This is a genomic window from Intrasporangium zincisolvens (assembly GCF_034724055.1).
GTDB classification, from domain to species: Bacteria; Actinomycetota; Actinomycetes; order Actinomycetales; family Dermatophilaceae; genus Monashia; species Monashia zincisolvens.
Window position 1 is genome coordinate 192,045 of sequence record NZ_JAWIIL010000006.1, and the last position, 48,656, is coordinate 240,700.

37 protein-coding genes and 1 tRNA gene are annotated in these 48,656 nt (G+C 72.6%); 9 read left to right on the forward strand and 29 right to left on the reverse strand.

The features are described 5' to 3' along the window. Positions 1-59: 59 nt before the first annotated feature. The 3 genes from RY076_RS16880 to polA all read right to left on the reverse strand — a co-directional run bounded on the left by RY076_RS16880 (position 60) and on the right by polA (position 6,288). The gene (locus RY076_RS16880) at positions 60-2,825 is read right to left on the reverse strand and encodes a hypothetical protein (protein ID WP_323100137.1); all 2,766 of its coding nucleotides are present in this window, start codon (positions 2,823-2,825) and stop codon (positions 60-62) included. Continuing rightward, complete coding sequence (locus RY076_RS16885) at positions 2,822-3,439, reverse strand: hypothetical protein (protein WP_323100138.1); 618 nt, start codon at positions 3,437-3,439, stop codon at positions 2,822-2,824. Before RY076_RS16885 ends, RY076_RS16880 begins: the two co-directional genes overlap by 4 nt. Positions 3,440-3,612: 173 nt before the next feature. Further along, positions 3,613-6,288 carry a DNA polymerase I gene (polA, locus tag RY076_RS16890; RefSeq protein ID WP_323100140.1) on the reverse strand — a complete coding sequence of 892 codons (2,676 nt, stop codon included), beginning with the start codon at positions 6,286-6,288 and terminating at the stop codon, positions 3,613-3,615. A 171-nt stretch (positions 6,289-6,459) separates the two neighbouring features. On the opposite strand from polA, the gene RY076_RS16895 reads away from it, so the two are divergent. Next, positions 6,460-6,852 carry a PaaI family thioesterase gene (locus RY076_RS16895; RefSeq protein ID WP_323100201.1) on the forward strand — a complete coding sequence of 131 codons (393 nt, stop codon included), beginning with the start codon at positions 6,460-6,462 and terminating at the stop codon, positions 6,850-6,852. Between the two features lie 57 nt (positions 6,853-6,909). On the opposite strand, the gene RY076_RS16900 is transcribed toward RY076_RS16895, so the two are convergent. The 23 genes from RY076_RS16900 to RY076_RS17010 all read right to left on the reverse strand — a co-directional run bounded on the left by RY076_RS16900 (position 6,910) and on the right by RY076_RS17010 (position 35,331). Then, positions 6,910-7,524, reverse strand: a complete 615-nt coding sequence (locus RY076_RS16900; RefSeq protein WP_323100142.1) for a GNAT family N-acetyltransferase — start codon at positions 7,522-7,524, stop codon at positions 6,910-6,912. Between the two features lie 127 nt (positions 7,525-7,651). Next, positions 7,652-8,866: a hypothetical protein gene (locus tag RY076_RS16905; RefSeq protein WP_323100144.1), complete on the reverse strand. Its 1,215-nt coding sequence runs from the start codon at positions 8,864-8,866 to the stop codon at positions 7,652-7,654. 4 nt (positions 8,867-8,870) lie between these two features. Beyond that, entirely contained in the window at positions 8,871-9,575 is a 705-nt protein-coding gene (locus tag RY076_RS16910; RefSeq protein WP_461782310.1) for an ABC transporter ATP-binding protein, read from the reverse strand. Positions 9,576-9,580: 5 nt separating this feature from the next. Next, the gene (locus tag RY076_RS16915; protein WP_323100147.1) at positions 9,581-10,462 is read right to left on the reverse strand and encodes an ABC transporter ATP-binding protein; all 882 of its coding nucleotides are present in this window, start codon (positions 10,460-10,462) and stop codon (positions 9,581-9,583) included. After that, positions 10,459-12,189 carry a branched-chain amino acid ABC transporter permease gene (locus tag RY076_RS16920; protein ID WP_323100149.1) on the reverse strand — a complete coding sequence of 577 codons (1,731 nt, stop codon included), beginning with the start codon at positions 12,187-12,189 and terminating at the stop codon, positions 10,459-10,461. The genes RY076_RS16915 and RY076_RS16920 overlap by 4 nt, the downstream gene beginning before the upstream one ends. Beyond that, positions 12,186-13,109, reverse strand: coding sequence for a branched-chain amino acid ABC transporter permease (locus tag RY076_RS16925; RefSeq protein ID WP_323100151.1), 924 nt, complete (start codon positions 13,107-13,109; stop codon positions 12,186-12,188). Before RY076_RS16925 ends, RY076_RS16920 begins: the two co-directional genes overlap by 4 nt. 177 nt (positions 13,110-13,286) lie before the next feature. After that, entirely contained in the window at positions 13,287-14,492 is a 1,206-nt protein-coding gene (locus RY076_RS16930) for a branched-chain amino acid ABC transporter substrate-binding protein (RefSeq protein WP_323100152.1), read from the reverse strand. A gap of 174 nt (positions 14,493-14,666) precedes the next feature. Beyond that, complete coding sequence (locus RY076_RS16935) at positions 14,667-15,248, reverse strand: ANTAR domain-containing response regulator (protein ID WP_323100202.1); 582 nt, start codon at positions 15,246-15,248, stop codon at positions 14,667-14,669. Positions 15,249-15,491: 243 nt separating this feature from the next. Continuing rightward, positions 15,492-15,574 (reverse strand) — tRNA-Leu (locus tag RY076_RS16940). A gap of 107 nt (positions 15,575-15,681) precedes the next feature. Beyond that, positions 15,682-17,139, reverse strand: a complete 1,458-nt coding sequence (pyk, locus tag RY076_RS16945; RefSeq protein WP_323100153.1) for a pyruvate kinase — start codon at positions 17,137-17,139, stop codon at positions 15,682-15,684. A gap of 91 nt (positions 17,140-17,230) precedes the next feature. Further along, positions 17,231-18,688, reverse strand: coding sequence for a glutamate synthase subunit beta (locus tag RY076_RS16950; RefSeq protein ID WP_323100154.1), 1,458 nt, complete (start codon positions 18,686-18,688; stop codon positions 17,231-17,233). Beyond that, positions 18,681-23,246 (reverse strand): glutamate synthase large subunit, encoded by a 4,566-nt coding sequence (gltB, locus tag RY076_RS16955; protein WP_323100156.1) that lies wholly within the window; start codon positions 23,244-23,246, stop codon positions 18,681-18,683. The genes RY076_RS16950 and gltB overlap by 8 nt, the downstream gene beginning before the upstream one ends. A 199-nt stretch (positions 23,247-23,445) precedes the next feature. Next, entirely contained in the window at positions 23,446-24,513 is a 1,068-nt protein-coding gene (lgt, locus tag RY076_RS16960) for a prolipoprotein diacylglyceryl transferase (RefSeq protein ID WP_323100157.1), read from the reverse strand. Beyond that, entirely contained in the window at positions 24,510-25,310 is an 801-nt protein-coding gene (trpA, locus tag RY076_RS16965) for a tryptophan synthase subunit alpha (protein WP_323100158.1), read from the reverse strand. Before trpA ends, lgt begins: the two co-directional genes overlap by 4 nt. Further along, entirely contained in the window at positions 25,307-26,611 is a 1,305-nt protein-coding gene (gene trpB / locus RY076_RS16970) for a tryptophan synthase subunit beta (RefSeq protein ID WP_323100159.1), read from the reverse strand. Before trpB ends, trpA begins: the two co-directional genes overlap by 4 nt. After that, the gene (gene trpC / locus RY076_RS16975; RefSeq protein WP_323100161.1) at positions 26,608-27,444 is read right to left on the reverse strand and encodes an indole-3-glycerol phosphate synthase TrpC; all 837 of its coding nucleotides are present in this window, start codon (positions 27,442-27,444) and stop codon (positions 26,608-26,610) included. Before trpC ends, trpB begins: the two co-directional genes overlap by 4 nt. A 5-nt stretch (positions 27,445-27,449) precedes the next feature. Then, positions 27,450-27,719, reverse strand: a complete 270-nt coding sequence (locus tag RY076_RS16980) for an HGxxPAAW family protein (RefSeq protein WP_323100162.1) — start codon at positions 27,717-27,719, stop codon at positions 27,450-27,452. 79 nt (positions 27,720-27,798) lie between these two features. Continuing rightward, positions 27,799-28,383, reverse strand: coding sequence for a Trp biosynthesis-associated membrane protein (locus tag RY076_RS16985; RefSeq protein ID WP_323100163.1), 585 nt, complete (start codon positions 28,381-28,383; stop codon positions 27,799-27,801). Next, positions 28,380-29,963 (reverse strand): anthranilate synthase component I, encoded by a 1,584-nt coding sequence (locus RY076_RS16990; protein WP_323100165.1) that lies wholly within the window; start codon positions 29,961-29,963, stop codon positions 28,380-28,382. The genes RY076_RS16985 and RY076_RS16990 overlap by 4 nt, the downstream gene beginning before the upstream one ends. A gap of 81 nt (positions 29,964-30,044) precedes the next feature. Then, on the reverse strand, positions 30,045-30,452 hold the full coding sequence (gene hisI, locus RY076_RS16995; RefSeq protein ID WP_323100167.1) for a phosphoribosyl-AMP cyclohydrolase: 408 nt from the start codon (positions 30,450-30,452) through the stop codon (positions 30,045-30,047). A gap of 19 nt (positions 30,453-30,471) precedes the next feature. Further along, complete coding sequence (locus RY076_RS17000; protein ID WP_323100169.1) at positions 30,472-32,283, reverse strand: ABC transporter ATP-binding protein; 1,812 nt, start codon at positions 32,281-32,283, stop codon at positions 30,472-30,474. After that, positions 32,280-34,205, reverse strand: a complete 1,926-nt coding sequence (locus RY076_RS17005; RefSeq protein ID WP_323100171.1) for an ABC transporter ATP-binding protein — start codon at positions 34,203-34,205, stop codon at positions 32,280-32,282. The genes RY076_RS17000 and RY076_RS17005 overlap by 4 nt, the downstream gene beginning before the upstream one ends. 94 nt (positions 34,206-34,299) lie before the next feature. Further along, positions 34,300-35,331 (reverse strand): GNAT family N-acetyltransferase, encoded by a 1,032-nt coding sequence (locus RY076_RS17010; RefSeq protein WP_323100173.1) that lies wholly within the window; start codon positions 35,329-35,331, stop codon positions 34,300-34,302. Between the two features lie 72 nt (positions 35,332-35,403). Here RY076_RS17010 and RY076_RS17015 point away from each other — a divergent pair, with 72 nt between their 5' ends. Continuing rightward, on the forward strand, positions 35,404-36,045 hold the full coding sequence (locus RY076_RS17015; protein ID WP_323100175.1) for a TIGR03085 family metal-binding protein: 642 nt from the start codon (positions 35,404-35,406) through the stop codon (positions 36,043-36,045). A 30-nt stretch (positions 36,046-36,075) separates the two neighbouring features. Here the strand turns inward: RY076_RS17015 and hisF are convergent, their stop codons facing one another. Further along, the gene (gene hisF / locus RY076_RS17020) at positions 36,076-36,849 is read right to left on the reverse strand and encodes an imidazole glycerol phosphate synthase subunit HisF (RefSeq protein ID WP_323100176.1); all 774 of its coding nucleotides are present in this window, start codon (positions 36,847-36,849) and stop codon (positions 36,076-36,078) included. 150 nt (positions 36,850-36,999) lie between these two features. On the opposite strand from hisF, the gene RY076_RS17025 reads away from it, so the two are divergent. The 5 genes from RY076_RS17025 (at position 37,000) to RY076_RS17045 (ending at position 45,569) form a co-directional block, all read left to right on the forward strand. Next, positions 37,000-37,593 carry a nucleoside/nucleotide kinase family protein gene (locus RY076_RS17025; RefSeq protein WP_323100178.1) on the forward strand — a complete coding sequence of 198 codons (594 nt, stop codon included), beginning with the start codon at positions 37,000-37,002 and terminating at the stop codon, positions 37,591-37,593. A 47-nt stretch (positions 37,594-37,640) separates the two neighbouring features. Then, the gene (locus tag RY076_RS17030; RefSeq protein WP_323100180.1) at positions 37,641-38,840 is read left to right on the forward strand and encodes an MFS transporter; all 1,200 of its coding nucleotides are present in this window, start codon (positions 37,641-37,643) and stop codon (positions 38,838-38,840) included. 273 nt (positions 38,841-39,113) lie between these two features. Beyond that, positions 39,114-42,512: an IPT/TIG domain-containing protein gene (locus RY076_RS17035; protein WP_323100182.1), complete on the forward strand. Its 3,399-nt coding sequence runs from the start codon at positions 39,114-39,116 to the stop codon at positions 42,510-42,512. 5 nt (positions 42,513-42,517) lie between these two features. Next, a complete protein-coding gene (locus RY076_RS17040; RefSeq protein ID WP_323100184.1) occupies positions 42,518-44,206 on the forward strand; it encodes a DUF1800 domain-containing protein in 1,689 nt (562 codons plus the stop codon). A gap of 10 nt (positions 44,207-44,216) precedes the next feature. Further along, on the forward strand, positions 44,217-45,569 hold the full coding sequence (locus tag RY076_RS17045; protein WP_323100185.1) for a DUF1501 domain-containing protein: 1,353 nt from the start codon (positions 44,217-44,219) through the stop codon (positions 45,567-45,569). Between the two features lie 22 nt (positions 45,570-45,591). On the opposite strand, the gene RY076_RS17050 is transcribed toward RY076_RS17045, so the two are convergent. Continuing rightward, positions 45,592-46,128, reverse strand: coding sequence for a P-loop nucleotide/nucleoside kinase family protein (locus RY076_RS17050; RefSeq protein WP_323100187.1), 537 nt, complete (start codon positions 46,126-46,128; stop codon positions 45,592-45,594). A gap of 126 nt (positions 46,129-46,254) precedes the next feature. On the opposite strand from RY076_RS17050, the gene RY076_RS17055 reads away from it, so the two are divergent. Continuing rightward, positions 46,255-47,124 (forward strand): alpha/beta hydrolase, encoded by an 870-nt coding sequence (locus tag RY076_RS17055; protein WP_323100188.1) that lies wholly within the window; start codon positions 46,255-46,257, stop codon positions 47,122-47,124. After that, on the forward strand, positions 47,121-47,690 hold the full coding sequence (locus tag RY076_RS17060; protein ID WP_323100190.1) for an AAA family ATPase: 570 nt from the start codon (positions 47,121-47,123) through the stop codon (positions 47,688-47,690). Before RY076_RS17055 ends, RY076_RS17060 begins: the two co-directional genes overlap by 4 nt. Before the next feature lie 21 nt (positions 47,691-47,711). Here RY076_RS17060 and RY076_RS17065 read toward each other — a convergent pair whose 3' ends face one another. Next, positions 47,712-48,104, reverse strand: a complete 393-nt coding sequence (locus RY076_RS17065; RefSeq protein ID WP_323100192.1) for a tautomerase family protein — start codon at positions 48,102-48,104, stop codon at positions 47,712-47,714. Between the last annotated feature and the right edge of the window lie 552 nt (positions 48,105-48,656).

The following is a 48,656-nucleotide window of genomic DNA, read 5'->3' on the forward strand; positions in this document are numbered from 1 at the left end:
GGACCGGTGACCGGTCCGCCGCCACGGCGTGCTGGGACGACGCGGGTGCGCCGCTGACGTCAGAGGAAGCGACGTCGCAGGAACACCGCTCCCCCGGCGAGCCCGAACACGGCCGCAGCACCGGCGGCCCGCCCGACGTTCGCGCCGCCCTGGCCGTCGACGCCGGCGATCTCGAACGAGTACGCCGTCGCACCCTCGGCGCCCGCGGGGGCGCCGTAGGCCATGCTCTCGGCCTTGGCCCGGCGGGCCCCGACCTCGATGAGCGCGTACTTCTCGCCGAAGTCGGACGCCGTCTCCTTGCCCTTGCCGACGAGGACCTTGGCACCCTCGTCGCTGAGGCGCTGCGCGCCGTCCTCGAGCTGGGGTGCCTTGGAGGCGGCCTCGGTGAGCCCGTCGGCGATCTGCGAGGCGCCGGACGCGGCGTCGCCGAGCCCGTCGGCGAGCTGGCCCGCGCCGGAGCTCAGCCTGCCGGCACCGTCGTCGAGCTGCCCCGCGCCGGCGCGGACCTTCGCCGTGCCGGTCGCCTGCAGCTCCTTGGCCCCATCGGCCACCTGGGTCGTGCCACCGTGGACGGCGTCCGCACCTGCGGTGAGCGCGTCGACGCCGTCGAGCAGGTCGAGACCACCGAGGCCGATGAGGTCGACGCCGGCCTGCAGGTCGTTGACGCCACCGCGGAGGGTCTTGTCCTCCGCGTGGTCGGTCGGCGTGCCGATGCCGCCCTGGACCTTGGCGACGACCCCGTCGACGAGCTGGCTGACGCCCCCGTCGACGAGCTGCGCGCCCTCGAGGAGCCCGGGCACCATCGGGTCGCAGATGCCGGCGAGAGTCGTGTTGCTCAGGCCGCACTCGACCTTGGCCAGGCCGACGGCCGCGGCCGACAGCTTGCCCTTGAGCGTCGCGAGGCCGCCCGAGACCTGGCCGAGGCCGCCCGAGACCTGGCCGAGGCCGCCCGAGACCTGGCCGAGGCCGCCCGACACCAGGCCGAGGCCGCCCGACACAGTGGTCAGGCCCGTCGAGACCTGTCCCAGCCCGCCCGACACCTGGCCGAGGCCGCCCGATGCGGTCGTCGTCTTGCCGCGCAGGTCGGTCAGCCCGGCCTGCACCTGCGTCAGGATGCCCTTGCAGACGACGCCGCAGTCGGCGCCGCCCGCGGCGAGGGCCACGCCGCCGCTCAGCTGGTCGATGCCACCGCCGGACTTGAGAGCGTCGTCCAGACCGGCCTTCACCTGGTCGACCCCGCCCTTGGACTGGTCGACCCCATCCTTGGACTGGTCGACCCCGCCCTTGGACTGGTCGACCCCGCCCTTGGACTGGTCGACCCCATCCTTGGACTGGTCGACCCCGCCCTTGGACTGGTCGACCCCGCCCTTGAGCTGGTCGACCCCATCCTTGGACTGGTCGACCCCGCCCTTGGACTGGTCGACCCCGCCCTTGAGCTGGTCGAGGCTGTGACCCGCCGCGGTCGCGTCGGCGAGACCGGCGCGCACCTGGTCGACACCGTCGATGAGGGTGCCGGCCTGGCCCTTGCCTCCGAGGCCTGCGCGGAGCTTGGCGATGCCTGCGTGCAGGGGCTTCGCCTGGTCGGGCAGGCCGCCGATGCCGTCGTAGAGCTGGGTGAGTCCGCCGTCGACCTGGTCGAGGCCGTCGGCCACCTGGGCGAGCCCGTCGAGGAGCTCGGGGGCCTTCGAGCCGAGCAGGTGCAGGCCCGCGGCCACCTGACCCGCGCCGTCGTCCACCTGCGTGGCGCCTCCGGACAGCTTCTTCGCGCCGTCGTCGAGCTGCGCGGCTCCGTCGTTCAGCTTCGCGGTGCCGTCCTTGAGCTGCCCTGCGCCGGTGGCGAGCTCGCGCGAGCCCGGCAGCGCCTGGGCGCCGAGGCCGGCGTCGAGCTTCTTCGCACCGTCGCGCAGCTGGACGAGCCCGCCCAGCAGCGTCGCGGCGCCGTCGCGCAGCTTGAGGAGGTTGTCGTCGATCTGCGTCGCGCCGGCCGTCAGCTCGACACCCTTCTGGGCACCGCCCTTGTAGCTGTCGGCACCGCCCTTGAACGACGGGCTGTCGAGCGGGCTCACCGGGAGCGCCTGCACGGAGGCCGTCGGAATGAGGCCGCTCGTGATGTCGGCGGCGTAGCCGAAGGTCGCCTCGGGCTTACCGATGGGACCGAACAGCGTCATCGTGTAGCTGAGCTTCGTGCCGCCGTGCCCGTCGCCGGCCACCGACGCTCCCGGGGAGGACACGTTGGTGAACCCCTCGGGCAGCACGGTGCTCAGCTGGCCGACCATGGGGATGACGACGTCGACGGTCTTGCTCACCTGGGTGCCGGTGCCGTCGTCGAAGGAGACCTCCTGCTGGGACCCGGTGACGTTGCGCACCGTGTAGGTCACCTGGAGGCGACCGCTGCGCCCGGCGACGTCGCCGGGCTCGATCGGCTTGCCGTCGAGGGTGTAGGTGGCGTGCACCTCGAGCGGCAGCTTCTTGGTGAAGTCGCTGACGGTGCGCAGGTGCTGCTCGCCGTCGACGTCGTAACGGCCGGTCATGACGCCGTTCTCGACGTTGAACCCGCCGAAGCCGTCGAGGTTGCGCAGGCCGCGCGTCTCGATCGGGTTGGACAGGTCGACGCTGCCCTTGCCGCGCATGCTGACCTGCTCGTAGACCCGCGCCGTGTCGAGGGCGCCGGTCGGGTCGAGGTAGGCCTGCACCGTCTCGGTGTTCGTGACGGCGACGCCGCCCGAGCCGGTGGCTGCGGCAGCCGCTGGGGCCGCTGCGAGGAAGGCGATGGTCGGGGCCGTGGCGAGGCCCGCGACGAGGGTGGCGATGGTGCGGCGGCTCACGAGGCTGCTCCGGTCACGAGGTCGTCGATGCTGGTCTGGTCGTCGCGGTCCGAGCGACGGTCGGTGCGCTTCGCGTGGCGGGCGGGCGTCGGGTCCTCGTGCTCGGCGGCCACTGCCGCGACAGCGGAGTCCTGCTGCAGCGGAAGAAGGTTCGTGACGAGGAAGCCGAGCGCGACCGCGAGCAGCACGGTCGTGGCCGCCCCCGGGGAGTCGCTGAGGAACTGCGGCGGCGCCGCCGTGTAGGTCTCCTCGTAGGCACCGACGATCGCGGCCGCGCCGAGCAGCCCGCTCCAGAGCGGGAGTCGCCCGCCGGTCACGGCCGCGACGACCGCGACGATCGCGACGACGAGGAACGCGGCGACGGCCCGTCCGGCGGGCGCGTCGGGCAGGAAGGCGGCGCGGAGCGCGAAGCCGAACCAGGCGGCGACGAAGCCGACACCGAAGCCGGCCACCTTGCCCCACCCCGGGCGGTGTCCCACGAGACCCAGCACACCGCCGAGCGCGGCGCCGAGGAGCGCCACGTGCTCGAGGTCGAGCGAGAAGGTCTCGCTCAGTGCGATGACGGCCGCCGCGAGGACGGCGAGACACAGACCTGTGACCAGGCTCTTGACCATGTCCACCTCACAGTAAAAGCACCCGTCTCCGTCGACGGGTGCAAGTTACCGAGGAGTATGCAGGTCCCGGCGTCGACGCGCACCGGCTCGTGACCGATCTGTCACGGCCGTTGCCAGAACGTGACCAAATCGGACGTGACGGACGGGTATGTCGCTCGTTCGCGCGCCTGCCGTCAGTGCGCGGCGTCGTGCCAGGAACGGCCGACCCCGACGTTGACGTCGAGCGGGACGTCCATCGGCGCAGCGTTGCCCATCTCGTCGCGGACGAGCTTCTCGACGTCGTCGCGCTCGCCCGCCGCGATCTCGAGGACGAGCTCGTCGTGGACCTGGAGCAGGATGCGGGACTTGGCGCCGGCCGCGGCGAGCGCGCGGTCGACGCCGATCATCGCGACCTTCATGATGTCGGCGGCGGAGCCCTGGATCGGCGCGTTGAGGGCCATCCGCTCGGCAGCCTCGCGACGCTGACGGTTGTCGGAAGTGAGGTCGGGAAGGTAGCGCCGACGCCCGAGCATCGTTGCGGTGTAACCGGTTCCGCGCGCCTCGGCCACGACGTCACGCAGGTAGGCGCTGACGCCGCCGAACCGCTCGAAGTAGCCGTCCATGAGGCCGCGGGCCTCCTCGGTGCTGATGGTCAGCTGCTTGGACAGCCCGTAGGCGGACAGCCCGTAGGCCAGGCCGTAGGACATCGCCTTGACCTTCGAGCGCATCGCGGCCGTGACGTCGTCGGGCTCGACGCCGAAGACGCGTGAGCCGACGAACTTGTGGAGGTCCTCACCGGTGCGGAACGCCTCGATCAGCCCGGCGTCGCCGGACAGGTGCGCCATGACGCGCATCTCGATCTGCGAGTAGTCCGCGGACATGAGCGCCTCGTAGCCGTCGCCGACGACGAACAGCTCACGGATGCGGCGGCCCTCCTCGGTGCGGATCGGGACGTTCTGCAGGTTGGGCTCGGTCGAGGACAGCCGCCCGGTGGCCGCGATGGTCTGCAGGTAGGTGGTGTGGATGCGGCCGTCGTCGGAGACCGACTTCTGCAGCCCCTCGACGGTGACGCGCAGGCGCGCGGCGTCGCGGTGGCGCAGGAGCGCCTCGAGGAACGGGTGCTCGGTCTTGGTGAAGAGGTCGGCGAGGGCGTCGGCGTCGGTGGTCCAACCGGTCTTGGTCTTCTTCGTCTTCGGCATGTTGAGCTCGCCGAAGAGGACCTCCTGCAGCTGCTTGGGCGAGCCGAGGTTGATGCGGTTGCCGCCGATGGCGTCCCAGGCGTCCTCCTGGGCCTGCGCGACCTTCGCCGCGAAGTCGGTCTCGAGGGCGTCGAGGCCGGGAACGTCGACGGCGATGCCGGTGCGCTCCATCCGGGCGAGCACGTCGATCAGCGGCAGCTCGATGTCGGCGAGCAGCTCGGTGCCGCCGATCGCGGCGACCTGCTCGTCGAGTGACACGGCGAGGTCGCGGACGGCGGTGGCGCGGACCATCTCCTGACCGGCCGCCTTCTCGTCGGCGTCGCCGCCGAAGTCGAGCATGCCCTGGCCGTCGGCGGGCGCGGCGCCGCTCAGCTCGCGCTTGAGGTGGCGCAGCACGAGGTCGTCGAGGTGGTACGTGCGCTGGTCGGGCTTGACGACGTAGGCCGCGAGCTGCGTGTCGCTGCTCAGACCGGCCAGGGTGAAACCGCGCGCGGTCAGCGCCTCGACCGGCCCCTTGGCGTCGTGCATCGCCTTGGGACGCTCGGGATCCTCGAGCCAGGAGGCGAGGGAGGTCTCCCCCTCCTCGGTGAGGGTCGTGAGGTCGACGTACGCGGCCGCGCCGTCAGGTGCGGCGACGGCCAGTCCGGTGGCGTCGCCCGTGCCACGGGCCCACGTGCCGCTGACCGAGAGTCCCGCGCGCTCCCCCGCGGGAAGGTGCGCGGCGACCCAGTCGGCGACCTGCTCGGGGGCGAGCACCTCGCCGTCGACGTCGAAGCCCTCCTCGGCCTCCGGCTCGGCGGCCTCGACCGACGCGAAGAGGCGGTCGCGCAGCACGCGGAACTCGAGGCGGTCGAAGACCTCGTGGACCTCTTCGCGAGCCCACTGGTGGCGCACGAGGTCGGCCACGCCCACCCCGACCGGGGCGTCGCGGACGAGCTGGTTGAGGTGGCGGTTGCGCAGCACCTGGTCGAGGTGCTCACGCAGCGACTCGCCGGCCTTGCCCTTGATCTGGTCGATGCCGGCGACGATGCCGTCGAGGTCACCGAACTGGGTGATCCACTTCGCGGCGGTCTTGGGCCCGACACCGGGCACGCCGGGCAGGTTGTCGGAGGTCTCGCCGACCATGGCGGCGAGGTCGCTGTAGCGGTTCGGCGGGACGCCGTACTTCTCCTGCACCTGCGCCGGGCCCATCCGCCACACCTCGGAGACGCCGCGGACCGGGTAGAGGATCGTGACGTGGTCGGTGACGAGCTGGAACGTGTCGCGGTCGCCGGAGCAGATGAGCACCTCGAGGCCCTCGTCGCCGGCCGCCGTGGCGATCGTGGCGATGATGTCGTCGGCCTCGTAGCCGTCGAGCTCGACGTAGCTGATGCGCAGCGCGTCGAGGACCTCCTTGACGAGCGGCACCTGCCCCTGGAACTCGTCGGGGGTGCGGGCCCGGCCCGCCTTGTACTCGGCGTACTGCTCGGTGCGGAAGGTCTGCCGCGACTTGTCGAAGGCCACGACGACGTGCGTCGGGTCCTCGTCGCGCAGCATGTTGATGAGCATCGAGGTGAACCCGTACACCGCGTTGGTGTGCTGGCCCGTGCTCGTCGAGAAGTTCTCGGCAGGGAGCGCGAAGAACGCACGGTAGGCCAGCGAGTGTCCGTCGAGGAGGAGAAGTCGGCTCACGGGGCAACCCTAGTGGCGAGCGCCGACGGCGTGATCGCGGGCAGGGCTCCGGCGCCGGTGCGACAGCAGGCTCCCGGCCGCCGCACCGGGCGGCATACCATCGCCGGCATGACGGACCCCACCGACGGCACCACCGGCGAGCCCACCCCGCACGAGACGGCCCTCGCGGTGATGCGCGACATGGCGTCCGGCACGCTCCTCGAGAGGATGGGCATCGAGGTGACCGAGGCGACACCGGACCGCCTCGTGGCCACGATGCCGGTGGCCGGCAACACCCAGCCGTACGGGCTGCTCCACGGCGGCGCGAGCGTCGTGCTCGCCGAGACCCTCGGGTCGGTCGGCGCGCAGCTGCACGCCGGACCCGGCCGGGTCGCGGTCGGCCTCGACATCAACGCCACCCACCACCGGGCCGCGCGCTCCGGCGTCGTCACCGGAACCGCGACGGTGCTGAGCGCCGGACGGACCCTCGTCAGCTACGAGGTCGTCGTCGAGGACGAGGACGGGCGCCGCCTGTGCACCTCGCGGATCACCTGCCTGCTGCGCGACGCCGCGCCCGGGTCCTGACCTGACGCGCGGTCCGCTGACCGCCGGGCGCGAGCGCCTGGGGGCGGGGTCGACGCGTCAGCCGGCGACCTGCGGACCGGGGTGACGCGGGTGCCGGGTGGCGCCGAGGACGCGCGGCTCGCGCGTCTCCCGGGGCTCGCGGCGCAGGTCGCGGCGGCGTCGGAGCACCTGCTCGAGACCGACGCGCTGCGAGCGCGGGGCCGGCTCGCCGGCGAGCTTGCGCTGCACGGTGGCCGAGGTCGCGACACGGCGGACCGTCTCGGCGGCGAAGCCGAGGCGGGCGAAGAAGCGGTTGGCGTCGCGGTCGCCGGCCGGCACCGTGCTCGCGAGGTGCTCGGCGCCCTGGCGGTCGGCGTAGCGCGAGGCGGCCGTCAGCAACGAGCGGGCCACGCCCTGACGTCGGTGCTCGGGCAGGACGAAGAGCATGTCGATGGACACGCACGGCGAGTCGACGAGCAGGCTGCGCGTGGAGTCGGCGAGCACGACGTAGCCCGAGGGTTGGTCGCCGGAGAAGGCGACGAAGGCGCAGATGTCCTCGCGCTGCAGGGCGTGCCGCAGGGTGCCGTCGAGCGCCAGGCGCTGGGCCGCCTCGGGCGTCGTGCCGCCCTCGATCCGGTGCGCGATCCACAGCTCGATGAACATCGAGTGCAGGGTCTCGTCGACCCGCCGCACGGACACACCCGCTCGCCCCATCGTCCCTCCAGTCGAAACCCCGGTCTCCCCCGAGGCCACCCGGCAGACACTACGACCAACCACGGACCGGCGGAAGGGGAACCCCGGATCGAACCTCGCATTTCGGTCAGCCGACGCCGCCCCGGGCATAGAGCCGACCGGCGCCCGACGCGTCCGTCGTCACGACGTAGAGCGTCCCGGCCGACGCGGCGGACGCGGACGGCTGCCCCGGCGGGGACGGCTCGCGCGACCACGCGTCACCGAGCAGCACGAGCAGCGCACCGGGAGCCACGACGACCTCGGCGTCGCCGACGGCGACCGGCGCCGGGAGCTGGACGTGGTCCCCGACCGCCACCTCCGGGGCCTGCAGGCGGGTCGGCGTCCCGTCCGCGACGCGCCACACGGCGAGCCGGCCCTCGTCCTGACCGACGACGAGACACTGCCCGGCCGCGCACCGGGCCGCGTGCGCCTCGGCGAGCGGCGACGTGGCGGGCAGCCGGACGAGCGTCCACGGGCCACCGGCCGACGGCGAGGTCCAGACCGCCGGCGTGGACCGCACCGAGCCACCGGCCAGGTCGGTGACCGAACCGGCGAGCACGGCCCCCGAACCCGAGCCCGACAGCGTCCGGGCCCCGTTGAGGGCGACCGCCGTGCTGCCGAGCGACGTGCCGGTCGAGCTCTGCCGACTCCAGCGCGATCCCGCGAGCCGCCACAGGGAGACGTCGTTCCCTGCGCGGTCGCTCTGCCATCCGCCCGACACGAGCGGCACGCCCGCCACGAACGCCGCACCGCTGAGGTCGCCGGCACCCCAGCCGCCGAACACCTCGAAGGGCTGCGGCTGCTCGGCGACGGCCCGGGTCGTGCCGGACCAGACGGTCCACCGGACGTTCGAGTGCGCCCCGCCGCGCGCGCCGCCCACGGCGAGGACGCGGTCGCCGTCGACGGCGACCGAGAGCCAGCGCGCCTCGAACGCGTAGGGCGACACGGGGGTGAGCCGGACCGGTCGTGCCCCCGCGGTACTCGCTCCGGTGAGGACCCACAGCCGCGGGTTCGGTCGGGTCGCGGCATAGCTGCCGACGAGCAGCGCACGGTCGGTCGCCGCCAGCGTGACGGGCTCCGACGCGTCCGGCAGCGCGACCTGCGCCCACCCGGCCGGGAGCCCGGACGGTGACGTGGACGGAGGCGTGGACGGAGGCGTGGACGGGGGCGCGCCCTGGCAGGCGCCGAGCAGTGCGAGCAGCGGCAGGAGCAGGCAGAGCAGCAGCCGGGTGGCGGCCTCGAGCCGGGAGCGGGGGCGGCCTCGACGGGCACCGTTGCCCGGTCGTGGCCGCCCCCGGTCCACGTGGTCAGTCCTCGCCGAGATACGCCTTGCGGACCTCGTCGCTGGCCATGAGCTCGCGCCCCGTGCCCTTGAGCACGATCCGCCCGACCTCGAGGACGTACCCCTGGTCGGCCCGCTGCAGGGCAGCCTGGGCGTTCTGCTCGACGAGCAGGATCGTCGTGCCCTGCGACTGGAGGGTCGTCACCGTCGACATGATGCGCTTCATCATGATCGGCGACAGGCCCATGGACGGCTCGTCGAGCATGAGCAGCTTGGGGCGGCTCATCATGGCCCGACCCATGGCCAGCATCTGCTGCTCGCCGCCGGAGAACGTGCCGGCCGGCTGCTGGCTGCGCTCCCCGAGGATCGGGAACAGCTCGTAGGCCGCCTTGAGGTCCTTCGGGATGTCGTTGTCGCGCCGCGAGTACGCGCCGAGCAGGAGGTTCTGCTCGACGGTGAGCCGCGGGAAGATCCGACGCCCCTCGGGCGAGTGCGCGATGCCGAGGTCGACGATGGTGTGCGCCGCCGCCGCGTCGATCCGCTTGCCCATGAAGGTGATCGACCCGGAGGCCGGCTTCATGAGCCCCGAGATGGTTCGCAGCGTCGTCGTCTTGCCGGCGCCGTTGGTGCCGATGAGGGAGACCACCTGGCCCTCGTCGATGGAGAAGCTGATCCCCTTGACGGCCTTGATCTTGCCGTAGGACACGACGAGGTCCTTGACCTCGAGCATGGCGGTCACTCGGTTGCTCCTTCGTGGTTGTCGGCGCTCTCGGCGCTCTCGCCGACGGCCGTGCCGCCCTCGTCCTCGTCGTCCTCGGCGCCGCCGATGTAGGCCTCGATGACGCGTGGGTCCGACTGCACCTCGTCGGGGGTCCCCTCGACGAGCACCTCTCCACGCACCAGACACAGCACGCGGTCGCAGAGGTTGAAGATGAACCGCATGTCGTGCTCGATGACGACCACGGCCATGCCGCTGTCGCGGATCTTGAAGATGAGGTCGCTGGCCTGCTGGGTCTCGCGCGGGTTCATGCCGGCCGTCGGCTCGTCGAGCAGGACGAGCTTCGGGTCGGTGGCGAGGGCACGGGCGATCTCGAGCCGCCGCTGGTCGCCGTAGGGCATGTTGCGGGCGAGGTTCTCGGCCGACTTGCCCAGACCCACGAAGTCGAGCAGCTCCTGGGCACGGGCCCGGGTCTCCTCCTCCTCGCGTCGGAACTTCGGCCCGCGGATGATCGACGTGAAGGCCATCGCCCCGGTGCGGCAGTAGCGCCCGACCATGACGTTCTCGAGGGCCGTCATGTTGCCGAAGAGCCGGATGTTCTGGAACGTGCGGGCCATCCCGGCCACCACGACGGCGCGCGGCTTGGGCGGGATCTGGGTGCCGAGCAGGTCGACGCGTCCCTCGGTCGGCTTGTAGAGGCCGGTGAGGCAGTTGAAGAACGTCGTCTTGCCGGCGCCGTTGGGGCCGATGAGACCGACGATCTCGCCCTCGTGGACCGACATCGACACGTCGTTGACGGCGGTGAGCCCTCCGAAACGCATCGTGACCCCGGTGGCCTGCAGGACGGGCGTGCCCGCGGCTGACGCCGCGGCCCGCTCGGACTGGTCGACGGCGGTCATGCCTTGGCCTCCTGCTCCTCGACGATGTGGACTTCCTCGATGCGCTCGGCCAGCTCTTCGTCGTCCGCGTGGAACTCGAGCTTGCGCCGCTCGCTCGCGACCAGTCCCTCGGGACGGAACCGCATCATGAGCACGAGCAGCAGGCCGAAGAGGAGCAGCCGGTAGTCGGCGACGAAGCGCAGCTTCTCCGGGAGGAGCTTGAGGATCGCCGCTCCCACGAACACGCCGGCGACGGTGCCCATGCCACCGAGGACGACGGCGGCGAGCAGGAACGCGGACTCCAGGAACACGTACTGGTCCGGGGAGACCGACACGTCGAGGTGCGCCTTGATCGTGCCGGCCATGCCGGCGAGGAACGCGCCGCCGGCGAAGGCGAACAGCTTGAGGCCGAAGACGTTGACGCCCATGGCCTCGGCCGCCTTCTCGTCCTCGCGGATCGCGACCCAGCCCCGGCCGATACGGCTGTTGTTGAGGCGCGTGAAGATCGTGATGACGATGACCGCCACGATGAGGAGCAGGAAGTAGTAGTTGGCGAACCGGCCCAGCGGGATGCCGGCCACGACGTGCGTCTCGCCGAAGTCGAACCCGAAGAAGTTCAGCTCCGGGATGGCCGGGATGCCGTTCGGGCCGTTCGTGAGGTTGGGCCCGTTCTCGCCGTCGAGGTTGTTCATCGTGATGCGGAAGATCTCACCGAAGGCGAGGGTCACGATGGCGAGGTAGTCGCCCGAGACGCGCAGCGTCGGCGAACCGATGATGAGGCCGAGCGTGGCCGACGTGCAGGCGCCGACCGCCATGACGACGAGGAACGGCGGCTTCCATCCGACGGTCGCGAAGGCCGAGGTGGACAGCATGGCGGCGACGTAGGCGCCGGCGCCGAGGAAGGCGATGTACCCGAGGTCGAGCAGGCCGGCCAGGCCGACGACGATGTTCAGGCCGAGGGCGGTGACCGCGAAGATGATGACCTGCGTCGCGATCGACATGTTGGCGTCGGACCCGTTCTGTGTGAACGGGAAGAGGAACGCCACGACGAACGCGCCGAGGCTGAACACCCGCCGGTTCCGCGCCGCGATGTGCCCGAGCCACTCGAACCCGCGCGACTTGGCGAGCGCGAACGCGAGGCTTCCGGTGAAGACGACCATGAGGCTGAACGTCTCGCCGTCGGGGATGCCGAGCAGGTAGGCGGCCCCGAAGAGGACGATCGCGAGCAGGCCGACGACGACGAGGATCTCGACCCACGACGGCAGCACGAACCGCAGCAGGTCGCCCTCCGGGGCGGTCTGCACCTCGCGCGAGCCGACGAGCATGGCCAGCGACCCGACGAGGGCGAGCCAGCCGCCCGGGTTGATGTTGATGAGACCGCCGGACTGGTAGGCGATGAGCACCAGCGCGATGACGACGTAGATCGCCGCGCCGATGGACAGCGCCCGGACGGCGGCCCCCGTGTCGAACCACTCCGCGACCCGGCGCAGCGGGCCGCGGACGGTCAGCAGGCCGAGCACGACGAGGAGGCCGCTGATGATCATCGCGATCTGGACGGCGTTGGGGTAGAAGCTGACCGAGAGGTCACCGAGCACATCGCTGGTGTAGCTCCAGGACAGGAACGTCGAGACGATGAGCAGGACCGCACCGACGAGGGTGACGGCCCAGGCCGCGCTCGGCGAGAGCGGGACGCGCAGACGTCCGGTGGGCTCGGGCACGGTGGCCTCGGGGCTGGTGACGGTGCTCATGCGCGGTCCACCACCCGGGCGCCGAGGAGGCCCTGCGGCCGGAAGACGAGGACGACGATGAGCAGGACGAACGCCCACACGTCCTTCCACGCCGGTCCGCCGAACTGGCCGGGGATGTACTGCGTCGCGAAGGACTCGACGAGCCCGAGGACCAGGCCGCCGAGGATGGCACCGGGGATGTTGCCGATGCCGCCGAGGACCGCGGCCGTGAAGGCCTTGAGACCGGCGAGGAAGCCCATCCGGAAGTCGATGTTCGAGTTGAGCAGGCCCTGCGCGATGCCGGCCACCGCGGCGAGCACGGCACCGAGGGCGAACGCGATGACGATGATCCGGTCGACGTTGATGCCCATGAGGCGCGCGGTGTCGGGGTCCTGCGAGACCGCCTGCATGCCGCGCCCGGACTTCGTGCGGTAGACGAAGAACCACAGGAGGGTGCCGCACACGACGAGCGAGGCCAAGGTGAAGATCGCGGCCCGCGGGAAGACGAGGCCACCGACCTGCAGCGCGGGCCCGGTGACGACGTCGATCTGCGGGTACGGGATCTTGCTCTTGGCCCCGGGGTAGAAGAGGCGGACGGCCTCCTGGAGGAAGACCGACACACCGATCGCGGTGATGAGCGGTGCCAGGCGTGGTGCCCCGCGCAGGGGCCGGTAGGCCACGCGCTCCATGGCCACGGCCACGGACACCGACGCGATGACGGCGCCGATGACCATGAACGGCAGCACCCAGAGGGCGGTGGTGCCGGAGAAGAAGATCTGCCACACGGCGAGAGAGCCGAAGGCACCGATCATGAACACCTCGCCGTGGGCGAAGTTGATCAGCTGGACGATGCCGTACACGACGGTGTAGCCGACGGCGATCAGCGCGTAGAGCGAGCCGATCACCAGTCCGTTGATGAGGGTCTGCAGGAACTCGTTCATGAGGTCAACATGTTCGTCGAGGGCCACCTGTCTGGGGGCCGCGCCGGGGCGCGGAAGGGCGGGAGGGGCGAAGCAGGCTGGGTCGTGACGCCGTGGCCGGGTCGTCGGGAGCCGGCGCCGGGGTACGGGCACGGCCCGGGTCGGAGCTGTCCTCCGGCCCGGGCCGTGTCATCGTCGTCAGCTGGCGGCGATCGTCTCGGTCTTGACCGAGACCCACTTGCCGCCGTCGACCTTGTAGCCGGTGATGACGCGGGCGAGCGTGTCGCCGAAGTCGTCGAACTTCACCTGGCCGGTGACGCCCTGGAAGTCGACGCCCTTCATCGCCGCCACCGTGGCCTCACGCGCGCTCTTGGCGTCCGAAGCGCTCGCGAGCGAGGTCTTGAGCGCCGCGATGATCGCGTTGGCCGCGTCGTAGGAGTAGCCGCCGTAGGCCGCCGACGGGTCGGCGTACTTCGCAGCCTCGTAGTCGGCGAGGAACTTCTTACCGGCCTCCGTCGAGTCGGTCGGGGCGCCGACCGAGGTGGCGAGGTCACCGTTGGAGCTCGAGCCCGCCAGGTCGATGTACTTCGGGTCGAAGATGCCGTCGCCGCCCATGAGCGGGACCGTGAGGCCGCTGTCCTTCATCTGCTTGGAGAGCGGGCCGGCCTGCGGGTACTCGCCGCCGTAGTACACGGCGCCGGGCTTGCTCGGCGCGACCTTGGAGATGACGGGGGCGTAGTTGCTCTCGTCGGGGTTGATCGTCTCGGCCGCGACGACGGTGCCGCCGCCCTTGGTGTAGGCCTCGGTGAAGTACTTGACCAGACCCTGGCCGTACGTCTTCTTGTCGTTGATCGTGGCGGCCGTCTTGATGCCCTGGTCGAGGAGGAACTTGGCCGCGAACGCGCCCTGCGTGATGTCGGTGGTGCAGGTGCGGAAGTACGTCTTGTACGTGCGCGTGTTGAGGTCGGCACCGCGCGTCAGAGTCGGGTTCGTGTTGGCCGGCGACACCTGGACGATGTTGGCCGCCGAGAACACCGGCTGGGTCTGCTGGGAGACGCTCGAGTTGAGGTTGCCGACGACGCCGACGACCTGGTCGTCGGAGGCGAGCTTCGTCGCGCCGTTCTTGCCCACGTCGGGCTTGGCCTCGTCGTCGACCGGCTCCACCTGGAGCGTCCAGCCCGGGATCGTGTTGTTCGCGTTGGCCTGCTTGACCGCGAGGTCGACCGAGTTCTGGATGCCCTTGCCCAGCGCCGAGAGGTCGCCGGAGAGGGGCGCGATGACGCCGATCTTCGCGATCTTCTTGGATCCGCCGGATGCGTTGCCGTTGGTGCTGCCGCTGTCGCCGCGGGTGCCACAGGCACTCAGGGCCAGCGCTGCAGCCAGGACCGGCACAGCGAATTTCATGTGGGAACGCACAGGTGTCCTCCTGATGTCACATCCCCTCGTGCGAGGGCTGACTCGGAGACTAGGCCCAGTGCCCCCGACTGGTCACCAAATCCGGACGATCGGTGACCGTGTCGTGACCTGTCGTGACCTGTCGGGACGCTGCCCGCCGGACGATCTCCGGCGGGCCCGGCGTCACGACGACGGGAAGCCGTTGATGACGGCCTCGGCGACCTCTTTCATCCCGAGACGGCGGTCCATCGCGGTCTTCTGGATCCAGCGGAACGCGTCGGACTCGGACAGCTTGAGCTGGGCCATGAGGACGCCCTTGGCGCGGTCGACGAGCTTGCGGGTCTCGAGTCGCTCGCCCAGGTCGGCGATCTCGGCCTCGAGGGCCTTGAGCTCCTGCCAGCGCGAGGTCGCGATGTCGATGGCGGGGCGCAGGTCGTCGGCCGTGAACGGCTTGACGATGTAGGCCATGACGCCGGCGTCGCGGGCGCGCTCGACGAGCTCGGTCTGGGAGAAGGCGGTCAGCATGATGACCGGGCAGGCCTTGGTCTCGTGCAGCTGCTCGGCGGCCGAGAGGCCGTCGAGGACGGGCATCTTGACGTCCATGATGACGAGGTCGGGCGACAGCTCCTTGGCCAGCTCGACGGCCTGCTGGCCGTTGTTGGCCTGGCCGACGACCTCGTAGCCCTGCTCCCCCAGCATCTCGACGAGGTCGAGCCGGATGAGGGCCTCGTCCTCGGCGACGAGGATGCGGGTGGCGCCGGGCACGGTGCCCTGGGCGGGCGCTTCCTCGACCGGCGCGGCCGCCTTCGTGGGGCGGGGCTTGGGCGTCGCACCCTCGGTGGTGTCTGCGGTGGTGTCTGGGGTGGTGCTCTCGTCGGTGCTCTGCTCGCTGGTCACGCGTCACAGCGTAGCCGGGGGCACGTTTCGGGCGCGTTTCGGGCCGGTGACGCTGCGCGCGCCGCGCACCCGCGGGCGACAGCGGCGTGCCGAGGGTGCTGCGCCGTTCGGTGCCGAGGGCGGGACTCGAACCCGCACGACCTTGCGGCCAGAGCATTTTGAGTGCCCCGTGTCTGCCATTCCACCACCCCGGCCGGAGTGCCGGGCCAGCATACCGATGCCTGTCCGAACCGGCGGAGGGCCGGTGCCCGCGGTGGCGGACACCGGCCCTCCGTGCGGGCAGGTGCGACGGGAGGACGGGTCAGCCCGTGACCTCCTCCGGGCGGTAGGCGGGCGCCCGGCGGTGGACGGCGTCGCCGACGCGGTGCACGCGCAGCGCGTTCGTCGAGCCCGGGATGCCGGGGGGCGAGCCGGCGACGATGAGGACGCGGTCGCCCTCGGTGACCCGGTGCTCCGGGATGAGCGTGAGGTCGACCTGCATCGCGAACTGGTCGGTGTGGTGCATGCGTGGCACGAGGTAGGTCTCGATGCCCCAGGTCAGGGCGAGCTGGGAGCGGACGCGGGGCTCGGACGTGAAGGCGAGCATCGGCAGCCGCGGGCGCAGGCGCGCCATCCGCGTGGCCGAGCCACCGGTCTCGGTGAAGGTGATGAGGAACTTCGCCCCGACCACGTCGCCGATCTCGACCGCCGCCTTGCTCACCGCGCCGCCGACCGTCTTCGGGTTGGTCTTCATCCGGGCGATCTTGTCGTAGCCGCGCTCCTCGGTGGTCTCGATGATGCGGGCCATGGTGCGCACCGCGTCGATCGGCCACGCCCCGACGGACGTCTCGCCCGAGAGCATGAGGGCGTCGGCGCCGTCGAGGACGGCGTTGGCGGCGTCTGAGGCCTCGGCGCGCGTCGGGCGCGGGTTCTCGATCATCGACTCGAGCACCTGCGTCGCGACGATGACCGGCTTGGCCTCGCGGCGGGCCAGCTCGATGGCCTGCTTCTGGACGAGCGGGACGTCCTCCAGGGGCATCTCGACGCCGAGGTCGCCGCGGGCGACCATGATCCCGTCGAACGCGGAGACGATGGCCTCGAGGTTCTCGACGGCCTGCGGCTTCTCGATCTTGGCGATGACCGGCAGGCGGTAGCCGAACTCGTCCATGATCTCGTGGACGTCGGCCAGGTCGTCGGGCGAGCGGACGAACGACAGCGCGATGAGGTCGACGCCCAGGCGCATCGCGAAACGGAGGTCCTCGCGGTCCTTCTCCGACAGGGCCGGGACGCTCACGGCGACGCCCGGCAGGTTGATGCCCTTGTTGTTGCTGACCTCGCCGGGCACGACGGTCTCGGTGAGGACGTCGGTGGCGGTGACCTCGACGGCCTTGAGCATGACCTTGCCGTCGTCGATGAGCAGCAGGTCGCCGGGCTTCACGTCGCCGGGCAGGCCCTTGTACGTCGTGCCGACGATCGAGTCGTCGCCCTCGACGTCGCGCGTGGTGATGGTGAACTGCTGGCCGACGCTGAGGGAGACGGGTCCGCTCGCGAACCGGCCGGTGCGGATCTTGGGGCCCTGGAGGTCGACGAGGATGCCCACGGCGCGGCCGGACTCGTCGCTGGCGGCGCGGACGTCGCGGTACACCTGCTCGTGCACGGAGTGGTCACCGTGGGAGAGGTTGAGGCGGGCCACGTCCATGCCGGCGTCGACGAGGGCGCGCAGCTGGTGAGGGGAGGAGGTCTTGGGTCCGATCGTGCAGACGATCTTGGCGCGGCGCATGGTTCTCACCTTATGGGGCTTGTGACCTGAGTCACCAAGGGGGTTCGCCCCGTGGACGAACCCCCTTGGTGTAGCGGCAGGACCGGCCCCGTCAGGCGGTGAGCGGGCGGTCGTTCGGGCCGATCGGGCGCGGCAGCGACGAGGACCCGGTGAGCCAGGCGTCGACGCCCGCGGCGGCGGCCCGGCCCTCGGCGATGGCCCACACGATGAGCGACTGGCCACGACCGGCGTCGCCGGCGACGAAGACGCCGGGCACCGAGCTCATGAAGTTCTTGTCGCGCCGGACGTTGCTGCGCTCGTCGAGGTCGACGCCGAGCTGCTCGACGACGCCCGGGCCCTGCGGGCCGAGGAAGCCCATCGCGAAGAGCACGAGCTGTGCGGGGATCTCGCGCTCGGTGCCCGGCATCGGCGTCAGCTTCCCGTCGACCATCTCGACCTCGGTCAGGCGCAGCGCCGCGACGTTGCCGTCGTCGTCGCCGACGAACTCGGTGGTGCTGACGGCGTAGACGCGCTCGCCGCCCTCCTCGTGGGCGCTCGCGACGCGGTAGAGCATCGGGTAGGTCGGCCAGGGCTGGCCGGCCGGGCGGTCCTCCCCCGGCTGGGGCAGGATCTCGAGGCTCGTCACCGACGCGGCGCCCTGGCGGTGCGCCGTGCCGATGCAGTCGGCGCCGGTGTCGCCGCCGCCGATGACGACGACGTGCTTGTCGGTGGCGAGGATCTGGTCGGGCACGTCCTCGCCGAGCGCGGCACGGTTGCCCTGCGGCAGGTAGTCCATCGCCTGGTGGATGCCGCCGAGCTCGCGGCCCGGCACCGAGAGGTCGCGCGGCACCGTGGCGCCGAGGGCGAGCACGACGGCGTCGTAGCGGTCACGCAGCTGCTGGCCGGTGACGTCGCCGCCGACGTCGACGCTGTTGCGGAAGCGCGTGCCCTCGGCCTCCATCTGGGCCAGGCGCCGGTCGAGGACCGACTTCTCCATCTTGAACTCGGGGATGCCGTAGCGCAGCAGGCCGCCAGGCTTGTCGGCCCGTTCGAAGACCGCGACGGTGTGGCCCGCGCGGGTCAGCTGCTGGGCGGCCGCGAGGCCCGCGGGCCCGGAGCCGACGACCGCGACCGTCTTGCCGGAGAGGCGCTCGGGCGGCAGCGGCTGCACGAGCCCGCCGTCGAAGGCGCGCTCGATCGTCGTGACCTCGACCTGCTTGATCGTCACGGCCGGCTGGTTGATCCCGAGGACGCACGCGGTCTCGCACGGTGCCGGGCACAGGCGTCCGGTGAACTCCGGGAAGTTGTTCGTCGCGTGGAGCCGCTCGATGGCGTCGGACCAGTCGCCCCGCCACGCGAGGGTGTTCCACTCGGGGATGAGGTTGCCGAGCGGGCAGCCGGAGTGGCAGAACGGGATGCCGCAGTCCATGCAGCGTCCGGCCTGGCGCTCGAGCTGGCCGCGCTCCTGCTCCTCGTAGACCTCCTTCCAGTCCCGGATGCGCACCGGGACCGGGCGACGGGTGGGGAGCTCGCGCTCGCGGGTGGTGAGAAAGCCCTGGGGGTCAGCCACGGGAAGCCTCCATGATCCGGTTCCACACGTCGGCGCCGTCGGGGTCGAGGCCCTCGGCCTCGGCCGTGGCGCGGACGTCGAGGACACGCTGGTAGTCGCGGGGAAGGACGAGCGTGAACCGCTCGCGGGCGGACGCCCAGTCGTCGAGCAGGGCCTGGGCGACCGGCGAGCCGGTCCACTGCGCGTGCCCCTCGAGCAGACCTCGCAGGGTCGTCTCGTCGTCGGGTCGCAGCGGCCCGAGGTCGACGAGCTCGGGGTTGACGAGGAGCGGGTCGAGGTCGAGGACGTAGGCGACGCCGCCGGACATGCCCGCCGCGAAGTTGCGCCCCGTGGCCCCGAGGACGACGGCGACGCCGCCGGTCATGTACTCGCAGCCATGGTCGCCGACGCCCTCGACGACCGCGTGGGCGCCGGAGTTGCGGACGCAGAACCGCTCCCCCACGACGCCGCGCAGGAACAGCTCGCCGGTGGTCGCGCCGTACGCGATGACGTTGCCGGCGATGACGTTCTCCTCGGCGACGAGGCGCGCCTCCTTGGCCGGCCGGACGACGACACGTCCGCCGGACAGGCCCTTGCCCACGTAGTCGTTGGCGTCGCCGAACAGCTGCATCGTGACGCCGGACGGCAGGAACGCCCCGAAGGACTGGCCGCCTGAGCCGGTCATCGTCAGCTCGATGGTGTTGTCGGGCAGGCCGTACGGGTGCGACTTGGTGACGTGGTGCCCGAGCATCGTGCCGACCGTCCGGTTGACGTTGCGCACCGCGATGCTCGAGCGCACCTGCTCGCCGCTCTCGATGGCCGGCAGGGCCCGCGTCAGCAGCTCGTTGTCGAGCGCCTTGTCGAGGCCGTGGTCCTGGGCCGTCGACTGGTGCAGCGTGCCGCCGGACGGGTTGTCGGCGACGGACAGGATCGGCGTGAGGTCCAGGCCCGAGGCCTTCCAGTGCGAGACGGCCTTCTCGATGTCGAGGCTGCCGACCTGGCCGACGGCCTCCTCGATCGAGCGGAACCCGAGCGCCGCGAGGTGCTCGCGGACCTCCTCGGCGATGTACTCGAAGAACGTCTCGACGAACTCCGGCTTGCCTGTGAAGCGGGCCCGCAGCTCAGGGTTCTGGGTGGCGATGCCGACCGGGCACGTGTCGAGGTGGCAGACACGCATCATGACGCAGCCGGAGACCACGAGCGGGGCCGTGGCGAACCCGAACTCCTCCGCACCGAGCAGTGCGGCGACGACGACGTCGCGGCCGGTCTTCAGCTGGCCGTCGACCTGCACGACGATGCGGTCGCGCAGCCCGTTGAGCACGAGCGTCTGCTGGGCCTCGGCGAGGCCGAGCTCCCACGGGGCGCCGGCGTGCTTGAGCGAGGTGAGCGGGCTGGCGCCCGTGCCGCCGTCGTGGCCCGAGATGAGCACGACGTCGGCGTGGGCCTTCGACACACCGGCCGCGACGGTGCCGACGCCGACCTCGGAGACGAGCTTGACATGGACCCGCGCCGCCGGGTTGGCGTTCTTGAGGTCGTGGATCAGCTGGGCGAGGTCCTCGATCGAGTAGATGTCGTGGTGCGGCGGCGGGCTGATGAGGCCGACGCCGGGCGTCGAGTGCCGGGTGCGCGCCACCCACGGGTACACCTTGTGACCGGGCAGCTGGCCGCCCTCGCCGGGCTTGGCGCCCTGGGCCATCTTGATCTGGATGTCGTCGGAGTGCGTCAGGTAGAGGCTCGTGACGCCGAAGCGCCCGGAGGCGACCTGCTTGACGGCAGAACGACGCTCGGGGTCGAGGAGGCGATCGAGGTCCTCGCCGCCCTCGCCGGTGTTGGACCGGCCGCCGAGGTGGTTCATGGCGACCGCGAGGGTCTCGTGGGCCTCCTGGGAGATCGAGCCGTAGCTCATCGCACCGGTGTTGAAGCGCTTGACGATCTCGCTGACCGGCTCGACCTCCTCGATCGGCACGGGCAGCCGGCCGGTGACCCCGGTGGGCCGGAAGCCCATGAGGCCGCGAAGCGTCATGAGACGCGTCGTCTGGTCGTCGACGCGGTTCGTGTACTGCTTGAACACGTCGTAGCGGCGCTGGCGCGTCGAGTGCTGGAGGCGGAAGACCGTCTCGGGGTCGAAGAGGTGCGGCTCGCCCTCACGACGCCACTGGTACTCGCCGCCGACGTCGAGGATGCGGTGCGGCTGGTGGACGCCGTCGGGCGGGTAGGCCTTGGCGTGCCGCTCCGCCGCCTCGCGGGCGATGACGTCGAGCCCGACGCCGCCGAGCTGGCTCACCGTGCCGGTGAAGTAGCGGTCGACGAGGTCCTGCGACAGGCCGATGGCCTCGAAGACCTGCGCGCCGCGGTAGGACGCCACGGTCGAGATGCCCATCTTCGACATGACCTTGAGGACGCCCTTGCCGAGCGCCTTGATGAGGTTCCGGACCGCCTTCTCGGGAGTGACGCCCTCGATCTGGCGCGACCGGACGAGGTCCTCGACGGTCTCCATGGCCAGGTACGGGTTGACCGCCGCGGCACCGAAGCCGATGAGCAGGGCGACGTGGTGCACCTCGCGCACGTCACCCGCCTCGACGAGCAGGCCCACCTGGGTGCGGGTCTTCTCGCGGATGAGGTGGTGGTGCACGGCCGCCGTGAGCAGCAGCGACGGGATCGGCGCGAGGTCACGGCCGGAGTCGCGGTCGGAGAGCACGACGAAGCGCGCGCCCCGGGCGATGGCCTGGGACACCTCGGCGAAGATCTCCTCGAGCCGGTCGCGCATGGCGCCGGCGCCGCCGGTGACGTCGTAGAGGCCGCGGACGACGTGCGTCGCGTAGCCCGGCAGGTCGCCGTCGGCGTTGATGTGCACGATCTTGGCGAGCTCGTCGTTGTCGATGACCGGGAACTCGAGCACGAGCTGACGGGCGTGCGCCGGCGACGCCGACAGCGCGTTGCCCTCCGGGCCCATGAAGGTGCCGAGCGAGGTGACGAGCTCCTCTCGGATGGCGTCGAGCGGCGGGTTGGTCACCTGGGCGAAGAGCTGGGTGAAGTAGTCGAAGAGCAGGCGCGGGCGCGAGGACAGCACCGCGATCGGGGTGTCGGTGCCCATCGAGCCGAGCGCCTCGCCGCCGGTGCGGGCCATCGGCGCCAGGAGGATGCGCAGCTCCTCGGCGGTGTAGCCGAACGTCTGCTGGCGGCGTGCGACCGACGCCGCGGTGTGGACGATGTGCTCGCGCTCGGGGAGGTCCTCGAGACGGATGAGGCCGGCGTGCAGCCACTCCGCGTACGGCTTGGCCGCCGCGAGCTGTGACTTGATCTCGTCGTCGCCGACGATCCGGCCGTGCTCGGTGTCGACGAGGAACATCTTCCCGGGCTGCAGCCGCCCGCGCTGGACGACGCGCTCCGGGTCGAGCTCGAGGACGCCGGTCTCGGAGGCGAGCACGACGAGGCCGTCGTCGGTGACGGCGTAGCGACCGGGGCGCAGGCCGTTGCGGTCGAGGACCGCGCCGACGAGCGTGCCGTCGGTGAAGCAGACGTTGGCCGGGCCGTCCCACGGCTCCATGAAGCTGGAGTGGAACTCGTAGAAGGCCTTGCGGGCCGGGTCCATCGTCTCGTGGTTCTCCCAGGCCTCCGGGATCATCATGAGGACGGCGTGCGGCAGCGAGCGGCCGCCGAGGTGGAGCAGCTCGAGGACCTCGTCGAAGCTGGCCGAGTCGGACGCCTCGGGCGTGCAGATCGGGAAGAGCCGGTTGAGGTCGCCCGGGATGATGTCGCTCGTGAGCAGGCTCTCGCGGGCGTGCATCCAGTTGCGGTTGCCCTTGACGGTGTTGATCTCGCCGTTGTGGGCGATGAGCCGGTAGGGGTGCGCGAGCGGCCACGACGGGAACGTGTTCGTCGAGAACCGCGAGTGCACGAGCGCGAGCTCGGTGGCGAAGCGCGGGTCGGACAGGTCGGGGAAGAACGGCTCGAGCTGGCCGGTCGTCAGCATGCCCTTGTAGACGATGGTGCGGGCCGACAGGGAGGCGAAGTAGACGTCGACCTCGCGCTCGGCGCGCTTGCGCAGGCAGAAGGCGAGCCGGTCGAGGCCGAGGGCGACCTGCCGGCCGATCGAGCTGCTGACGAAGAGCTGCTCGAAGTGCGGCATGCAGTCACGGGCCACCTGGCCGACGAGGTCGGCCTCGACGGGGACGTCGCGCCAGCCGAGGACCTTGAGGTTCTCCTGGGCCGCGATGTCCTCGATGCGGGCCTTGGCCGCGGCGCGCTCGACGGCGTTCGCGGGCAGGAAGGCGATGCCCGCGGCATACGCGCCGGAGTTCGGCAGGGTGAACGGCAGGACGCCCCGGAAGAACGCGTCGGGGATCTGCGTCAGCACGCCGGCGCCGTCGCCGACAAGCGGGTCGGCCCCGGTGGCGCCACGGTGGTCGAGGTTGCGCAGCGCCGTCAGGGCGTGCTCGACGATGTCGTGCCCGGCGCTCCCGCGCATCGTCGCGATGAGGGCGACACCACAGGCGTCGTGCTCGAACTCGCGGCGGTAGAGACCGGAGTCCTCAGGCTGAGCACTGAAGAGGTTCCGGGTACGGGTGTGCGGCGACATGTTCACCGTCCTTCTCGGGTACCAAGGAGCGGCGTGGAGGGCCGCAAACGCATGACGAAAGCGTGTGGACGGCGCTGGCCACAGGCTGTGTTGCGTCGAGGCTAGCGGAGGAGCCCGCCGTCCTACCTGTTGATACGCGAGATTTCGGATGCTGAGACGCCGTGCGCAGACGGCGTGGTCGGACGTGACGAAGGTCGCGTCAGGAGCCCGACGCGCGCTCCTTCTCCGCGGGGCTGGCGGGGGCGTCGTTTGCCCCGTCGCCACGCGTGCCGACCGCAGGATCTTCGGACGTGTCGGTGCCGTCGGACGCGTCGGAGCCGTCGGACGCGTCGGAGCCGTCGGACGCATCCGCGCCGTCGGACGCGTCGGACGCGTCGGACGCGTCGGACGCGTCGGCCTCCGGGCCGTCGTCGGCGCGGGGCGTGTCCGGCTGCGCCATCCCCCGGAACCGGATCCAGAGGAGGAGACCGAGGAGGAACACGAGGATCGAGACCCACGTGTTCACCCGCTGGCCGAGGATGCGGTTGGCCTCGTCGCTGCGCATGTTCTCGATGACGATGCGGCCCACCGGGTAGCCCATGACGTAGGCGGCGAACGTCTGGCCGGCCCGCAGCTGCCGGTGGCGCCCGAGCCAGATGAGGAACGCCGCGAGGGCGAGGCACCAGAGGGCCTCGTAGAGGAAGGTCGGCTGGAAGTAGCCCTTGACGACGGGCTGTCCCGCCGAGTCGAGGACCGCGCGCCCGGCGCTGGTGTCCCAGACGTAGATCTTCAGCTTCCACGGCAGGTCGGTGGGGGCGCCGTAGATCTCGTTGTTGAACCAGTTGCCGAACCGGCCCATCGCCTGGGCGATGGCCAGGCCCGGCGCCGCGGCGTCGACGAAGTGGCGGAAGCTGACGTCGTGCTTCCGCGCGCCGATCCACGCGCCGAGCGCGCCGAGCGCGACGGCGCCCCAGATGCCGAGGCCGCCCTCGTAGATGGCGAAGGCCTTCCACGGGTCGCCGTTCGGGCCGAAGTAGGGCTGCGGCGTCGTGATGAGGTGGTAGAGCCGGCCGCCGACGATGCCGAAGGGCACCGCCCACGCGGAGATGTCGATGGCGACGCCGCGCTGGTAGCCGAGCGCGGTGAGCCGGCGCGAGGTCAGCCAGACGGCGACCACGATGCCCGCGAGGATGCACATGGCGTACCCGCGGATCGGCAGCGGGCCGAGGTGCCAGACGCCGACCGTCGGCGACGGGATGTACGCCGGCAGGGAGGCGAGCGCGGTCATCCGCGCGCCGCCCGGACGCCGTCGGCGAGCTCGCGGGCCAGCGCGCCGAGCGCCTCGAGGCCGGCCTCGGGCGATGCCGCCTCGGTGAGGCAGCGCACGAGCGCCGAGCCGACGATGACACCGTCGGCGAAGCGTCCGACCTCGGCGGCCTGCGCGCCCGTGGAGACGCCGAGGCCGACGCAGACCGGCAGGTCGGTGTGCTCGCGGGTGCGGGCGACGAGGGCGTCGGCCTGTGCGCCGACGGCCGACCGCGCACCGGTGACGCCCATGACGGCGGTCGCGTAGACGAAGCCGCGGCTGGCGGCCGTGACGTAGGCAAGCCGCTCTGGCGTCGAGCTCGGGGCGACGAGGAAGACCTTGTCGAGGTCGTGGGCGTCGGCGGCGGCGATCCACTCGCCAGCCTCGTCGGGGATGAGGTCGGGCGTGATGAGGCCCGCTCCCCCGGCCGCGGCGAGGTCGGCGGCGAAACGCTCGACGCCGTAGTGCAGCACGGGGTTCCAGTACGTCATGACGAGGGCCTGGGCCCCCGCGTCGGCGACGGCCCGGACAGCCGTGAAGACGTCCTTGAGGTGGACGCCGGCGGCGAGAGCACGCACTGCGGCGTCCTGGATGACGGGGCCGTCCATGACGGGGTCGCTGTAGGGCACGCCGACCTCGACGACGTCGACGCCGTTCTCGACGAGGACGCGCATCGCCTCGACCGAGCCCTCGACGGACGGGAAGCCGACGGGCAGGTAGCCGACGAGGGCGGCGCGGCCCTCGTCGCTGCAGGCCTGCAGGACCGCTCCGACGCTCACAGCTGCTCTCCCATGCCCTTGGCGCCGTCGTCGGCGGTGGCCGCGACGTCGGCGGACGCGTCGGCGATGACGGTCTGGCCCTCGTCGCCGATGAGGCCGAACCACGCGGCAGCCGTGTGGACGTCCTTGTCGCCGCGGCCCGACAGGTTGACGAGGACGACGGCGTCGGGGCCGAGCTCGCGGCCGAGCTGCATCGCGCCGGCGAGGGCGTGCGCGCTCTCGATGGCCGGCAGGATGCCCTCGGTCTGCGCGAGGAGGCGGAAGGCCTCCATGGCCTCGTCGTCGGTGATCGGCCGGTACTCGGCGCGGCCGGTGCGCAGCAGGTGCGCGTGCTCCGGGCCGACGCTCGGGTAGTCGAGGCCCGCGGAGACGCTGTGCGACTCGATGGTCTGGCCGTCGTCGTCCTGCAGCACGTAGGTGAACGCGCCGTGCAGGACGCCCGGGGTGCCGGCGGCGAAGCGCGCCGCGTGCTTGCCCGACGCGACGCCGGACCCGCCGGCCTCGAAGCCGACGAGGCGCACCGACGCGTCGTCGAGGAACCGGTGGAAGATGCCCATGGCGTTGGAGCCGCCGCCGACGCACGCGCACACGACGTCGGGCAGCCGGCCGACGAGGTCGAGGACCTGCTGGCGGGCCTCGACGCCGATGATGCGGTGGAAGTCGCGGACCATCTCGGGGAACGGGTGCGGGCCGGTGACGGTGCCGAGGACGTAGTGCGTGGTGTCGACGTTGGCGACCCAGTCGCGGAACGCCTCGTTGACGGCGTCCTTGAGTGTCTTGCTGCCGTTGTCGACGGGCACGACGGTGGCCCCGAGCAGCTGCATCCGGGCGACGTTGAGCGCCTGGCGCTCGGTGTCCTTGCGGCCCATGTAGACGACGCACTCGAGACCGAGCAGCGCGGCCGCCGTGGCCGTGGCGACGCCGTGCTGGCCGGCGCCCGTCTCGGCGATGACGCGCGTCTTGCCCATCCGCTTGGTCAGCAGCGCCTGGCCGAGCACGTTGTTGATCTTGTGCGAGCCGGTGTGGTTGAGGTCCTCGCGCTTGAGGATGACCCGGGCCCCGCCGCAGTGCTCGGCGAACCGCGGCACCTCGGTGATGATGCTCGGGCGGCCGGTGTACGTCCGGTGCAGCCGCTCGAGCTCACCGACGAACTCGGGGTCGACGACGGCCTTGCGCCACACCTCCTCGAGCTGCTCGAGCGCCGGGATCAGCGCCTCGGGGACGTAGCGTCCGCCGAACTCGCCGAAGCGGCCGTGCGGTGCAGGCGCTGCTGCTGGCTGTGGTGCGGGTGATGCGGTCATGCCCTCTCCCTGACGCCGGCGGCGGGCGCACCGGCGGTGCGCGCCGCGGCGGCGGCGTCCATGAACGAACGAACGGCGGCCTCGGGGTCGCCGTCCTTGACGAGCGCCTCGCCGACGAGCACGGCGTCGGCGCCGGCGCGGACGTACGCCGCGACGTCGTCGGGCCCGGCGACGCCGGACTCGGCGACGGACAGGACCCCGGACGGGATGCGCGGCAGCAGGTCGGTGACGGTGCGGGGGTCGACCTCGAGGGTCTTGAGGTTGCGGGCGTTGACGCCGACGAGGACGGCGTCCGCGGCGAGCGCGCGCTCGAGCTCGGCGGCGTCGTGGACCTCGACGAGGCACGTCATGCCGAGCTCGTGGGCCTGCTGGCCGAGGTCGCGCAGCTGCGCGTCGTCGAGCGCCGCGACGATGAGCAGGACGAGGTCGGCGCCGTGCGCACGGGCCTCGGTGACCTGGTAGGCCTCGACCATGAAGTCCTTGCGCAGCAAGGGAGTCGGCACGCTGCGGCGCACCTCGTCGAGGTCGGCGAGCGTGCCGCCGAAACGGCGCTCCTCGGTGAGGACGCTGATGGCCGCGGCCCCGCCGGCGGCGTAGGCGGACGCGAGACGGCCCGGCTCGGGGATCTGCGCCAGGGCGCCCTTGCTCGGGCTCGAGCGCTTGACCTCGGCGATGACCGCGACGCCGTGGGCGGTGCGGAAGCCGGGCAGCGGGTCGAGGGCCGGGGCGGCGTCGGCCACCCGGCGCTCGAGCTCGGCGAGCGGCGTCGCGGCACGGCGGCGTCCGAGATCCTCCCGGACGCCGCTGATGATCCCGTCGAGGACCGTCGCCACGGTGCTCAGCTCTGGCCGAGCGTCTGGCTGCCGACCTCGTCCGGCGCGTCGACGAGGCTGCCGGCCTGCGCGTGGTGCGACGAGCTGCCGTACCCGGCCATCGACATGACCTTGCCGGCGACCACACCGAGGACGATGACGACGCCACCGACGATGCTGATCGGCAGGTTGGCCGCGACGACGCCGACGGAGGCGATGGCCGATCCGAGCAGGATGATGCCGACCGCCGTCCACGCGGCAACGCTGTGTCCGTGGTCCTCGTGCTGCTCTTCCATGGCGTCCTCTCTCGTCGCGTCGGCCGGGGTCCGGTGGGCCGACCCCGACATTCTGTCAGGTCTCGCGGTGGGCCTTGCCTCAGGTCTCGTCGGGGGCGTCGCGCAGGGTCGGGTCGCCACCGTCGGACAGCTCGTCCCATGCGGTGCGCACCTCCCCGCGCGGTCCGCTCTCGGGTCGTTCGCCGCGTTCGTAGCGGCCCGACAGGCCCGCCCAGGACCGGCTCGACAGGGCCGTGAGGACGCACCCGGCCACGAGCGCGACCGCCACGACGACGGCGACCCAGGCCCAGGGGGTCGTCGACCCGGTGGCGTCGGGCGCGGTCGTACGGGCCAGCTCGCGCGCGACCGCCCCGGCCACGGCGTCGACCGGGCGCAGCGCGACGAGGAGCGTGAAGGCCAGCGCCCCGAGGGAGGCGAGCACCATCGCCACCGCGGAGACGGCGCGGATGACGCGTCCGCCGGTGAGCAGCCCGAGCAGACCGACGGCGCACACGGCGGCGAGACCGGGGATGCCCGGGGCTGCCTGGCCGCCGGTCACCTCCGTCAGGCCGTGGGCGAGGACGTCGCGGGCCTCGCCGCGGGCCCAGGGCAGCGTCGACAGGCCGAGGAGCAGTGCCGCCGGCACGAGGACGGCGACCGCGGCGAGCCGCTTGGACAGCCTCATGCGCGCCCGACGCTGACCCGGCGGAGCCCGGCGGCCGCCGCGACGGCGCGCAGCGCGGCCGCGGCCTTGTTGACGGTCTCCTCGTACTCGAGGTGCGGCACCGAGTCGGCGACGATGCCCGCGCCGGCCTGCACGTGGGCCAGGCCGTCCTTGATGAGCGCCGTGCGGATCGCGATGGCCATGTCGAGGTCGCCGGCGAAGTCGAGGTAGCCGACGACGCCGCCGTAGAGCCCGCGCCGCAGGCCCTCGTACCCGTCGATGAGCGCCATGGCCCGCGGCTTCGGGGCACCGCTCAGGGTGCCCGCGGGGAAGGTCGCGACGAGGGCGTCGAAGGCGCTCCGGCCCTCGCGGAGGTCGCCGACGACCGTCGACTCGATGTGCATGATGTGGCTGTAGCGGCGGATCGACATGAAGTCGACGGTGTCGACGGTGCCGGCCCGGCAGATGCGCTGGAGGTCGTTGCGCGCGAGGTCGACGAGCATGAGGTGCTCGGCTCGCTCCTTGGTGTCGGCGAGCAGCTCCTCGGCGAGGTGGGCGTCGTGGTCCGGGCTCTTGCCGCGGGGTCGCGAGCCGGCGATCGGGTGCGTGATGGCCTGCCGGTCGGTGACCTTGATGAGCGCCTCGGGGCTCGAGCCGACGACGTCGTAGGCCGAGCCGTCGGGGTGCGGCAGGCGCAGCAGGTACATGTACGGGCTCGGGTTGCTGACGCGCAGCGCCCGGTAGACGTCGAGGGCGTCGGCCGCGCACGGCACGGTGAACCGCTGGGAGACGACGATCTGGAAGGCCTCGCCGGCCCGGATCGCCTCCTTGGCCTCCTCGACCATCGCCTCGAACTGCGGCTGGGTGTGGCTGCTCGTCGGCTCGAGGTCGACCGGCTCGATCGTCGAGACGGTGCTCGGCGCCGGTTCGGCGAGCAGGTCCTCCATCCGGTCCAGACGGGTCACGGCGTCGGCCCAGGCGTCCTCGATACGCTCGTCGGTGGCGTCGTGGTTGACGGCGTTGGCCACGAGCAGGAGCGAGCCGTCGCTGTGGTCGAACACCGCGAGGTCGGTGGCGAGCATCATCGCGACCTCGGGCAGGTCGAGCTCGTCGCGCCCGGCGTCGGGGACCGTCTCCCACCGGCGCACCGCGTCGTAGGTGATCGCCCCGACGAGGCCGCCGGTGAGCGGCGGCAGCCCGGGGATGCGCGGGGTCGCGAGGGCGGCGACGGTGTCGCGGACGGCGACGGTCGGGTCACCGGTCGTGGGCAGGCCGACGGGCGGCTCACCGATCCAGTGGGTCTCTCCCCCTCGCTCGGTCAGGGTCGCGGCACTGCGAGCGCCGACGATCGAATAGCGCGACCAGACGCCGCCGTGCTCGGCCGACTCGAGCAGGAAGGTGCCCGGGGCGTCGGCGGCGAGCTTGCGGTACACGCCCACCGGCGTCTCGGCGTCGGCGAGGACGCGGCGCACGACGGGGATGACGCGACGGTGCTCGAGCGCGAGCTCGGTGAAGACCGGCAGGCTCGGCCACGTGCGGCCCCACGCGAGATCGGCGTGCGGGGCGGGCGCGGGTGCGAGCGGGGCGGTCGAGTCGGGCACCGGCCCATTCTGGCCCACCGCGTCCGGACGCTCCCGCCGCCCCTCACCCACCGGACGTGCCGGGACCGGTCAGGTGGTCGGTCAGGTGGCGGGTGCGGCCTCGCCGACGACGGCGGGCAGGACCCGGGCGTCGAAGCACGTACGGTCGCCGGTGTGGCAGGCCGCGCCGACCTGGTCGACGGTGACGAGCAGGGCATCGCCGTCGCAGTCGAGGCGCACTCCCTTGACCCACTGGACGTGGCCGCTCGTGTCGCCCTTGCGCCAGTACTCCCGGCGGCTGCGCGACCAGAAGGTGACGCGGCCCTCGGTCAGGGTGCGCCGCAGCGCCTCGTCGTCCATCCAGCCGACCATGAGCACGTCGCGGGTGTCGTGCTGCTGCACGACCGCCGCGACGAGGCCGTGCTCGTCGCGCTTGAGCAGCTCGGCGATGCGCGGATCGAGCACGGTGAGGTCAGCGGGGCCGGTGGTGTCGGCGGGGTCGGCGGTCACCGGGACATTGTGCCGGACCTCAGAGCGCCTGCTGCTGGGCCACCCACGAGGCGTGCAGGCGCGTGTAGACGCCACCGAGGGCGACGAGCTCGCTGTGGTGGCCGCGCTCGACGATGCGCCCGGCGTCGACGACGATCACCTCGTCGGCGTTCTCGGCGGTCGAGAGCCGGTGCGCGATGGCGATCGAGGTGCGGCCACGGGTCAGCGAGTCGAGGGCCCGCTGCAGGCGCACCTCCGTGTGCGGGTCGACCGCCGAGGTGGCCTCGTCGAGGACGAGCAGGTCGGGGTCGGCGAGGTAGGCCCGGGCGAGGGCGACGAGCTGTCGCTCACCCGCCGACAGCGACTCGCCCCGCTGGCCGACCTCGGTGGCGAGGCCCAGCGGGAGCGTCGCGACCCAGCCGTCGAGCCCGAGGTCGGCCAGCGTCGCGCGCACCTGCTCCTCGGTGGCCTCGGGGCGCCCGAACCGGACGTTGTCGAGGAGCGTGCCGTCGAAGAGGAAGCCTTCCTGCGGAACGAGGACGACCCGGGACCGCAGCGAGGAGAACCGGATCCGGCGCAGCTCGGTGCCGTCGAGCAGCACCCGGCCGGTGGTCGGGTCCATGAGCCGGGTCAGGAGCTTGGCGAGGGTCGACTTGCCCGACCCGGTCTCGCCGACGATGGCGACGCGGCTGCGCGGCGCGATCGTGAGGTCGATGTCGTGCAGGACGGGCTCGCCTCCGGGGTAGGAGAACCCGACGCCGCTGAACTGCACCGTGATGGGCCCGCGCGGCAGCTCGACGCCCTCCTCTGCCGGGTCGCTCACGTCGGCCGGGGTGTCGATGATGCCGATGACGCGACGCCATCCCGCGACGGCGTTCTGCATCTCGTTGAGGATCTCGGTGGCCTGCTGCACCGGCATCGTGAAGAGGTTGACGAGGAACAGGAACGCGAGCAGCTCGCCGAGCGTGAGCCGCCCGTCGACGGCGAGGACGGTGCCGACGACGAGGACGACCGCGGTGGTCAGGCCCGAGACGAGCTGACCGGACGTGAACGCGATGACGGAACGGGCCTGGGCACCGATGGCGGCGCTGCGGTGCCCCTCGATCGCGGCGTCGATGCGGCCTGCGGTGCGGGCCTCGACGCCGTACGCCCGGATGGCCTGGGCGCCGACGACGGCCTCGGAGATGGCGCCGAGCATGTCGCCGACGCGCTCGCGCACCTTCGTGTACGCCCGCCCGACGATGCCCTGGAAGGTGCGGATGATGACGAACAGCGGCACGAAGCACAGCCACACGACCAGGGCGAGGATCGGGCTGTAGAACACCATGAGCACCGTCGCGAGCGTGATCTGCGCGACGTTGACGATGAGCATGAGCCCGCCGAACTGCACGAACATCGAGATCGTGTCGACGTCGGAGGTGACCCGGGAGACCAGCGACCCGCGCCGCTCGGTGTTCTGCGTCAGCATCGCGAGGTCGTGGATGTGGCGGAACGCCTTGAGCCGCAACGTCGCCAGCCCACCCTCGGACGCGCGGAAGAGCCGGACGTTGACGAAGTAGGCCGAGAACGCGGTGACGACCACGCCGACGAGCGCGACCGAGATCCAGAAGGTGACGACGGCGATGTCGGGGCCGCCGGCGGCGAGGATGCCGTTGTCGGTGATGCGCTGGACGACGAACGGCACGAGGACGCGACCGAACGTCGACAGGACGGCGAGGGCCATCGTGACGCCGATGCCGCGGCGCAGCTCGGGCGAGAGCTCGAGCCCGCGCCGGAGCGTCTCGCCGGTGGTCAGCTCGTGGCCGGTGGCGATGCCGTGGTGCTCGACCGGGGCCTGGGAGCGCATGCTCATCGGACCGCCTCCTGCTCGTCGCGTCCGTCCGGGGTGCCGGCGTCAGCGCCTGTCTCGGCGTCGACGAGGTCGTACTCGTCGAGGTCCTCGGCGCCGGCGGCGATCGCCTCGCGCTCGGCCGCCTCACGGGCGTAGGCGGTGACGAGCCGCTCGTAGCCGGCGCACCGGCCCATGAGCTCGGCGTGCCGGCCGTGGTCGACGACGCGCCCGGCCTCGACGTAGACGACCTCGTCGGCGAGCAGGATGGTGGCCATCCGGTAGGCGACGACGACGACCGTGGTGCCCGAGCTGGCCTCGCGGAGCCGGGCGAGGATCGCCTGCTCGACGCTCGGGTCGACGGCCGAGGTGGCGTCGTCGAGGACGAGCAGCTGCGGCTCGCGGATCACGGCGCGGGCCAGGGCGATCCGCTGTCGCTGGCCACCGGAGAGCGACGCGCCGCGCTCGCCGACGTGGGTGTCGAGGGCGTCGGGCAGGCGCTCGACGAAGCTCGCGCCCTGGGCGATGTTGAGGGCGCGCCACACCCCCTCGTCGTCGTGCTCGGCGCCGAGGGTGACGTTGCCACGGACGGTGTCGTCGAACATGAACGTCTGCTGGGCGACGAGTGCCGCGACGTCGCTGACGCCGCCGTGGCGCACCTCGCGCAGGTCGACGCCGTCGAGGAGCACTGCGCCGCTGTCGGGGTCGACGAGGCGCAGCAGGAGGTTGGTCAGGGTGGTCTTGCCGCTACCGGTGGGCCCGACGACGGCGACGGTCGAGCCGGGCGTGACGTCGAGGGTGACGTCGACGATCGCCGGGTTGAGATCGGTGCCGCCGTCCTCGGTCTCGATCTCGTAGGCGTAGGCGAGCCCGTCGGCCTGCAGGTGGCTGGCCCGGCCCCGGGGCAGCTCGCGCTCGCCGTAGGTCATGCTGCCGGTGGCCTCGAGCACCGCCTCGATGCGGCGCCAGCCGACCACGGCTCGCGGCATCTCGGCGAGCACCCAGCCGAGCGCCCGGACCGGGAAGGCGAGGATGGAGAAGAGGTAGGCGATCTGCACGACCTGCGCCGCCGAGAGGTAGCCACCCTGGACGCGCAGGGTGCCGACGAAGAGCACCGCGAGCGTGCCGATGGTCGGGATGGCCTCGATGACGGGGTCGAACCGGCCGCGGGTGCGACCGACCTCGACGTTGGCGGCGCGCAGGTCGTGGGTGACGGCCGCGAACCGCTCGGCCTCGTGGTCCTCACGGCCGAGCGACTTGACGACGAGCGCGGCCTCGAAGCTCTCGTGCGCCACCTCGGACACGTCGGCCCGCAGCTGCTGGGCCCGGGTGACGCGCGGCGACATGGCCCGCTGGAAGGCGACGTTGGCCAGGAACAGCATCGGGAACACCGTGAGGCCGACGAGCGCGAGCCACGGGTCGATGACGGTCATCTGGACGATGCCGAAGACGAGCATGACGACGACGCCGAGGGCCATCGGCAGCGGCGCGAAGATGTTCCACGTCGCCTCGACGTCGGCGTTGGCGTTCGACAGGAGCTGGCCGGACGGGTGCTTGTGGTGCCAGGCGAGCGGTAGGCGCAGGTACTGACGCGTGACCTGCCGCCGGTACATCGCCCCGAGGTTGAACATGGCGATGCCGCCGGCGAGGCGGCGGCCGATGACCCCGACGACGTTGACGAGCACGACGAGCGCGAGGACGCCGCCGATGGTCCACAGCTGCTCGGCCGTGACGTAGTGGGCGTCGATGGCCGGGCTGACCGAGTGCTCGACGACCCAGCCGATGGCCCACGCGGTGAGGCCGGTCATGACGCCGTAGACAACGCTGCCGAGGACGGCGAGGGAGAACCACCGCGGCTGGCCCTTGATGCCTCGGCCGATGACGCCGAGCCCCTCACGGAGGGTGGAGCGGCCGGTGTCGGCACCCGAGGTCGACGGTCCGTTCACGGTGTGGCGCTCCCCTGTCGCTGGGCCTCGTGGGCCGTCCTCGCTCGCTGGTCGTCGCCGCCCGGGCATCCCGGATCGGCGACTTCCCACCTTCTCACGGACCGGTGACCGCCCCGGCGCGGGCACGCGTCCACAGCCACTCGGCCTCGGGCCCCGGCTCCTCGCCCTCGAGGCTGCGCCGGAAGCCGAGCCGCGCGAGGACCCGGTGGCTGGCGACGTTGCCCGGCTCGGTGTGGGCGACGACGCACAGCCCAGCCGCCTCGAGCGAGCGCACCATGGCGCCGAGGACGTCGGTCATGAGGCCGCCGCCGCGCGCCTGCTCGACGAGTCCGTAGCCGACCTCGACGACGCCGGCGTCGTCGGGCGGGCCGAAGCAGCCGATGGTCCCGACGGCGACGCCGTCGGAGCGGCGCACGATGTGACGGGGCGACCACGCGTCGGGGTCCTGCATCATGCCGATGGCGTCGAGGTCGTCCTCGCGCGGGTAGCCGGGCGCCCACCCCGGACGCTGCTCGCCGCGTCGCATCGCGTCGGCCTCCTCGCGCGTCACCGGCACGAGCCGCGCGAACCGCGACTCGACCGGCCCCGGCCCGACCGGCTCGGCGGCTGCTCCCGTGGGCACCCAGTAGCGGCGGTGGCCCTCGACGGTCTGCTCGAGGTACCCGCCGCACGCCTCGACGGTGCGCGCCGACGCGACGTTGTCGTCGTCGCACGTGACGAGGACGGGGTCGTTGCCGTGGGTGGCGGCCACGGCCAGGGCGAGGCGGAGCGCGGCGGTGGCGACCCCGCGCCGACGCGCGAAGGGCGCGACGGCGTAGCCGATGTGGCCGCCCTCGACGAGCAGTGCCGCGTTGAGGTCACGACGGATCGCGATGGTGCCCACGACGCGTCCGTCCTCGACGACCCAGCGGTACGCCGAGGCGACGCGCCCCTCGGGCAGCTCGAGGTCGGTGCGCTCCTGCCGCCCGAGCCAGTCGACCCACTCGGCGAACGCGTCGGGGTCGGCGAGCTGCTCGCGGTCGGTGTGGCGGTAGCCGGAGCCGTGGACGGTCTCGCCGTCGAAGGCGTCGACGAGCTCCCACCACGACGAGGACAGGTCGGCGGTGGGGCGGACGAGCTCGATCACGGCACGACCCTAGGCAGGGGCGGACGGCGGGGCCACCGAGTTTGTCCCGGTGCGCCTGAGAGGATGACGCCCATGACGCGCCACGCCCGGACCGAACGGCTCCAGCTCTGCGACACGCTCGACCGCCTCGGCCCCGACGCCCCGACGCTGTGCGAGGGCTGGGCCACGCGTGACCTCGCGGCGCACCTCGTCGTGCGCGAGCACCGCCCCGACCTTCAGGCCGGCGCCTACGTCCCCTTCCTCGCCGACCGCCTCGACCGCGAGCAGCGCGCCATCGCCGCCGGCGACTACACCGACCTCGTGGCGCGCGTCCGGGCCGGCGCCCCGGTCTGGAACCCGATGCACCTCGCCGCGGTCGACGAGCTGACGAACACCGTCGAGTACGTCGTGCACCACGAGGACGTCCGCCGCGCCCAGGCCGACTGGACGCCGCGCGAGCTGACCCCGGACCTCGAGGCGGCCTTGTGGGCGGCCCTGCGCCGCACCGCGCGCCTCATGTTCCGCAAGGCACCGACCGGCATCGTCCTCGTGGCCCCCGGGCGGGGCCGTCACGCGGCGAAGCTGCCCGACGCCCACGGCACCGTCGTGCTGCGCGGCGCGCCCCTCGAGCTGGTCCTGTTCGCGTACGGGCGCCAGGACGTCGCAGGCGTCGAGGCGTCCGGCGACGCCGATGACATCGCCGCCCTGCAGGGCGCGCACCTCGGCATCTCCTGACGGCCGGTCTGCCGACCCCCGCCGAGGGCCCTAGCGGACGGTGACGCCGGCCTCGCGCAGAGCGTCCTTGACCTGGCCGACGGTCAGCTCGCCGAAGTGGAAGACGCTCGCGGCCAGCACCGCGTCGGCCCCGGCCTGCACGGCGGGCGCGAAGTGCTCGAGGCGGCCCGCTCCCCCGCTCGCGATGACCGGCACCGACACGGCGGCCCGGACGCGGCGGATGAGCTCGAGGTCGAAGCCGTCCTTCGTGCCGTCGGCGTCCATGGAGTTGAGCAGGATCTCACCGGCGCCGAGCTCGGCCGCCCGCGCGCACCACTCGACGGCGTCGAGGTCGACGGGCGTGCGGCCGCCGTGCGTCGTCATGACGAAGTCGTCGGTGAGGCGGCCGTCGTCGCCGAGGCGGCGCCGAACGTCCGCGGACAGGACGAGCACCTGCGCGCCGAAGCGGGCCGCGATCTCGGCGATGAGCTCGGGCCGGGCGATGGCCGCCGTGTTGACCCCGACCTTGTCGGCGCCGGCGCGCAGCAGGCGGTCGACGTCGTCGACGGTGCGCACGCCCCCGCCGACGGTCAGCGGGATGAACACCTGCTCGGCGGTGCGGCGCACGACGTCGTAGGTCGTCTCGCGGTTGCCGCTGCTCGCCGTGACGTCGAGGAAGGTCAGCTCGTCGACGCCCTGGGCGTCGTAGGCCTTCGCGAGCTCGACGGGGTCGCCGGCGTCGCGCAGGTTCTCGAAGTTGACGCCCTTGACCACGCGTCCGGCGTCGACGTCGAGACAGGCGATGACGCGGGTGGCGACGGGCATGTCCCAAGGCTAGGACAGCCGGAGGGCGAGACGCCGGTCGGTCTCGCCCACGGTCGGTCTCGCCCACGGTCGGTCTCGCCCACGGTCGGTCTCGCCCACGGTCGGTCTCGCCCACGGTCGGTCTCGCCCCCGGTCGGTATCGTCGCCGCCATGTGGGACGACGTCACGGCCGCGGCGCTGCCCGCGCACGTCGACGCCGTGGTCGCCCTGACCCTCGTGGCGAGGCCCCGCTGCGGCGACACCGTCGTCGTGGCCGTCGACGGCCCGAGCGGGTCGGGCAAGACGACGCTCGCCCTCGGCGTCCGGGCCGCGCTCGCCGAGCGGACCGGCGGCCACGTCGGCCTCGTGCACATGGACGAGATCTACCCGGGCTGGGACGGCCTGGCAGCTGCCCCCGACCTGCTCGCCGAGCAGGTGCTCGCGCCGCTCTCGCGGGGCGAGCCCGCCGCGCACCGGCTGTGGAGCTGGGTCCGCGACGCGTGGGTCGGCACCCGTGTCGTACCGCCCGGCCCGCTGCTCGTCGTCGAGGGATGCGGCAGCAGCGTCGGCGCGGCCCGGCCCTACGTCGCCGTGTCGGTGTTCGTCGAGGCCGACCGCGACCTGCGCCGCCGCCGTGGCCTGGCGCGCGACGGCGCCGCCTACGAGCCGCACTGGGACCGCTGGGCGGCCCAGGAGTCCGAGCTGTTCGAGGGCGACCGCACCAGGCGGTGCGCGGACCTCGTCGTCGACACATCTAGTCTCTGAGGCATGCACCAGTCCCCCACGGCGGCCGCCGCCCCCGGCACGAACGGATGACCCCCGGCTCCACCCGTGCCGTGCGTCCCCTGCCGCCCGTGTGGGTCATGGCCGTCGCCCTCGTGGCCGTCGCCGCCAACCTGCGCATCGCCATCACGAGCGTCCCGCCGCTGCTCGACAGCATCTCGGCCGACCTGCACCTCTCGCACGCCGCCGCCGGCGCCCTGACGACCCTCCCGGTGCTCTGCATGGGCCTGTTCGCCCCGGTGGCCAGCCGCCTGGCGCACCACCTCGGCGCCGTGGCCGCGGTACTCGCGGCGATCGTCAGCATCCTCGCCGGCACCGCGAGCCGCTTCGCCGGCGAGAACGGCCTCGTCCTCTACGCGGGCACGTTCCTCGCCGGGGTCGGCATCGCCGTGGCGGGCACGCTGCTGCCACGGCTCGTCAAGACGTTCTTCCCGCCGCGTCGGGTCGGGCTCGTCACCGGTCTCTACATGCTCGCGATGATGGGCGGGGCAGCCGTCAGCTCGGCGCTGTCGGTCCCCCTCGCCGAGCGGTTCGGTTCGTGGCAGGCCTCGCTCGGCTCGTGGTCGGTGGTCGCCCTCGTCGGCGTCCTCGCGTGGGCCCCTTTCACCCGACGCGCCAACCCGCACCACACGACCGGGGAGGAGGGCGCAGGGCGCCTTCCCTGGCGCAGCCGCACCGCGTGGCTCGTCGCGTTCTACCTCGCGCTGCAGTCGTGGTGCTTCTACTCCGCCGTCACGTGGCTCGCGCCGACCTACGTGGAGCAGGGCTGGTCGCCCGCGTCGGCCGGTTACCTCGCGGCCGCCTTCAGCGCCGCGCAGATCGTGTCCGGTCTCGTCGGCCCGCTGCTCAGCGACCGCACCGCCGACATGCGCCGTCTCCTGCTCCCCGCGGCGGTCCTCGGCGTCGCCGGCAGCCTCGGCATCTCGTTCGCACCGCTCGCCGCGCCGTGGGTGTGGGCCCTGGTCACCGGGCTCGGCCAGGGGGCGGCGTTCTCGCTCGCGCTCGTGCTGCTCGTCCGGTACGCCGTGACCCCCGAGGCGAGCGGCCGCCTCACCGGCATGGCGTTCCTCGTGTCCTACGGCCTGGCCTCGGTCGGTCCGCTCGCCATGGGGCTGGTCCGCGACGTCTCCGGCGGGCTGTCGCCGGTCTGGCTCATCCTCGCCGCCGTCGGCGTCGTCCAGGGCGGCGTCGTCCTGCTGCTGCGCCCCGGACTGCGACGCATCGACTGACGCTCCCCCGAGCAGGCCTCCTCGTCGGCCCGAACGTCGGCCCACACCTCGGCCGTCGACACCTGTGACGCGTGTGACGGGAGTTCACTGCTGCTCACTCGTGCGTCGCCAGGACAGGAATCCTGTCAATTCGGGCGAAACCGCTCACATCCTCGCGATCGGCAACGCACACTGCTTCTCGGCCGGCCTCGTGTCCTGTCCCCGTTAGGTGAGTCGGCACCCCTCCACGAAGGACAGCGACGTTCGCACACCTGACTTCCGAGGAGACGACCGATGCCCCTCCACCCGACGACGCACGGACCCGTGGCCACCCCACGGCATCCCCGCACCCGACACGTGAGGCGCCTGCTCGCCTCCGCAGTGACCCTCGCCACCGCTGCGACGCTGCTGCCGGCGACCGCCGCCGACGCTGCGGTTCCCACCGTCGCGCCCGCCGCGACCACCGCAGCCGCCACCGTAGCGACCGTTGCAGCAACCGCCGTGGCCGTCCCCGGCGCCGTGAGCCTGTCCGTCGTCGCCGGCCCGGTGCGCGGAGGGACGACCGTCGACCTGTCCGGCACGAACGTCGGCTCGGCGACCACGGCCTGGTTCGGGGGCACGGCCGTCACCAAGGTCCTGCGCATCTCGGCCACGCGCATCCGCGTCACGACGCCCGCCCGACCGGCGGGCGTCGTCTACGTGCGGGTCTCGAACGCGGCCGGCTTCTCCCCCCAGACGCTGCGCTCGACCTTCGCCTTCGACGCCGTGCCCACCCTGACGCGTCTGTCGACGACCTCCGGGACGACGAAGGGCGGCACGTCGGTGACGCTCACCGGCACCGGCCTCACCCGCGCGTCCGCGGTCCGCTTCGGCACGACCAGCGCCCCGATCGTCGCGCGGGTGTCCTCGACGCAGCTGCGGGTCACCGCGCCCGCCCACACGGCGGGCCTCGTCGACGTCCGCGCCACGACGCCGGGCGGAACGTCGGCCGCAGTCACGGCCACCCGCTTCCGCTACTCCGCGCCGGCCACCCCCGCCGCGCCCAGCCCGACGACGCTGCCCGCCGTCACGAAGCTGTCCACGTCGGCCGGCCCGACCGCGGGTGCGCAGACGCTGACGATCAGCGGCCTTCGGCTCACGGGCGTCACCTCTGTCCTCTTCGGCACGACCCGGACGACGAAGGTCACCCAGGTCTCGGCCGGCACGATCCGCGTCGTCACCCCGGCGCGACCCGCGGGCACCGTCGACGTCCGCGTCACCTCGAAGGCGGGCACGAGCCCCGTCGTCGCGGCCGGCCGGTACCGCTACGAGGCGATGCCGACCGTCACCAAGGTGTCGCCCTCGAGCGGCCCCTCGCGCGGCGGCACCGTCGTGACCCTGACGGGCACCAACCTCGGCTACGCCACCTCGGTCTTCTTCGGCAGCACCCGCGTCCTGCAGGTCACCCGCGTGTCGGCCACGACGCTGCGGGTCACCGCTCCCGCGCACGCGGCCGGCACGGTGTGGATCCGGGCCACGTCGGCCGGCGGCTGGTCGGCGGTCAGCCCGGCCACGACCTACACCTTCGGGGCCCCGCCGGCTGTCACCCGGCTGTCCACCGACGCCGGCCCGCTCGCCGGTGGCACCGTCGTCACCGTCTCCGGCACCCACCTCGAGGACGTCACGTCGGTGCGGTTCGGCACCACCGCCGGCACCGACCTCGTCGTCGTCAACGGCACGACGCTTCGGGTCACCACCCCGGCTCACGCGGCCGGCACGGTGGCGGTCCGCGCCGTCAACGCCAACGGCACCTCGCCCGACGTCGCCGCCGCGTCGTTCACCTACGAGCCGGCCCCGCGCGTCACCGCACTGTCCGTGCCGGCGGGCCCGCTCAGCGGCGGCACCGTCGTCACCCTCACCGGCACGACGTTCGGGCGGGCGAAGGACGTCACGTTCGACGGCGTGTCCGGCACCGGACTCGTGCGGGTGTCGAGCACCCAGGTCCGCATCACGAGCCCGGCCCACGCCGCTGGCACCGTCGACGTGCGGGTCGTCGCGCCCGGTGGCACGTCTGCCACCGGTGCGGCCTCCCGCTTCGACTACCTGGCCGTCCCGGGCGTCACCGCCGTCACCCCGTCGCTGTCGAAGACCAAGGGCGGGACGACCGTCACGGTCACGGGCACGGGCTTCGACCGCGTCAGCGCCGTCAGCCTGGGCACCACGCCCGCGACGGCCTTCACCCGCGTGTCGTCCACGACGCTGACGGTGACGCTGCCGGCCCGGCCCGAGGGCGTCGTCAACCTGCGAGTCACGACGCCGGGCGGCACCTCGCCCTCGGCGGCGGCCAACGCCTTCACCTACCAGGACCCGCCGGTCGTCACCCTCGTGACGCCGTCGTCGGGCCCGCTCGTCGGCGGCAACACGGTGACCCTGAGCGGCACGTCGTTCCAGAACGCGTCGGCGGTGCTCTTCAACGGTGTACCGGCCCTGTCGTTCACCCGGGTCTCGGCCACGAAGATCACGGCGGTCGTGCCGCCCCGCATCTGGACCGGCGCGATGCCGGTGCGCGTCACGACGCCGGCCGGCACCGTGACCAAGACCAACGCCTACCTCTACGACGCCGGGTCCCAGCTCCAGCCGGGCCAGTCCATGACCGCGGGCACCTCGATGCACTCGCCCAGGGGCGGCTACACCCTGACGCTGCAGACCACCGGCGACCTCGTGCTGACCAAAGGCACGACCCGCGTCTGGTCCGCGGGCACCAAGGGCACCGGCAACCGCCTGTCGGTGCGAGCGGACGGCAACGTCGTCGTCGTCAACGCCAGCGGCACGGCGATCTGGAGCAGCGCGACGGCCGGCTGGGCCGGCGCCCATCTGTCCCTCGGCGACGACGGCCTGCTGCTCCTGAGCCAGGGCACGACGCCGGTCTGGGACCACCGCGGCATGCGCTACGACCGGCTTCTCCCGGGCCAGACCCTGCGCTCCGGCGAGTCGCTCCAGTCGGTCAACACGTCCTGGCGCCTGACGATGCGCACCGACGGCAACCTCGTCGTCACGACCGCCGCCGGCAGGCTGCAGTGGTCGGCCCTGACGACGGGGTCGGGCAACGTCGCCGTCATGCGCGCCGACGGCAGCTTCGTCGTGCAGTCCCGCACCGGGTCCGTGCTGTGGTCGACGAGCACCGGTGACGCCGACGGCGCCATCGTGCGGATGCTCGGCGATGCCAACCTCGCCGTCTACGACGGCCCGAAGGTCGTGTGGGCCATCACCGGCGGACCGGGCCCGCGCAGCTGGTCCTGCTACTCGCGCGGCACGCAGACGTGCATCACCCGCTTCGGCTACTACGGCCAGCGCGCCTGGAACTACCCGGTCGACGCGTGGGGCAACAACTGTACGAACTTCTCCGCCTACCGCCTCTCCCGTGACGGGATCGTCAACCCGGGCAACCTCGGCAACGCGAACACGTGGGACGACCGTGCCCGGGCCAAGGGCCTCGTCGTCGACCAGAAGCCGAAGGTCGGCACCATCGCGCAGTGGAACAGCAACCACGTGGCCTACGTCGACTGGGTCAGCGCCGACGGCAACAAGGTCGCGATCTCCGAGAGCGGCTACGGCGGCACCGTCCTCGGCGTCACGTACACCTCGATGAGCGGTCGCCGGATCCTCACGCGGGGCACGTCGTCCTGGCCGTCGAACTTCATCCACTTCCGCTGAGCCGTGTGACGGCGACCGAGGGGGCGATCGAGATGTCGGACACGACCGGGCAGGTGGCGGGCACGGGAGAAGGGCTGCCGCGCGCGGCAGAGCGCGCCAGCAGGGTCGCGCGGCGCCGGGTGCTGGCAGGCCTAGGCGGCGGCGCGTCGCTCGCGGTCGCGCAGGCGGCCACGGCGCAGGCGGCGGGAGCACCGGCATCGGCACTGACATCTGCGCCGCCTGCCGCGGCCGTCACGAGCGCTGCGCCGGCGGTGATGGCCACCCTCGGCGCGTCGGCGACCGACCCCGTCCTGCACCTGCTGCGCCGGGCGACCTTCGGCCCGACCCCGGCGCTCGTCGCCGAGGTGCGCGCGACGGGCACGACCGCGTGGCTGGACGCCCAGCTGGCGCCGCTGACGAAGGTGCCGGACACGACGATGGACGGCGTGCTCAAGCGCTGGCCGCGCCTGGGCTGGAGGATCTGGGAGGTGCGCGAGCGGGTCGCGGCGAACGGCTCGTGGGACGTCATGTACGACCTGCTCGAGTCGCACCTGGCGCGGGCGCTGTGGTCGCGGCGGCAGCTGCTCGAGACGGTCGTCGACTTCTGGACCAACCACCTCGTCATCCCGGTGCCGAGCAGCGAGGTCTGGGACAACGCGCACCTGTTCCAGCGCGACGTCGTCCGCAGGAACGCCCTCGGCACGTACACCGCGATGCTGGGCGCGGCGGCACGCCACCCGGCGATGCTCAAGGTGCTCGACAACGCCGACAGCCGCAAGAAGGCCCCGAACGAGAACTACGGCCGCGAGCTGCTCGAGCTGCACACCGTCGGCGCCGGCGCCTACACCGAAGCCGACGTCAGGATGTCGGCGCTGGCCCTCACCGGCCTGTCGGTCGACTCCGAGTCGGGGCTCTACTCCTACAAGCCGCAGCGCCGGTACCTCGGGGCGCTCAAGGTCATGGGCTGGAGCCACGCCAACACCAGCCCCGAGGGCGGCGACGCCGTCGCGACCTCGTACCTCACCTACCTCGCGACCCACCCCGCCACGGCGAAGCGGATCGCGACGAAGCTCTGCATCCGCTACGTCTCCGACACCCCGCCGGCGACGCTCGTGACGAAGCTGGCGCAGGTGTACACCGCCAACAACACGGCGATCGCCCCGGTGCTGCGGGCACTGTTCCTCTCCCCCGAGTTCGCCGCGTCGATCGGCAAGAAGGTACGCACGCCGTACGAGGACGCCCTCGCCTCGTGCCGCATCCTCGGCCTCGGGCCCGAGCCGGTGCCTGCCGACCCGACCAAGGCAGACCTGCGCGGGCTGCTCTGGCTCACAGGGACATTCGGCCAGGCGCCGATGGGCTGGCCTGCGCCCAACGGCTACCCGGACGTCGCCGGGGCACTGGGTGGCGCGTCGAGCACCCTCAACCGCTGGAACTTCCACCTCGGGCTGGCGGGCAGCTGGACCCTCAAGGCCATGCCGCGCCCGGCGCTGTCGACGCTGGTGCCGGCGACCCGTCCCGCCACCTACGGCGCGTTCGTCGAGGCCCTCGCGGCCCGGCTGCTCGTGACGGTCTCGGCCGCCCAGCGCGACGCGATCTGCCGGTTCCTCGAGCACGCGCCCACCGACACGCTCAAGGCCGACGCGGCCGCCCTGTCGTGGCGGCTGCCGTACGTCGTCGCACTCCTGCTCGACTCCCCCACCTTCGCGACCCGCTGAGGACGACGCCATGACCACCAGGCCCGCGACCCCGACGCCCGACGCGTCCGCCGCCGGCTCCCTCGACCCCGCCGTCACCGGAGTGGCCGAGTGCGGCTGCCCGCAGGGCCAGGCGCTCGCCTCGCAGGTCTCCCGTCGGACACTGCTCGCGGGCGCCGGTGCCCTCGGGGCCATCGGTGCCGTCGTCGGCGTCGCGAGCCCCAGCGCGGCCACGCAGCTTGCTTTCGCCGGCACCGACTACACCGGCGACACCGTCGTCGTGGTCAGCCTCCGCGGTGGGTTCGACGGCCTGTCCGCCGTTGCGCCCGTGGGCGATCCGGCCTACGCCGCTGCGCGTCCGACGATCGCCGTGCCGACCTCGCGGGCCATCCAGCTCGACGCGACGTTCGGCTTGCACCCGGCGCTCGCGCCGCTCAAGGCCATCTGGGACCGGGGCGCCCTCGCCGCCGTCCAGGCGGTGGGCCAGACCAACCCGACGCGCTCGCACTTCGAGGCGATGGCCGCGATGGAGAACGCCGCCCCCGGCTCGACGCTCCGCACCGGCTGGCTCGACCGGATGATCGGGCTCACCGGCACGGTGACGACCTTCTCCTCCGCGGCCGTCGGGGCGACGAGCGCGCCGCAGTCGATGCTCGGCCCGAACCCGGAGATCGCGATCCGTCGGGTCGACGACTTCAGTCTGAGCGGCGCGTGGAACGACACCGAGCAGGCCCGGTGGGCCACCGCGCTCTCGGCGCTCTACGCCGGCGCCCCCGCAACGCTCGGTGGGCCCGCCCGCGCCACGCTCGGCGCCCTGGCGACGACGGCGCAGCTCAAGGCGCAGGGCTACACCCCGGAGAACGGCGCCCAGTACCCGAAGGGCGACCTCGGCGACGCGCTGCGCGAGGTGGCCCGGCTCGTCAAGGCGGGCGTCGGGCTGCGGGCGGCGACCGTCGACGTCGGCAACTGGGACATGCACTCCGGCCTCGGCGCCAGCGACTCGGGCTGGATGTTCCGCCAGCTGACCGAGCTCGGCCAGGCGCTGGCCGCCTTCGACCGCGACCTCGGGGCGAAGATGGCCGACGTCACGCTCGTGACGATGAGCGAGTTCGGGCGCCGTGTCGCCGAGAACGCCTCGGGCGGGCTCGACCACGGCCACGGCAACGTCTCGTTCGTCATGGGCGGCGGCGTGCGCGGCGGTCAGGTGTACGGCCGCTGGCCCGGTCTCGCGCCGGCGAACCTCGACCAGGGCGACCTCGCGGGCACGACCGACTACCGGACCGTCCTGGCGGAGGCGCTCGAGAAGCGGGCCGGCCTCGCCACCTCGACGGTGTTCCCCAACCTCCCGACGAGTCGCGTCGGGCTCTTCACGGCCCGCACCTGACGCCTCGAGGCGGCGTCCCGCGTCAGGACACCGTCGGTGGCCAGCGGTGCCGACGCCACGCGTCCCACGACGCGAACCCCTGCGGTGGGTCCCCCACCGGTTCGGTGCCAGCCAGCTCTCCCGGCGTCGGGGCCTCGAAGGCGGCGGCCCACTCGGCCAGCTCGGCGTCGGACATGGGCCACGTCGTGTGCGGCGCCTCGGCCTGGCGGCGGTCGAGCCGGCGGCGCTGCTCGGCCGGGCTGAGCTCGACGTAGCGCAGCTCCACGCTCGCGCCGAGGTCCGCCGCCGCCTGCCGCAGCGCGGACCGCTCGTCCCTGGACCAGAGGCCGTAGTCGATGACGACGTTGCACCCCAGGGCCAGGGCCCGCAGTCCGATCTCGATGAGGCGCCCCTCGATGACGTCCTGGGCCGACGGCGGGTTGTCCGGGCCGTAGAGGGCCTTGACCCACTCGTCCTTCGTCAGGCGCAGCGCCTGCTCATCTGCCTCGATGCGCCGGGCGAGAGTGGTCTTGCCGGTGCTCGGCAGCCCCACGGTCAGGAACAGCGTCGGTCGTGCCACGGCACCTTCCTTCGTCCAGAACCGGGGTCCACGGTCAGGGTGCCGGGTTCTGCCCTCGCCCGCACGCCGACGCGCCCCGGGAAAAGGGGTGGCTGCCGGACCGTCGCGTCCCTAGCGTGTGCGCCCGTGGAGACGATCCCCTACCGACCGCTGCCGATCGACCAGTCCGAGGTGGTGTACGAGCACGGCCCCGACTCGCAGCGCACGCCGGGCATCCCCGAGGGTCGGACGGTCGAGGTCACCCTGCCGGACAGCGCCGTCTACCCCGGCACGTCCCGGCGCGTCTGGGTCCACGTGCCGGCCGGGCACGACGCCGCGACGCCGTCCCGTGTGGTCGTGTTCCAGGACGGCTGGTGGTACCTCGACCCGGAGGGCGAGGTGCGGGCCGGCATCGTGCTGGACAACCTCGTCGGTTCGGGGGCGCTGCCGCCGACGATCGGGGTGTTCGTCGACCCGGGCGTCTTCGCCGACGTGGACGACCCCGACGAGCGGAAGAACCGCAACGCCGAGTACGACGCCTTCGACGACCGGTACGCCGCGTTCCTGCTCGACGAGGTGCTGCCCCTCGTGCAGGACCGCTGGGCGCTGAGCGCCGACCCCGCCGACCGCGCCGTCTGCGGCGGCAGCAGTGGAGGCAACGGCTCGTTCACCGCCGCGTGGACGCGTCCGGACCAGTTCGGCTGTGTCGTCGCCTTCCTGGCCAGCTTCGCCCAGATGCCCGGGGGCAACCCGTACCCGCAGCTCATCGCGGGCTCCCCCGCCAAGCCACTGCGGATCTTCCTGCAGGCCGGCCACCGTGACCTCGGCTGGAACGAGCCGGAGTGGAACTGGCTCGCCGAGAACCTGCGGGTGGCGGCGGCGCTGGCCGAGGCGGGCTACGACGTCCGGCTCGTGCTCGGCGACGGCGGGCACAGCCCCAACCACGGCGGGGTGCTCCTGCCGGACGCGCTGCGCTGGGCCTTCCGACCGAGCGACGCCTCGGAGACAGGCGCGTGACGCTCCCCGGCTCCGCGCCGAGCCCGCTCGACGGTGGCCGGGCCTGCCTGCTCGTCACCGGGGGGCCCGGCGCAGGCAAGTCCACGGTGGCCCGGAGCGTGGCCCGGGTCCTGTCCCGCTCCGCCCTCGTCGAGGGCGACGCCGTCGCCCGGCTCGTCGTCGGCGGCTACGTCTGGCCGCTCGGGGAGCCACCCGAGGAGGCCGCTCGCCAGGTGGCGCTGTGCAACGACAACATCTGCTCCCTCGCGGTGAACATCATGGCCGCCGGCTTCACGCCCGTCATCGACTGGATCGTGCCCGACGCCGAGCAGCTCGAGGTCTACCGCGCCGCCCTCGGCCCACGGCTGCGACTCGTCGTCCTCGACCCCGGCGCCGCCACGTGTGTGGAGCGTGACCGGGAACGGCCGCCGACGGAGCAGTTCGCCTTCGACGGCCACGACCGGCTGCGGGCGGGCATGTGGGCGGGCTTCGGGTCACGGGGATGGTGGCTGGACTCCTCCGGACTCGACCCCGACAGCACCACCCAGCAGATCCTCGACGAGGCGTACGCACGCGCGTCCTGCTGATCCCCGCGACGAGGTCAGGCCCTATACGTTGACGTCGAAGCCGAGGTCGTAGTCGCTCGCAGCGACACCGCCCGACCCCCAGTTCTCGGGAGGGCTCTCCCGCAGCAGGATCGACACGTGCTCACGCGGGATCCCTTGGTGGCCGAGGCGTTCCACGATCTCTCGGTAGAGGGCACGCTTGGCCTCGATGGAGCGTCCGGAGAAGCAGTCGATCGTGACCCGCAGGTACGTGTCGGCGACACCCGTGTGCAGGCCGTTCACCATGGCGTGCGGCTCGAACTCGGCCAGCCGGATGAAGCGGTCGGCCTCCGGGATCCGGAACGCCGCGACGAGCGCTGCATGGACCGCATCGATCAGGGCCACCTGCTCGTCCGGCGTGTAGTGGCGACGGACCTCGATCAGGGTGCTGGGCATGGGTTCCCTTCCGGCATCTGCGTGGTGGTCGCGCCATGCTTCCACGACCGCGACTCCCGTTGGTCGTATGCGCAACTCCTCATCGACGGAATACGTCTGTGCCACAGCGTCTTCGGCTCCTCAGGCTCTTGACATCTCGTTCGAACTGGTGTTCGATTGGGAGATGGGGACAGGGGTAGGTCAGGAGCGTGACGCGATCGGCGAGCTCTCGTCGCTGGCCGTGCTGTACCCGTCCCCCGTCGACGCTGAGGGAGCTCCTGTTCTGGCGCCGGTGCGCCAGCGTNTGACGCGATCGGCGAGCTCTCGTCGCTGGCCGTGCTGTACCCGTCCCCCGTCGACGCTGAGGGAGCTCCTGTTCTGGCGCCGGTGCGCCAGCGTGACCTCCCGATGCTCGAACGCGCGATCCGGCGCGAGATCGCCCGGCACGTGCTGGCCGAGCAGCTACCCGACCTCGTGGCCGAGCTGGTCGAGGCCGCCAGCGACGACCTCACCGCGGCGCCGCTGACCGACCTCGAGGCGCAGTCCGACGCCGAGCTGCGCGTCATCGAGGCC

Coding starts and splice junctions, on each gene's coding strand:
- RY076_RS16885 (WP_323100138.1), bottom strand. CDS start 3,439: ATGGTCAAGAGCCTGGTCACAGGTCTGTGTCTCGCCGTCCTCGCGGCG.
- RY076_RS16895 (WP_323100201.1), top strand. CDS start 6,460: ATGCGCGACATGGCGTCCGGCACGCTCCTCGAGAGGATGGGCATCGAG.
- RY076_RS16910 (WP_461782310.1), bottom strand. CDS start 9,575: ATGCTCGAGGTCAAGGACCTCGTCGTGTCCTACGGCAAGATCAAGGCC.
- RY076_RS16915 (WP_323100147.1), bottom strand. CDS start 10,462: ATGACCGCCGTCGACCAGTCCGAGCGGGCCGCGGCGTCAGCCGCGGGC.
- RY076_RS16920 (WP_323100149.1), bottom strand. CDS start 12,189: ATGAGCACCGTCACCAGCCCCGAGGCCACCGTGCCCGAGCCCACCGGA.
- RY076_RS16925 (WP_323100151.1), bottom strand. CDS start 13,109: ATGAACGAGTTCCTGCAGACCCTCATCAACGGACTGGTGATCGGCTCG.
- RY076_RS16930 (WP_323100152.1), bottom strand. CDS start 14,492: ATGAAATTCGCTGTGCCGGTCCTGGCTGCAGCGCTGGCCCTGAGTGCC.
- pyk (WP_323100153.1), bottom strand. CDS start 17,139: ATGCGCCGCGCCAAGATCGTCTGCACGATCGGACCCAAGACCTCCTCC.
- gltB (WP_323100156.1), bottom strand. CDS start 23,246: ATGTCGCCGCACACCCGTACCCGGAACCTCTTCAGTGCTCAGCCTGAG.
- lgt (WP_323100157.1), bottom strand. CDS start 24,513: ATGACCGCGCTCGCCTCCCTGCCGGCGTACATCCCGTCGCCGACGGTC.
- trpB (WP_323100159.1), bottom strand. CDS start 26,611: ATGACCGCATCACCCGCACCACAGCCAGCAGCAGCGCCTGCACCGCAC.
- RY076_RS16980 (WP_323100162.1), bottom strand. CDS start 27,719: ATGGAAGAGCAGCACGAGGACCACGGACACAGCGTTGCCGCGTGGACG.
- RY076_RS16985 (WP_323100163.1), bottom strand. CDS start 28,383: ATGAGGCTGTCCAAGCGGCTCGCCGCGGTCGCCGTCCTCGTGCCGGCG.
- RY076_RS17000 (WP_323100169.1), bottom strand. CDS start 32,283: ATGAGCATGCGCTCCCAGGCCCCGGTCGAGCACCACGGCATCGCCACC.
- RY076_RS17015 (WP_323100175.1), top strand. CDS start 35,404: ATGACGCGCCACGCCCGGACCGAACGGCTCCAGCTCTGCGACACGCTC.
- hisF (WP_323100176.1), bottom strand. CDS start 36,849: ATGCCCGTCGCCACCCGCGTCATCGCCTGTCTCGACGTCGACGCCGGA.
- RY076_RS17025 (WP_323100178.1), top strand. CDS start 37,000: ATGTGGGACGACGTCACGGCCGCGGCGCTGCCCGCGCACGTCGACGCC.
- RY076_RS17030 (WP_323100180.1), top strand. CDS start 37,641: ATGACCCCCGGCTCCACCCGTGCCGTGCGTCCCCTGCCGCCCGTGTGG.
- RY076_RS17035 (WP_323100182.1), top strand. CDS start 39,114: ATGCCCCTCCACCCGACGACGCACGGACCCGTGGCCACCCCACGGCAT.
- RY076_RS17045 (WP_323100185.1), top strand. CDS start 44,217: ATGACCACCAGGCCCGCGACCCCGACGCCCGACGCGTCCGCCGCCGGC.
- RY076_RS17065 (WP_323100192.1), bottom strand. CDS start 48,104: ATGCCCAGCACCCTGATCGAGGTCCGTCGCCACTACACGCCGGACGAG.